This is a genomic window from Microbulbifer sp. ABF4_107 (assembly GCF_056312215.1).
Genome location: NZ_CM149983.1, coordinates 1,504,574 through 1,562,244 on the forward strand (window position 1 = coordinate 1,504,574; position 57,671 = coordinate 1,562,244).

The window sequence follows — 57,671 nt, forward strand, 5'->3', positions numbered from 1 at the left end:
ACTGATGACCGGGAAATTCGACTTCGATCAGGCACAGCAGGCACCGGGCTGGCTGAAGGAGATGCGTGGCGAGCACACCCCGGAAACCGAAGAATATGGTATCAGTAGTTTCGCCTATCGCGCGCGCCGCCCTTTCCACCCACAGCGGCTGTTCGAGTTCTTTAACGATCCCCAGTTGAGCGGCAAGTTGCTGCGTTCCAAAGGTTATTTCTGGCTGGCCAGCCGTCCCCATTACGCTGGCACCTGGAGCCAGGCTGGCGGGATCGCCCAGCACGGCGCGGCCGGCTATTTCTGGGCGTCTGTACCGCGGGACGAATGGCCGGAAAACACCGAGCAGCAACAGTATATTCTCGATAACTGGGAGGAGCCGTTCGGTGACCGCCGTCAGGAGTTGGTGTTTATCGGCCAGAATCTTCCAGAGGCATGGATCAGAGAACGGCTGGATCAGTGCCTGCTAAACGACCTTGAGATGGAAGCTGGCGAGATAGTCTGGCGAACCATGCCCGACCCTTTTCCGGCGTGGGACTAGCGAAAACTCTTGCATTTGCAGATCGAATTTAAACCTCGCTACAGCGCAGGTAAAAAAAGCGGGCCAAATTGGCCCGCTTTTTAGGTTCAATTTACGTCGCTTTTACATGCGCTTTCAGCACACGTTAGCCTTCTGAATTGAGACCACGGCGCTCAAGCAACGCTTCAGTGGTGGGTTCCTGGCCGCGGAATTTGACATAGGATTCCATCGGCGGGCGGGAGTTTCCGGTTTCAAGGATATTCTTGCGGTACCAGTCTCCATTCTTACGCGTCAAACCACCGCGCTCTCGAATATACGCGAAGGCATCGGCGGCCAGAATTTCACTCCACATGTATGCGTAATAGCCGGCAGAATAGCCGCCACCGATAGAATGGGCGAAATAGGTGGACTTGTAGCGTGGCGGTACTGCGGCCAGGTCAACACCATGCTTTTTCAGTGCCGCTGCCTCGAACTTTTCTACGTCTTGAAGTTCCGCGTCCGCTGGCAGTGCGTGCCATTCCATATCCAGCAAGGCTGCAGACATATACTCCAGAGTGTCGAAGCCCATATTGAAGTTTTTGGCTTTCTGCACCTTCTCCAGTAGCTCTGCCGGAATTGGTTCGCCGGTTTTGTAGTGGTAAGCGTAATTTTCAAGTACTTCCGGCAGTCCAGCCCAGTCCTCCTCAAAGGTTGACGGGAACTCGACGAAATCGCGGGATACGCTGGTGCCAGCCAGGCTGGGGTAACGGACATTGGAGAACATGCCGTGGAGACCATGACCCAATTCGTGGAACATGGTAGTCACGTGGTCATAGCTCACCAGCGTGGGCTCGCCCTCCGGGCCTTTTGGAATGTTCATGACATTCACCACCACCGGCTTCTGCTCAAGCAGGCCGGACTGGCCAACAAAAGAACTCATCCAGGCGCCGCCACGTTTGCCATCACGGGCAAAGTAGTCCGCATAGAAAATAGCCAGGCTTTTGCCGTCGTGATCAAACAGTTCATATGCCTTCACGTCGGGATGGTAGACCGGAAGGTCCGGGCGCTCTTCGAAACGGATACCGTAGAGACGGTTCATGGTATAGAAAAGGCCGTCGTTCAGAACGCGATTAAACTCAAAGTACTCACGTACTTCCTGTTCATTCAGGTCGTATTTGTCCTGACGGACTTTTTCAGCGTAGTAAGCCCAATCCCAGGGTTGAGCTTCAAACTCGCCGCCTTCACGCTCGATCATCGCTTGAATATCGGCTTGTTCCGCTTTGGTATTGCGGACGACTGCCGGGACCATGGAGCTCAGCATATTCAGCACACTTTCGGGCTTTTCAGCCATGGTGTTTACCAGCTGATATTCCGCCCAGTTGTCATAGCCGAGCAGTTTGGCCTTCTGTGCACGGATCTGAACCAGGCGCTGGACGATCGGGCGATTATCCAACTCCCCGGAAGTTCCGCGATTGGCCGACGCTTCCCAGATGCGCTGACGCAGCTCACGGTTTTTCAGCGATGTGAGGACCGGTTGACGGGTCGTGTTGGTGATGTTGATCAGGTACTTACCTTCGTGCCCGGCATCTGCCGCGGCCTGGGAGGCAGCCTTGATCGCGCTTTCGGAAAGCCCCTCAAGCTCCGCCTTGTCGTCGACGACCACTGCGATTTCTTTGGTGATCTTCAGCAGGTTCTGGCTGAATTTAGTGGTAAGGCTGGAATGCTCTTCATTAAGCGCGCGTAGTGTTTCTTTTTCATCTGCAGACAGTTTTGCACCGGCCTTCACAAAGTTGTCGTAGTACACTTCGAGCAGACGTTCGGACTCTGGATCCATCTCCAGTGCAACACGCTGCTCGTACAGGGATGAAACACGGGCGAACAGGTCATCGTTCAGATAGATGCTGTCCCAGTGGGCGGCAAGTTTCGGCGCAAGCTTGCTTTGCAGGGCGCGGCGCGCTTCATTACTGTCAGTGCCGGAGAGGTTGAAAAAGACGCGTGATGTGCGGGTCAGCAATGCGCCAGATTTCTCCATGGCAACGATCGTATTGGCGAAACTCGCTTTGTCCGCGTTCGTTGCGATGGCCTCGATTTCCTGCAGGTGCTCACGCATGCCCTGCTCAAATGCCGGCTCGAAGTGCTCATCCTTGATTTTACTGAAATCGGGGGCCTGATACTGAAGTGTACTTGCCTTCAGCAGCGGGTTGTTCTCATTGGAAGTGGCGGAGGATTCCGCAGTAACCTGGGCGTTCTCCCCAGCTGTGACCTGTTTCTCTTTGTCGACGACAGATTCAGGTGACTCTGAGCAGGCTGTCATCGCCACGATTGCAACCGCGAGCAGGGATTTACGCATGTTGTTCTCCGATATAGAAGTTGTTACGGGCATCAGCGAGATTTCACTGACGCACTTTGAATAATGGTGTGCGCACTCATCAGTAGTTGAGCGATTGCCATCTGCTGTGGCGATCAAAAATCAGGGATCGCACCTTGCCCAATCCCTCGACATTTATCTGATTTACCTGGTCAGGCCACCGCTCCTGCAGTGCGTCAAATGCAAACCAGAGCTCCGAGACGTTGTCTGGGCGCGGTACTTCCTGATATACCCATATAAATTTTCCATCCACTTCCTCACCAATGGTCGTCAGGGGCAGTGAAGTCCCTTCCGTCACGCCCATGCGGAAGTGCGCAGTAATATACCGCGCGAACTGCGCCTGCGCTTCTTTGTTCTCTGAAAGGTATACCTGTTTTCCGAGCAGTTCGCTTAGCGCATGTTCCGCATCGTGCACGTAAAACCGGTGCATGATTTCAACATTCTGAGTCTGGTCGCTGAAAACCACTCTGGTAATGGCGGTTTTCATCTGATGAGCCTGCGCTGTGCAGGCTATCAACATGGTAAAGAGAAAGATCAGTTTCCGCATGGTGCCCTACTCCCCGTTTACTTTTTGTGGAAGCCCGGTTTGGGCTCCTCTTTCTTTGTTTTCGAGTCGTGCATGATGTCCCGATAGACCGGGTCAGTGCGCTTTTCTTCCTTGTAAATTTGCAGGCGCGACTTGTTGATCCTACGGGGGAAGTGATTGTTATCGTTGTTGACATCAGCGGTTTCCCAGCGCGGATCAACCACTACTTGCTCAAGAACTTTATCCGTCACTACCAGTTTCGATACGGCATCTGGAGAGCGGCGCCAGATTTCTGCGGGAATATAGCGTTCTTCCACACTACCATCTTCGAACGTGAGCTGAAGCAAGATCGGCATGACCAGGCCACCCAGGTTGGAGAAGTCCATTACGTAGTAATTTTTGTCTTCGTCCAGTGCCCGCTTCAATACGTCCCGTTCCCAGGGCTCCAGATCGGCGAGCAACTGCGCGTATTCGTTGCGTTCTTTGTTGGTGACGGTGAAACGATCATTCTCGTCGTAGAAATCCCGGATGTCTTTATTTCTTTCCAGCCAGGTTTTATTGCCGGCATCGCGCTCGCGCTTTTCAAACAATGGCTGCGGTTTGTCCGCCTCTTCCTGACGGCGGCGTTCAAAATCGATATCCGGGTTCAGGGTGTCGAGACGCAGTTGTTGCACGTTGTCGATACTGATATCGACATGATCTGTGGTGTAAAACCAGCCGCGCCAGAACCAGTCCAGATCCACGCCGCTGGCTTCTTCCATGGTGCGGAAGAAATCGGCCGGTGTCGGACGTTTGTACTGCCAGCGGGTCGCATACTCCTTGAAGGCGTAATCGAACAGTTCTCTTCCGAGAATGACTTCACGCAGGATATTCAGGGCAGCGGCAGGTTTGGTGTAGGCGTTCGGTCCCAGACGCAGTACGGAGTCTGACTGGGTCATGATCGGTACCTGAATATCGGACTTCATGTAGTCGACGATATCCCGGGGTTCTACGCCCCATGGCATTTCCGGGTCCCACTCGCGGCCGGCGACGCCGTCGAGGAAGCTGTTCAGGCCCTCGTCCATCCAGGTCCACTGACGTTCATCGGAGTTGACGATCATCGGGAAGTAGATGTGGCCGATCTCGTGGATGACGACACCGATCAGGAAACGTTTCTCGGCTTGAGTCCAGGTGCGGCTGCCGTCTTCGTGCAGGGTAGTGCGCGGGCCGTTAAAGGTGATCATGGGGTATTCCATGCCGCCCACAGGACCATTTACGCTCTGTGCAACCGGATACGGGTAGTCGAAGGAAAAGCGCGAGTAGACCTCCATGGTGTGGATTACGGACTCGGTGGAGTACTTTTTCCAGAGTTCACCGCCCTCTTTCGGGTAGAAAGACATCGCCATCACCTCGGGCATGATGTCGCCACCCTGCTGATAGCCGCGGGCATCCCACATGAATTTACGTGATGAAGCCCAGGCAAAATCGCGCACATTGTCTGCCTTGAACTGCCAGGTTTTGGTTTTACGAGTGCCTTCTTTCTCGTTTTCCAGTGCTTCCTCTTCGGTGACAATAAATACCGGACGCTTGGCATTGCGCGCCTTCTCCAACCGATCGCGCTGTGTTTTTGTCAGCACTTCTTCGGGGTTTTGCAGGCTTCCGGTGGACGATACGATATGATCCGCCGGCACGGTCAGATTGACTTCGTAATTGCCGAATTCGAGGGTGAATTCCCCGCGTCCGAGAAACTCCTTGTTGGTCCAGGCTTCGTAATCGGTGTAGGCGTGTAAGCGTGGGAACCACTGTGCCAGCAGGAAGATATCGTTGCCCCCGTCTCGGGCATCGTCCGGGAAGTGCTCGTAGCCGGAGCGGGCGGACACCGCATCTTCTTCCACGATATTGAAGGCGAAATCCATGCTGAAGGTGAGCTGTTCACCGGGCTTCAGCGGTTGTGCCAGGTCGACGCGCATATTGGTGCCGACAATGGTGGTGCGCAGAGAGTTGCCATTGGCATCTTTCACGTTGCGGATGGTGTAGCCGACTTCGTTATCGGCAAGCCACTGTTGCCGGCGCAGTTCCCCAAAAGTAATTCCCGCGGGCGCTTCGGGCGACTCTGAGCGGGTACCGGGCCCTCGATTACCCAGCCCGCCGAACGCGAGCGTGGTTTCCGCCATTGAATCCAGGCGGAACCGGTTCTGGTCCAGCTGAAACCAAAGAAATTTGAGCGTATCTGGCGAGTTGTTGGAATAGGTGATGGTCTGGCTGGCGTTGAGAGCGCGCTTGTCTTCGTCTAGGCGGGCATCAATGCGGTAATCCACCTGCTGTTGCCAGTATGCCTGTCCGGGTTCCCCACCGGCATTGCGGTAGACATTTGCGGTTGGCAGCAACTCGTCTAGCTGACGAAACTTATCGCCGGTTACGTTCAGGGGATCAGCGGCCTGAGTCAGGGCTGCGGGAGAGAGTACAAGGAGCGCCACTGAGAGGCGGGCGACAAGTTTCAGCTTCATTGATTGGTTTCCAGCCGTATCACATCGACGTTACATCATATCAATATGTCACCGGAGGGCAACCGTGTAATATGTTGATTTATCGTGAAAACATGGCGCTTTACCCTGACTTTTACATGGATAGCATTGCGATGTTCGGCTTTTGGCTGGCGGGTCGAAATTTTCAGCGGTACTTGTTCGCAGGGAAATTAACCGTCGCTCGCACTCGAGCTTGCTTTGGCTGCCAACCAGCTTGCTTCAGTGGCGTCCCAGTCGAGTGGCTCGGCGTTAATCAACTCCACGCGGCTTTCGAGCGCGTCATCCAGCTCAATCACCGTTAATACATCGCCGGCCTTGTTAAACCCGAAGACCCCCTGCTCGGCAATAAAAACACCTTTTAGGCGCTCACACTCTGTACCACTGATCAGCGAGAACAATTTGTCATAATCGAACAGAAGTGTGGCATCGAAGCGCCAACCACAGCTGTGGTACCCCTCGCCGCTGTTTTCGGCCCTCTGATAGCCACAGGCCGGTAGCGGCTCGTCTTCTGCCAGCACAGGGGTGTGATGATGGGCGTGCTTCTCCGGGAGTTGAAACATGCTCGGTGCCTGCAGCCATTCGGGCTGTATCCTGCCCTGCTCCACGGTTTGCAATGGTTTGTCGGACTCGCCGGGCAGGAAGGCGAGATAGCGCCGAAGGTTTTCAAGGTCTTCCGACCCGTAGAGGTCGGATTTATTGGCGACCACCAAGTCGGCGACCTCAATTTGCTGGCGAAATGTATCACTGCGCAAATAGCGTTCATTCATGACGCAGCGTGCATCGACCAGTGTGAGTGTTGCGCGCAGGTCCAATACACCATTGCGAACGCCGTCAGACAGTGTTTCCAGTACTTCCCGCGGATGACCCAGTCCGGTGGGTTCGATCAGAAGCCGGTGGGGGCGCGCTTTGGTGAGTAGTTGGTTTAATGCGACCTGCATGGGTAAGCCTGCGGCGCAACACATGCAACCACCGGGCACCTCGCGAATAAATACTTCGCTATCCCTCTCCGGGCCAAACAGCGCGCCATCGACGCCGACCTCGCCAAATTCGTTGACCAGTACCGCCCAGCGTTCGTTGGTGGGCTTGCTTGCCAGTAGGTACTGAATGGCTGTGGTTTTCCCGACACCCAGGAAGCCGGTGATTACATTGGTTGGGACCTGTTGGATCATTTCACGAGCCTGAAGTGGTGGCTATCTGGGCACAATCGTCGCACAGGCAATCGAGCTCCAGCTGAGTGGATTGCAATCGAAACCCGGCCCCTTTTACCGCATCAGTCAGGGCGGAAATGACTTCAGGGCTAATGGCGATCTCAATGACCTTGTTGCAGCTTCCGCAAATCAGAAACTGGGGTGTTCCATGGTGGTGTTTACAATTGATATGGGCGCAGGCGAGGTATTTGTTTTCGGAATTGAGTTTGTGTGCGAGGTTTTCTTTCGCCAGAAAATTCAGCATACGGTAGACGGACATTGCCGGAATTGGCTCAGCGTAATCCCGAAGATATTGATCGACGATATCGTACGCAGAAAGCGGTTTTCTGGCTCGCAGCAGTACTGCGAGCACATTCTTGCGCTTCTCGGTGAGTCGTGCACCTGTAGCCCGACAGGCGTCCTCGGCGGCTCCGAGTGTGCGTTTGATTTGGGACACGTTCATCGATTACTTCAGTTTCAGGGTTCGGTTTTTCGCGGTCAGAGCGACGGCCCCCTGGCGGGTGGCAGTGAGCCACTGTACTTCAATTTTGTGGATATTGGGGAACTGGTCAAACAAAGTAACGTAAATGCTCTCGAGCGCGTTCAGATTTTTACAGCGAAAAAGATACGTGGCGCGGAAGCTCGAGTGTTCGGAGTGCACCGCGTGATGCGCGTGCGCCTCGTGCGCGCCATGTCCGTCGTGCTCATGATGAGCCTCACCATGCTCGCCGCTCCCGTGATCCCGCTCGCCATGTGGGGGCGTGACATCGGTGTCTTGTAGCTGGCACTCTGTCCCACTAAAACGCAATAGCTGTGCTGGGATCGCCAGCTGCTTAGTGGCTACCGCCAGGGCTTGGAATTCATCCGGGTTTTCAGGTTTGTGTTCAAAACCCACCAGATTGGCTCCCGGGGATTCAAATTCAATCTGCAGAGTTTCATCACTGGTGGCGATCGTCAGCAGCGCCTCGCCGTGCACGTGTGCAGTGTGCTGCGCGTGAGCGGTAAACGCCATAAGAAGCATGGGAAAAAGGAACAGCTTTCGCTTTGTGGTCACTTTTGTCGGCCTCGGGTTGGATTGTCTGCGCCAGGGCGCTTCTGTGCCGAGCATCCGGGACCGGATCCATGACATAGAACGCTTGCGAAACATTGATGTTACACCATATCATTCGAGTGCCAGTATAATCAACAGCAGTGACGCTAAGCCCCTATGTCTTTAATCTCCGAACAAGAACTCCTGAATATGCCAGCAGCTGACTACATGAACGCTCAGCAGTTGGAATTTTTCAAGCATCGATTGCGGCAGCTTCAAGAGGAAACGCGCGCAGAAATCGAAGCCGTACGCGAGACAATTGCCACGGCGGACCTACAAGCGGCGGATGAATTGGACCGTGCAGTCGCCGAGGAAGAAAACCGACAGAGTCTCCGGTTCACCGAGCGCAAATACTTCCTGTTGCGTAAGGTACAGCGCTCGCTGGATAAAATTGAAGACGGCAGTTACGGCTACTGTGAAGTGAGTGGCGATCCGATTGGGTTGAAGAGACTACTTTTGCGCCCCACTGCGGAGCTCTCGTTTGAGGAGAAATCCCGTCAGGAGCAGCAGGAACGCAACTTTCGCAAACAGCGATAAGATTGCGGCCACTGCGCTTCACGTCGGCGAGGCCACTATTGCCGTTTGCCTGCAATCAGCGGACTGGTTGCGAATACTTGGTGCGCTGCAGGATATCTGCGAGCTCGGTTACGCTCTCGACCACATAATCCGGGGCAGGAGCCAGCGGGTATAGGGCTTTGCCGGGCCGTGTGATAAACGCAGTTTGCAACCCCGCCGCTTTCGCGCCGGCCACATCCCAACCATGGGCCGCAACCATCAAGGCGTCTTCCGGTGCTACCTTCAGCTGTGCCAGTGCCCACCGGTAGGCGCGGAGATCGGGCTTGTAGATCTGAATGTCTTCGATGCTGTAGCGCTCCGTGAAAAAGTCCGCCAGCTCTGCATTTTCAAACTGCGTTTTAACGCCCGAATTTGACGAGTTTGTCAGGCTGACAATTTTGAACCCCTGCTTCGTCAATTCGGTCAGGCCTGGAACCACATCGGTATGCGGGGGCAGACTCAATAGAGGAGGAACGATAGCTTCCCTGGCCTGCGCTTCGGAAAGTGCGATACCGTTGTTTTCCGCCACCATCAGGAGTGATGCCACCCCTATTTTGCCGAAATCCTGATAATCGCCGGTCACGGTTGTCACCAGAGAGTTATGGAGCATGGTGGAAAACCACAACGGCAGCAGCTCTTCCCTATTCCCCAATGCCTTGCCCACCGATGCGCGCATGGATTCCAGATCCAGTAGCGTTTCATTGACATCAAAGATGATGACTTTTGGGAGTTTCCGCACAGAAGCTTTTTCCTCGGCACCGCGCTCTTCCTGAGCGCCTACCGCGTGCGAAAGGACAATCAGGCATGCGATGAAGATTTGGCCAATCAATCGAACTATTTTCATGGTTACCACGTGGTTTCTTGGATGGAGATTGGCGCTTCAGTCAGTACCCTCATGCAGCGCCATTGGTTATAGAGTTAGGGCCCAGTCCGGCAGAATGCCGAGCGCAAAGGCCTCCAGTACCTTGTCGAGTCCAGTCAGCACCATCATCCCCAAAATGAGTAATAGGGCTCCCAGTATTTTTTTTCCCCGGTCCGCACTGGTCATAATGTTTCCGCGCCAGCGCTCCAGCAGTCGCCCGGAAACGATTGCTGCGGCTAAAAGCGCGGAGGCGGTTCCAACGCCAAATGCAAACATGACCACAAAAGCCATGGGTATCTGCTGACCTACCGATGCCAGTGCAATTGCTGCTCCCAGCGTCGGCCCTACACACGGTAGCCACACCAGGCCCAGAAGAGCGCCAACCAGAAACTGGCCGGTAGCGCCGGCGTTTTCGCCTCTAGTACTATTGCCGAAGTGTCCAGTTAATCGAGACCGTTTGCTGCTTCGCGCAGGTCGGACACCACTGGGCGAACACATCTACCAGTACCACATCGCCGGCGTTTTTCAGCTCATTGAAGCGCTGCTCGGTAAATGGTTCTTTTGCGTGGGCGAATACACTGGATGCGATGCCGAGAAATAAGACGAGTGCGGTAAAGAATGATTTCATCAGGTGTCCTTGTACGACAAATTTCAGGATTGAGAGCGCTAATACAGCGCTGAATGTAGCGTTATTTGAGCGATCGCTCAAGTAGGGGTTCCAGGGTTTACTGCACGCTTTGTCCGAGATATCACTCGACTGAGCGCGGTCAGTGGTTGAGAGATTGAAAGCGAGGTGTCGGCATATCGTTCACGCACAGTGGCGGACGAACCCGTTGGCCGTGGGACAATGAACTGCGAGCAGGCGATGAGTGGGGATGAATGGAGTGCAGTGTTCGGCGTCAGTCAATCGGCGCGCGTTTTGATCGCGCCGATGCGAGACTGCGGCATACCCGCTCCATACCTTCGAGAATACGAAAGGTATGCCGCTGGATCAGGTCGGGATGTACGTGGACGAGATTTTCATTTTTGACCGCTCGTAATCCTGGATAGGCCAGCCAATCATTCAGCCAGGGCGGGCGGGATTCGCCCATCCCGCTGGCGATGATGACTTCGGGGTCTCTCTCCAGTACCGATTCAATACTGATTTTTGGGGCCAGTACCGCTGCGTCGGCAAAGGCATTGCGCCCGCCGCAGGCATTGATCACGTCACTGATCAGGTGATCGCCATTGAGGGTCTGCAGGGGGTCATTCCATACCTGGTACAGTACCGTGACTGCGGGCAGTGTCTCGTTGGCCTCCCGGAGTGACCGCAGCCGTTCCTGCCACTTGTCCGCGGCGCGGTCGGCGTGTTCCCGTGTGCCTGCAAGTGCGCCAAACAGCCGAACATTTCGTGGAATATCGTCCAGTGTGCGTGACTCGGTAACGAATACCCGGAGGCCAAGCGCTCTGAGTTTTTGAATGGTCTCTTGCCCGTTTCCAGAACCCCAGGCGATAACCAGATCGGGCTCGAGTGCGATAAGCGTTTCGTAACTGACCGAATTGTAATTCCCAACCTCGGGTAGCCGCTGCGCGGCTTCTGGAAAATCGCTGTGACTGATCGCACCAATCAATCGGCCGCCCGCGCCAGCGCTGTAAATATTTTCAACGATGTGGGGCGCCAGTGCGACTACCCGTGTGGCAGGAGTCGACAGCGTTATCCAGTGTCCCTGAGAGTCCTGGATACGTATCGGTTGCGTGGCACTGGTCGCATTGACACACAGTAAAAACGTCAAGATGGCGACGGCAAGCGTGTTGAGAGCCCCCCATCTCCTCTCCCTGAACACATATTCCGTAGAAAAATCACTCATTGGCTAACACCAGTGGCTTGCCGGTTAACGGGTGCGCTACGACGGTTACCGCGTAGCCATAGAGCTCCGATAAGGTATCGGCGGAAAGCACCGTTTGTGCATCCCCGTAGGCCATACGACGGCCCTGTTTGAGCGCGAGGATGCGGTCGCTGTATCCACTGGCCAGGGCCAGATCGTGTACCGTCATTATTACCGCCACCCCTCGACGGGAAAAAGCCTTCACGGCTTTCATCATTTCGTACTGGTGGGCGATATCAAGGCTTGTCGCTGGCTCATCCAGAAGTAGCAACCGGTCGCCGACCTCTTCTGCGCACCAGATCTGCGCCATCACCCGGGCCAGCTGCAGGCGCTGTTGTTCGCCACCGGAAAGTGTCGGATAAAGCCGCCCGGCCAGGTGAGTGACATCGAGGGTGGACATCGCCTCCATACAGATTTCCCGGTCGCGAGCGATACCGGTCGCGTGCGGGTTGCGGCTCAGGGCGACCAGTTCCAGGCCAGTGAATGCAAAGGAAAGTGGGTTGTGTTGGGGTAACACCGCGAGCTGGCTGGCCCGCGCCCCGGGAGAAAGACTCTGAATTTGCGCGCCTTTGAACAGGACTTGTCCGCGCGCCAGCGGCGCTTCCCCACAGATCGCACGCAACAGGGTGGATTTACCGGCACCATTGGGACCGATCACGCATAAGAGCTCGCCAGGCCGGATTTCCAGGTCGATGTCACTCACCAAGGTGCGCTGGTCGGCGCAAACCGTGACGCTGTGTGTCTGCAGCAACAGGGCCATCAGAGCGACTCCCTGTTCCGCTTCAGCAGCGACACGAAGAATGGCACTCCAATCAATGCGGTAATTAGGCCCACGGGAATTTCTACCGGCGGGATAATGGATCGCGCGAGGGTATCGGAAATCAGCAACAGGCTCGCGCCACCCAGTGCGCAAAGCGGAAGCAGCTGCCGGTGATCCGGTCCAACCCACAGCCGAACCATATGCGGGACCACCAGACCGACAAACGCGATGCTGCCCGCGACGGCAACGGAGGTGCCGACACCGGCGGCGGCGAGCACGATCAGCCAGGTCTTGGTCTTCTCCACATCGACCCCAAGATGGCGGGCCTGTGATTCGCCCAACAGCAGCACATTGAGCGATGCGCCGAACCGCATCATGGTGGCAACCAGTACGGTCAATACAGAGAAAATCAGCGCGGCACGGGCATAACTGGCCGCTTCCAAGCCGCCCATTCGCCACAGGCTGATTCGGCGCAGCATCTCGCTATCGGCAAAGTATTCCATCAGCCCGGTCAGGCTGGCAGAGAGTGCGGTTACTGCAATACCCATTAACAGCATGGTGGCTACCGATGTGCCGCTAACCCCTCTCGCTACTTGATACACCAGCCCCACCGCCACCAGACCACCACAAAAAGCGGCGATAGAGACAACCGGTAGACTGCCAAATATTGACGCGACCTGTGCGCCAAACAGGATTGCGAGGCTCGCGCCAAAGGACGCCCCTGCGGTGACTCCGATCAGTGACGGGTCGGCCAGCGGGTTGCGAAACAACCCTTGTAGCATCGCGCCGCAAATTGCCAGCACCGCGCCGACCGCGGTGGCAAGCAGAGCCCGAGGCAGGCGGATAGCCTGTACGATATCCGCCGCGAGCCCCGCTTCGCCAAGCCCCGTCAGCGCACTGGCTACTTGTGTCAGTGAAAGCGATACCGCACCTATGACGATCGCGGAGATAAAGCTGGCCACCAGTAGCATTGGCAGTAGCCACCAGGCGAGGTTCAGGGCGTGGCGGCGTTGCAGTGTCATTGCTGGCCCTCAAACTGCTGAAGCCAGGCGCCATTCATGTATTCGCCAACGGTGTCTGCAAGTCGATCCAGTTGTTGTTCCCGGTGCCCCTGCAAATCCAGTGCACTGGCCTGCTCGAGTCCGGCCCACTCCAGTAGCGCCCGTTGTGCCGCAGCAGAATCAAACAGTCCGTGAATATAGGTGGCGAGTATCTGCCCGTCCGCATCGACGGCGCCATCCGATCGCTTTTGGCCACTGGCGCAAGTCAATTGAGCCGCGGGCCGGTCCAGTGCCGGCCCCCGGGAAATGCCGCAGTGGATCTCGTAGCCCTGCACCGGTACCTCACACGCTAAGGTATTCAAAGTGAGAATTCCGCGCACGTTTTCCAGCGCTTTCCGGGAATTTAACCGGGTATCAAAGTCCAGATAAGCAAAGCCCGCTTCAGCACCCGGCTCGCCTTCAACCCCATCTGGATCCTGCACCGAGGTTCCGAGCATCTGCAGCCCGGCACAAATACCGATGATTTTTCCTCCGTAGCGCAGGTGGCGATCCAGTTGTTGTGCCCAGTTATTCACTTTCAGGTGCGCGAGATCCGCGCGCACGTTTTTACTGCCGGGAAGAATGATCAGGTCGCAGGCGGGAACCGGCTTCCGGACACTGACAAATTCAAGGTCCACGTCCGGATGCAATCGCAACGCATCGAAATCTGTGTGGTTGCTGATATGCGGCAGTACTGGTACCACAACTTTCAGTTTACCGGCGGCGTTGACCTGCTGTGTGCTAATGGCATCTTCCGCGTCGAGATAGAGGTCGTGCAAATAGGGCAATACGCCAAGTACTGGCTTGCCCGTGTAGTCTTCGAGCCACTCGAGCCCGGATTCCAGCAACCTGATATCTCCGCGAAACCGGTTGATAACAAAGCCAATTACCCGGTTACGTTCAGACTCGGAGAGTAATTGAAGGGTGCCAACGAGATGAGCAAAAACACCGCCTCGGTCGATATCGGCGATCAATATCACCGGGCAGTCTACCGCTTCGGCGAAACCCATATTGGCGATATCGTTTTCACGCAGATTGATTTCAGCGGGACTGCCCGCGCCTTCCACCAGTACCAGGTCGTACTGAGTGCGCAGCCGGTTGAATGAGTCAAGTACGGCAGCCTGTGCGGTGGATTTATATTGGTGGTAATCCAGCGCCTGCATATTGCCGATCGCCCTGCCCTGAATGATGACCTGGGCACCTGTATCGGACGCGGGCTTAAGCAGTACCGGATTCATATCGGTATGCGGTTCCAGGTTACAGGCCTGCGCCTGCAACGCCTGAGCGCGGCCTATCTCGCCATCGTCGATGGTTACCGCACTGTTGAGCGCCATATTTTGCGGTTTGAAGGGAGCAACCCGCACGCCACGCCGGGCAAAGTAGCGTCCTAGTGCCGCAACGAGTGTACTTTTACCTGCATCGGATGTGGTGCCCTGCACCATTACTACTGGCATGGTGTTTCGCCCGCTAGAAGTCCACGCCTTTGCGGGCTTTGATCCCTGCATTGAACGCGTGTTTCACATCTTTCACTTCGGAAACCGTATCCATCACGCCCTGCAGTGCGCTGCCGCCACCGCGACCGGTGACAATCACACTCTGCTCCGGCGGTCGCTGTGTGATTGCATTTAGTACTTTCTGTTGGTCCAGGTATTTATAGGCGAGCATATAGGTCAGTTCGTCGAGCACCACCAGGTCATAGCTGGCGTCCGTGAGCATGGTTACCGCTTCCACCCAGGTTTTTTCCGCTTCTACCATATCGCCGGTGCGATCCTGGGTGTTCCAGGTAAAACCGGTGCCCATCTGATACAGCCTGACCTGTGGGCACTGATTCTTGATATAAAGCTCTTCACCGGAAAGTTGCGCGCCCTTGATAAACTGCACAACGCCCACTTTGTGGCCGTAACCGAGTGCGCGTATGACCATGCCGAATGCCGAGCTGGACTTTCCCTTGCCATTGCCGGTCAGCAGAACCGCGACACCGCGCTCGGTGTCTGCCGCGGCGATATGGGCATCCACCTTGGCTTTCTGTTTCTGCATGGCCGCTTTGTGCCGTGCATTTTTCTTTTGCTGGTCGTCCGACATGGCCACCTCTTTCGGTCTAATAGGGCAAACGCGGGTTTAGAAGCTGAATTCTACACCGGCATAAGCCGCGGCACCGGCGGTGTTGAAGCCGGCAATCTCCACATAGTCTTTATCGGTGAGGTTTTCGCCCCGCAAATAGACCGTGGCGGCATCGTTCAACGCATAGCGCACACTGGCATCCAGTACCTGATAATCATCCATGCCGGAACCGTCGATATCCACACCGTCGGCACTGGAGCGTAGGTTTACCGCAACGCTGAGTGCACGGATTGGCTGGTAGCGGACCCCTAGATTGCCCAGTTGCTTTGGACGGCGCGGGCGCGGAGCGTCGTCGACGGTTTCTGTGTCGGTGTAGGTATAGTTGGCGGAAAGCTGCAGAGTTTCGGAGACCTGTACATTGGCAACAAGCTCCACACCGCGGGACTGACTTTCACTGCCGTACTGACGATAGGTGTAGTCGCTCAGGTCAAATTCGATTTCGTTGTCAATGATCTGGTCGAAAAGAACCAGTTCCAGATGCAGCGCATTCTCCCCAAAGTATTCGATACCCAGATCTATACCACGGCTTTCTTCTGGAGTAAGTGCTGTCAGCAACGGATTGTTTTGCGAGCGGTTGTAGTCAATCTCAAACAGGCTCGGTGCACGGAAGCCGGTACCGTAGCTGGCTTTCAGTTTGATCGCCCCGTTTGCAACCTGATCGATCAGGTAAGCGGTACTGGCTCGGAAACTGTTGTGGCTGCCGAAATCCGTATTATCGTCGTGGCGCAGGCCGAGGGTAAAAAATAGTTGCTCCGCGTAACTGCCCTGGTATTCAGAATAAGCCGCCCACTGATCGCGGCTCATATCGCGCACCGAGTCTTCGCGGCGTTCCAGACCATAGATCACCGCCTGGTTGCCACTCAGGTCGACGTTGCCATTCAGATTTAGCTTTTGGATTTCGCCCTCGGTATCGTAGGAAGCAATACCGGCTGCATAGCTGGTGCGAGTCAGTTCAGCGCGGGAATAGGAAAGTTCCTGCTGGCCGTTTTCACCGTTGCGAGCAAGGCTGACGCGGGCATTTTGCTGGCCGAACGTGTCGGAGCACACATCCTGCGTTACCGGCCAGCCACAGCGGTCGTATTCACTGGTGGCATCCACATCCCGTACTACCGCGTCCAGGCGCCATTGCTCGGAAATATTCCAGCCAGCGCGGCCGTGCAGCGTCTCATTGTTGTAGCCATCGTCGTCCTGCAGCTCGGTGTCGTTGACGCTGGTATTGAATCCGGCGGTGTGCGCCTTGGCGGCAGATAAGAAGTAGTCGAAGGTCTCGGTGCTGCCACCGGCGCTGGCGTTGTAGCGTCTTGAATCGAAGCGACCGCCTTCAGCACTCATATTGATCTGGTGCCCGTTCGATACACGGCGAGTTGAAATATCGACGACACCGCCGGCATCTGCGCCGTAGAGCATCCCCTGCGGGCCGCGCAGCAGCTCCACACGAGCCAGATCACTGGTCAGAATATGCTGAATATGGGCCCCACCCTGGGTACTGGTAGGATCGGAAATATCCACACCATCGATTCGCACCAGGGTTCGGAAACCGTCTTCGCCGCGCACGCGCAAAGTGGTCACCTTACCCATACCGCCAGAATTGGATACTGCCACAGACGGTGCGCTGCGCAGTACGTCCGCAAGCGACACGAAGCCGCGCGCCTTGATATCGTTCTCATCCAGTATGGCGACGGAAGTGGCAACCCGTCGCAGTGGCTCGCCCTGGCGGCTACTGACGACGATGATGGTCTCGAGGTCGGGAATCGCGCTCTCAGACACAGATCGGGAATCGATGGTATTGGCGAAAGCCGGTACGCTGGCAGCCGATGTGATGGCCCAGCTCAAAAGAATCTTATTCAAGGTTCAACCCCTAAGGACAAATGCACATGGGATCGAGGGAGGCGAAGCAATGCGGTGCGCGCAAGGCGCGGGAGGTCGTATTGCAGGATGGTAGCCCTCCGCTCCATCGTGATTCGATCTGAGGCCGGTATCGGGCTTACCGCTCGCCTATTCAGGCACAGAGCAGATCACCGTTGCGGGGGCAGCGCCGGATTTCCGGACTTCCCGTTTAACCTTCTCAGCCAATAACCGAGCCCATATGGGCAAGGCAGCAGAAGGCACCTCGTATCGCGGGGGCGAAATTAGGGGAATGGGTCTGGAAAGTCAAACTTTGTGGGAAGTGCCCGCGGTTTGCGATTTGAGAAAGGCGGGAATAGCCGACTCCAGCCAGTATCTGGGTTTCCACAGGCTTCCGCTGACAAATCCCACATGCCCTCCCCGTTTGCTGATCGCCAGTGTGACCGAAGCACTGACGTCGGAATCGGAAGGAACCGCTTCCGGCGATACAAACGGGTCGTCGAGTGCATGGATCAGGCAAGTGGGCCGTGCGATTTTGTTCAGATGCGGGCGACTCGAGGCCCGCGTGTAATAGTCATCAACACCCCTGAAACCGTGTAGTGGCGCGGTAAAGTGGTCGTCGAAATGGCGGAAATTACTGAACGCGCGCGGATGATTGAGCGGGGGCATCTGCCGCGCCAATTTCGGGTCCTGTGTCTTGCGCCCGAGGCTCTTTTTAAGGCTATCGAGCAGATGCTTCTGATAGACCTTTGAGAAGCCGGTATTCATCTGTTTGCTGGAAAGGTGCAGGTCCAGCGGTGCGGAAACAGAGACCGCCGCAGCTAACGGGCTTTGATCCCCATCTTCACCCAGCCATTTCAGCAGTACATTGCCCCCCAGTGAATACCCGACCGCCATGAGTGGCGTATTCGGGTAATGCGCCTTTAACCGGCCTGCCAGCCAGCGCGGGTCTTCACTGTCTCCACTGTGATAGGCCCTGGGTAATAGATTTGGAATACCGCCACAACCGCGAAAATGCATGACCGCGACCTGAAAACCGGCAGACATGAGCGCGGGCATCAAGCCTTGTACGTAAGGCGATTCCACTGAACCTTCCAGGCCGTGCAGAACTAAAACGATGGGGCGACCAGCATCATCTTCGAGGCGCACCGGGGTGTGCAGTGCAATACGATCCCCATCGGGTGTTTCCAGCCACTGAGCCTGGGTGCGTACCCAGGGTTTTGAGCGATGAAATACCGGGAAAATGGTTTGCAGGTGACAGTTCGCGAGTCCGATTCCGGGGGTGAAAACCTCCTGTAAATACTGGTTTTGGGTAGTTTCGGAAGAGTGAGAGGTGAATGAGTTCAAATTGCGCGCAGCCGTAACAATCGAATATAAGGCTGCAAGGGTATCCCCTGCCGGGCGATGATTCCAGCCTGGCAGGAGTACTTTGCGGGCTTGCGTTAGCTGGCTTCCGGTGCGGTCACCTTTTCATAGAATCGGTATTCGCCGTTAGACTGAATGGCATAGACCACGTAGGGCTCGAAGTTCTTACCCCGGTACATACCGGGGCTGCCCTGCGGCATTCCCGGAACTGCCAGCCCGATACTTCCCTTGGGGGGATTTGCAAGGAATTGGCGAATCAACCGCGCCGGAACGTGGCCTTCAAATACATATTGGTTGTTCCACACGCCGGTGTGACACCCCTGCATACTGGGTGGGATATTCCACTGCTGTTTGACGCTGGCGGTATCCAGTCCATTCTCGCTGGTCACCGCAAAGGCGTTACCTTCCAGGTGCTTGATCCAGTCATTGCAACAGAGGCAAAACGGAGACTTGTACACGGTCATGTGCTGCGCGGCTTGCCCGCTGGAATTGCCAGCGGAGCCGTTGCTGCTGCTTGTGGTACACCCCGCAAGCAGTGAAATTATTGCAGCGCAAAAAATTGGATACTTTAGAAAATTAAAAAAATCAAACTGCTTCGGCATAGTAAATCGCATAATGTTGTTGGTGATCGGTCCAGTACTGACGCGGCTCAAAACCGGTTGAGCGCAATAAATTTTCCAGCGCGCTCAGTGTGTATTTGTGGCTGTTTTCCGTGTGAATAGTTTCGCCTTCGTCAAAGTGGAAGCGACGGCCGCAAACCTCAACAGCCTGTTGCTCGAGGCTGACCAGGTGCATCTCTACCCGGTGGCGCAGACGGTGATAAAACGCCCGGTGCGCAAACGCATCGAGATTAAAGGACCCATCGAGCTCACGGTTAATTCTGTCTAGCAGGTTTTTATTAAACGCTTCCGTGACATGATTACTGTCGTGGTATGCCCGCTCGAGCACCACCGAATCTTTTACAAGATCCGCCCCAAGCAACAGGCCATCTCCAGGCTGTATTTGTTCTGCAAACAGGCACAATAGTGATCGGGCCTGCTCCGGGGTGAAGTTGCCTATCGTTGACCCCGGAAAAAATACGACTTTCCGACCGGTAATATCAGGAAGCTCACGCCAGACCGCCGCGCCGGTAAAATCCCCGACCGCCGGCACAACTTGCATGCCCGGCATGCGCTGCTGAATGCGCTGACGCGCAGCGAGCAAAATCTCCGGCGAGATATCCAACGGGAAGTATCCGGTCGGCGTGTGCATTGCCTGTAATAGCGGCTCCGCTTTTTCACAGTTACCCGCTCCTGGCTCAATCAGGCTGACATTCGGGCCAATCGCTTGGGCCATGGGCTCAATCTGCTGGGCAAAAATCGCCGCTTCCGTTCGCGTCAGGTAATAATCTTCGAGTGTGCAGATTTCTTCAAACAGCCGCGATCCCGCTTCGTCATACAGGTATTTGCAGGGAAGTGTTTTTTGCCGCGCAGCCAGCCCGGCCAATACGTCCTGCTCAAATGCCTGAACTACGGCAATTCCCTGTGCCGCCATATTCATATTTCATCTCCTGCCAGGCGGATTCCGGAGAATTGCCACGCCTGGTGCGGGTAAAAGAAGTTTCGGTAGCTAATCCGGATGTGGCTGCGTGGCGTGACACAGGATCCGCCACGCAACACCATCTGATTACACATGAATTTGCCGTTGTACTCCCCGACAGCATCCGAACTGGCACGGAACCCCGGATACGGCTGATAGGCGCTGGACGTCCACTGCCAGGCGTTTCCCAGAAATTGTGTTCCGCCCGAGGGATCGTCGCGAATAAAATCGGTTTGCTCCGCAACAGGATGAAAGTGCCCCGACTCCAGCAGGTTAGCGGTGCGCCCTGCGTCATTGCGGCAGTGCAACCAGGCAGCGATCTCCCATTCAAACTCCGTCGGCAGTCGGTAACCCGACCAGCTGGCGAAGGCATCGGCCTCGTAAAAACTCAAGTGACAAACCGGGGCATCCGGATCGATTTCGCGCATACCACCGAGCGTAAACTGCTGCCAATGGCCGTCTCGCATGTGCCAGTACATGGGGGCATGGCGACCGGACCGGTTGAGTTCAGCCCACCCATCCGACAGCCATAACCGCGGCTCCTGATATCCACCGTCCTGCAGAAATTCCAGATATTCCCGGTTGGTGACGAGACGCGAGGCAATTCGAAATGCGGGTTGAAAACGCTGATGCGCCGGACCCTCATTGTCAAAGGCAAAACGCTGCCCGTCGCTGCCGAGGGTGTACGTGTCTTCCGGGATGCTCAGCCAGCGAAGATCTGACGTGCCCTCTTCCTCTTCCGCGACTGAAATGTCTTCTTGGTAGCTCGGGCGCAACGGGTTTATAGAGAGTGCATGCTTGATATCGGTGAGCAGCAGTTCCTGGTGCTGCTGTTCGTGATTCAAGCCGAGAACCAACAGATTGGCGAGATCCGCCGTGACCTCTTCCTCCGTCAGCCAGCGCTCAATTTCACTATCGACGTAGTGGCGATAGCGCCGGACCTGATGCAAGGATGGCCTGGACAGCAGCCCGCGCTGTGGCCGAGAAAATGGTGTGCCAAGGGAGTTGTAGTAGGAGTTGAAGAGATGGTGAAAATTGGGATCAAACGGATCGTAGGCCGGCGCATGAGGCTGCAGGAGAAAGGTTTCAAAAAACCAACTGGTATGCGCCATATGCCACTTGCCGGGACTGGCATCGGGCATCGACTGGAGTTGCAGGTCCTCTGCGGATAGTGGCTCGGTGAGCGTCTCAGTCTGAGCACGTACTCGCTGAAACTGGGTCAAAAGTGCGACGCGCTCATCCAGGCTGAGGTCGCGCCCCTCGTCTTCCCCCCAATAAAGCGTTGAATGGCTATCGACATCCGCTATTGAAACAGCGGAATCCAACTCCGAGGTCAGGTTCATTCCATGTCCCGAGAACTGCATTAGATGCTTTTGATCATACATCCATTGCGGTGGATTCCCATGCCGGAAGTCGCTTTGGCGCAGTAATTGGCGCCACTTATTCCCCGGGATCAAAACACTATGCCGAAAACGCAGAAAGGGCCGGCAAAGCCGACCCTTTCCAATGGCGCGTGGCGCCAGTTTGTGAGACTAAACCCAGTGCTTAGAAGCGCACGGTGAAGTCTGCACCATACATGCGCGGCATAAAGCGCCAGGCCGGGCTCGCGCCAATGGCTGCACCGGTGCCGCCGTAGCCTCCAGCGATTTCTTCGTCGGTTACGTTCTGCACCCACAGGGCTGCAGAGTAACGGTCGGAAGCGCTGTTCCAGCCTGCACGCAGGTTCATCAGCTGGTAGTCCGGGATTACGCGGGCCGGATCGCTGATGGAGCCAACACGCTCGTCGGTCCAGTTGTAGTCACCACGCAGAACCACGTCGCCGCCGGCTGCCAGTTCCCAGGTGTATTCCGCCATCAGGTTGAACTTGTTCTCCGGGGTGCCAACGCGGGGCTGGCCTACACGGGAATCGTCTTCTTCCGTTTCACCGATTGCCTCAATGATCTGGTAGCGGGTGTATTCGGTATCCAGGAAGGAGTAGTTACCGGCGATAAACAGGCTGTCGGTCGCCGCCCACTGAACTTCAAACTCTGCACCGCGGCCTTCGGCATCGGCATTACGCAGGTAGTAGTTCGGAATTGGCGCACCTACGAGATCCAGCTGCTGCAGGTTTTTGTAGTCGTACGCGAACACAGATGCGTTGAAGCGCACTGCATTGTCGAACAGGCTGCTCTTCAGGCCGATTTCCAGGTTGGTCACATCTTCCTGATCGAAAGACGGGTCGATGCCTGGTGCGGCGCTAAAGCTGTTGAACCCCCCCGCTTTAAAGCCATCTGCCAGAGAGATGAATGTCATCACATCGTCGTTCCAGCGGTAGTCCAGAACCACGCGTCCGGACAGATCGCTCCAGGAATCGCTCAGTTCCTGATTCAGGTTTTGTACGCCGTTGTTATTGAACGCCATGCCAAAAGGAATCTCGGCAATCTGACCGGAAGGTAGAGTGATGGTAGCACCCAGTGGTGTGCCGTCTGGTGCCATCAGCTGAACTTCACCACCGATAAATGCGATCGGCAGAGTATTTTGATAGTCGCTGACGATGGAGAAATCTTTCTCGTCGGCGGTATAGCGCGCACCAACGGTCAGATCCATCTTGTCAGTCAGGCTCCAGGTGGCGTCACCGTAAATGGCCGCGGAACGGTAATCGCCCGCGTTGAATACGGACTCATTCCACGCGGTGTCGGCGGCTACCCACGGAGCGATACCTGCCATCAACTGGCCAATCATTTGGTCTCGATTCAGCATGCTCGCAGTGACAGTAGACGGGGCGCCCAATGCCTGCAGCAGTGCGTCGGCCTGGCCTGACTGCACCATCAAATCGTAAATGAAAGTGGATACAGCGGCACCTTCAAGGCCAGCAGCGATCATGTCCTGACGCTGAGCGTACGCCATATTCTCGATGTCAGTGGTAGTCAGGTCCAGGCCGAGAGCCTCAACCTGAGCTTTAGTACCCTCGTACACTGCGAAGGATTCCAGGGAGCCAGCGGTAAAGTACGCATCAGTAGTGTGCTCCAGCTCTTCACGAGAATAAGACGCACCCAGTGTCCACTTCAGGGTATCGGTAGCACCGTTTAGGCGGAATTCCTGCGAGAACTGGGTCTGATCGTCGAAGTTGGCGGAGCCGAACATGTAATCCGGATTTGCGGTGCCGTCTTCGTCCTGCTGCAGATGGGCGTCGAAGCCGCGGTAAGCAGTAATAGACGTGAAAGTGAAGTCGTCGAAATCGTGTACCACAGACAGGGAAGTTCCCCAGGAGTCGCGATCTTCGATGGTCGGGGTATCCAGTGCGTAGTCACCGAATACATCGGTGCCACCGGCCTCAGCCTGAAGCGATGGGACGATGGAGGTGCGCAGTGCACTGCCCTGATCCATTACGCCGTATTCGGCACGCCACAGCACTTCGGTGCTCGCAGTGGGTTCCCACAGCAGCGATGCACGGTACGTTTGGGTGTCGATGTTACCGGCTTCGAAATCGTTCGCCAGGTTCTCAGCAAAAGAGTCGCGACGGTTGGTTGATGCGGTAAAGCGGCCGTAGAGGTTGTCTGCAAGCTCGCTGTTCAGCAGCAGGTCGGTAGAAACGCGACCGTAATTACCGGCGGTGAGATTCAGCTCAGCGGTATCTTCCGCTTGCGGCTTCTTGGAGATGATATGGATGGCACCACCGGTGGCGTTGCGGCCAAACAGTGTGCCCTGTGGGCCTTTGAGGACCTCGACGCGCTCGATATCCGCCAGCGGAATCTCCGCGCCAGCACCACGGCCGGTATATACGCCGTCTACATAAACGGCTACAGCGGGGTCAGAGCCTACGGTGAAGTCACCGGTCTCGATACCGCGCACGCTGTAGGTGGGCTGCAGAGGTGTGTCGTTGTTCATTTCCACACCCGGGGTAAATTTACCCAGGTCGGTCAGGTTTTTGACACCCATGGCCTTCATGCTGTCACCGGTGAAAGCGGAGATGGCAATCGGCACGTCTTGCAGGTTTTCCGCGCGCTTCTGCGCGGTTACAACCACTTCTTCGATTTCAGCAGCGTAGGCGGCACTGCTCATGGCTGTGGTCACAGCAATGGCGGCGGAAAGAGTGGTCAGGGAAAAAGAACGGTTTTTTCCGGACTGATCGGCGTTATACATCATCGCGTCCTCGCGTTTGTAGTTATATGAAAAGCGTGATGGAAATTGGTCGTTATTGATAGTTATGTTGGGCCATCTTACGTGGAGCGCAGTCCCAATAAAAGCTTGTTGTGACCTTTTTCTTGTGACTGGTCAGTTTTACAGTATAAAAATGTGAGACTGTGCGCCATTCTGGCGCGTAATGCTACGAAACACCCGAAAATATGACCGATCGGTGTCCGCTGGTAACCATTTCCGGCCCGCCGTATGCTGGTAGACTCCGTGAAACCAGCGGCTGGATCGCTTAGTTAGAAAGCGCTACCTGTCCCAAAATAACAACGCCAACTTAAACCTCGAGAGCCCTTGCGATGTTGACTTCAAATCCCTGGCCACGACGCCTGCTGCGCACGGCCATTGCTATCCTCGTCCTCTTGTTACTTGTCGCGGCCGCCACCTGGCTGTGGCTTCGCCAGAGCCTCCCGGTTCTGGACGGCACATTGGATACCGGGGCACTCGAGCGGCCAGTAACCATTGAGCGAGACGCTCAGGGTATTCCCTTTATCCACGCCGAAACGCGCACCGACTCCGCTTTTGCCCTCGGCTTCCTGCACGCTCAGGAGCGTTTTTTCCAGATGGACCTGCTGCGTCGAAATTCCGCCGGTGAGCTTTCCGAGCTCGTTGGCGAGGCTGCACTGGAACACGACCGGGAAATTCGGCTGCATCAGTTCCGCAAACGCGCAGAACGCAATGTGGCGGCAATGCCTTCAGAGCAACAGCAGATCCTTAAGCAATACACCGCCGGGGTGAATTATGGTCTGGCAGAACTTGGCGCTGCGCCCTGGGAATATGCCCTGCTGCAAACTGCGCCGCGCGAATGGGCGCCGGCGGATAGTCTGCTGACCATATTCAGCATGTATCTGACGCTTCAGAGCAATACCGGAAATTTTGAGCTGCGTGACAACGCCCTGGCGCAATTGCTACCGGAGGACCTCTATCACTTCTTCGTGCCGAAGGGTGGCATCTGGGACGCGCCGTTGATCGGCGATGTGCGCGGCCCCCTGGCTCTGCCACACACGCATATTGCCTCACTGGTAGAAGATGGTGAGCCCATGGCCTACGAGCCCATGGAAAGCGAAGACATGATTTTCGGCAGTAACAACTGGGTCGTGGGTGGCGCGTTGACGGAACACGGTGCTGCCATTGTCGCAGACGACATGCACCTGGCAATCACGGTACCAAATATCTGGTACCGTGCCGGCTGGAACATTCCCGGTACCGATTTCGAAATGCGTGGCGCCACCCTGCCCGGCGGCCCGATTATCGTTGCGGGCAGCAACGGCAAAGTCGCCTGGGGCTTTACCAACACCACGGCCGACTGGGGTGACCTGATCCCACTGGAAATGTCACCGGATGGAAAACAATATCGCGCCCCGGACGGCTGGCGCGCGTTTGAAGTGGTTGAGGAAACGCTTGCGATAAAAGGCCAGGCTGCAGACACACTCAAGGTGCGCAAGACTATTTGGGGCCCGGTGGTGGGAGAAGATTACACCGGCAACCCCCTCGCCTACCGCTGGGTGGCACACGATGTACGCGGCGCAAACATGAACCTGCTGAAAATGGAGCATGCAGGCACCGCTCGCGCCGCCCTCGATCTTGCTCCCGAGCTTGGTATTCCCCACCAGAATTTTGTCCTCGGCGACAGCCAGGGCAACATCGGCTGGACCGTCGCGGGCCCAATTCCGCGCCGTGTTGGTCTTGAAGGCAACCGCTCTGTCAGCTGGGCGGACGGCACTGCCTACTGGGATGGCTACCTGTCACTGGAGGAGCAGCCGCACGTCTATAACCCTCCGTCTCACCGTATCTGGACCGCCAACTCGCGCACCATGGACGGCGAATATCTTCGTGTTATGGGCGACGGTGGCTACGCCCTCGGCGCCCGCCAACAACAGATTCGCGACGACTTATTCGCCAGAGAAACCTTCACCGAACAGGACCTGCTCGACATCCAGCTCGACGACCGCGCTGTATTCCTTGAGCGCTGGCAGCAACATCTGGCGACATTGCTGAAAGGCAATACGGATTACGCGGACGTTCTGGACCAGGTAGATAACTGGGGCGCCCGCGCCAGCGCCGACTCCGTGGGCTACCGCATCGTCCGCAACTTCCGCCTGCGCTTTATCGACCTGGCGACCGCACCGGTGCTCACCTACATGAAACGGTATGACGAAGGCTTTAAGTTTGGTCGCGTAAACCGCCAGGTGGAATACCCGGCCTGGGAAATGCTTTCCGGCGAACCCGCACACCTGCTGAACCCGGAGTTTGAGAGCTGGCGCGACCTGAAAATCGCCGCGCTGGATCTGGTTCTGGAAGAAATGGCTGAAAGCGGCCTGCCCTTATCCGAACAGACCTGGGGCGTGCAAAATTCCGCAAAAATCCAGCACCCGCTGGCCCGTGCGGTCTCCGCTGTAAACTGGTTCACCGCCATGCCCGCCGACCCACTCCCCGGCGACTCCCATATGCCCCGTTTCCAGTCCGCGACCAATGGTGCTTCTGAGCGTCTGGTTGTGGCCCCGGGCCATGAAGAGCTGGGTATTTTCCATATGGCCACAGGCCAGAGCGCGCATCCGCTCTCCCCGTTCTTTGGCAATGGTCATAGGGATTGGGTGGAAGGTAAGGCTTCCAGTTTCACCGAGAAAGAAACGGTATACACACTGACATTGAAATAACTTGGGGATAGAGCACGAAATTTACCGAGCAGGTTCCGATTCCGGGTGTGGCCTTGCAAGACCTTCCGCGAGAGGGACCTCGCGGAAGAGCCCCCAGGGATGGGTTTACGGCGTGTCTTGCAAGGCCACACCCGGAAGCGGGACCGCCACGAAACCAGCAACGAAGCCAGATTGTTCAGGCAGTTTCGTCGAGAATCGCGAAAGATAGAAAGGACGTGAAAAGTCCAAGGCCGAGGATAAACGGCAGCAGTGGGAAGCAAATCATCAACAAAGATGAGCCGATCCAGAGATTCTTCACCCAATTACGTTTGATCTTGTAAGCGCGGGAATAGCGACGCAGGTGGCTGTCGTCTTCGTCAGGCAGCGCGATTTCACTTTCTCGAGGCAGAAAACTGCGCACCAGAAGAGTGCAATAAAAGCAAAGCAACATCCACAGCATAAAACCACCATAGGCAAACATCCCTTTCAGTATAGATAGGGGTTTGCCAATGGTTAGTGGACTGGATGCCTACGCAGACAGAGAGCTTACTGGTACCAGCCGAGGCTCTCGCGCAGCTTCACCACACCGCCGATAATCGTGAGTGCCGGCGCCTCGACTTTGTGGGTTTCCGCAAGTTCCGGCAATGTGCCAATGGTGCCAACAATCACCCGCTGATCTCGTGTGGTGCCCTTCTCTACCAGCGCCGCCGGCGTTTCCGCATCCATCCCGTTGGCAATCAGCTTCTCGGAAATGGTGGGAAGACCCGTCAGGCCCATATAGAACACCAGTGTCTGATTTTTGGTGATCAGCTCTTCCCACGGCAAAACCAGATCGCCCTGCTTCAGGTGACCGGTAATAAAACGCACCGATTGTGCGTGATCCCGGTGGGTCAGCGGAATACCGGAATACGCAGAACAGCCAATAGCGGCGGTAATGCCTGGCACGACCTGGAAAGGCACGCCCGCTTCCGCCAGCTTGTCGATTTCCTCGCCGCCGCGACCAAATACAAACGGGTCGCCGCCCTTCAGGCGCAGAACCTTCTTGCCCTCTTTCGCCAGATCCACCAGCAGCTGGTTGATATCGTCCTGGGGCACGGAATGAAATTGCTTCATTTTGCCCACGTAAATACGCTCCGCATCCCGGCGCACCAGTTCCAGTACTTCGGTAGACACCAGGCGATCGTAAAGCACCACATCTGCTTGCTGCATCAGGCGTAGCGCGCGGAAGGTCAGAAGATCGGGATCACCGGGGCCGCCACCTACCAGGTAAACCTCGCCGCTCGGTGCGGGCTTTTGTTCCCAGCGCTGCAATTCTTCCAGCACCGTTTGTTCCGCTTCGGCCTTGTGGCCGCGCTCGATCTGACCAACCACCGGGCCATTGAAGACCCAGTGCCAGAAATCTTTGCGCTGGGCTTCCGGCAATGCGGCTTTGACGTTATCGCGCAGGCGACCAGCCAGCTCGGCAATCAGCCCGAGCCCGGGGGAAAGCAGTGTTTCGATTTGAGCGCGCAGCATGCGCGTAAGAACCGGTGCGGAGCCACCGCTGGAGATGCCGATGGCCAGGGGTCCGCGTTCGACAATGGAGGGAAAGGTAAAGGTGCAGTGCTCTGGCGAGTCGACCACATTTACCGGCAGGCGACGCGCGCGGGCGTCGGCAGACACCTGTGCATTCACATCGCCATCGGCAGTGGCGGCAACCACCATTTCGGCGTTATCGAGCAGTTCCTTGCGATAAGTGCCAACGATGTATTCGCCACCGCTGGCCATGACCAGCTGGCGCAGTTCATCGGTAATATCCGGAGCCACCACCAGCAGGCGGGCCTCCGCCTTGTTGAGTAGCCGCGCTTTGCGCGTGGCGATGGAACCGCCCCCAACAATCAGACAGGGACGGTTTTTCAAATCAAAAGCGAGAGGCAGGTAACGCAAGGTCTTATTCCATACTACTTAGCCGATCTTGGTGGCGCCTTTCATATAGGGGCGCAGTACTTCCGGCACCTCGATACTACCATCGGCCTGTTGGTAGTTTTCCAGTACCGCGATCAGCGTACGGCCCACTGCCAGCCCGGATCCGTTCAGGGTGTGCAGCAGTTCTGGCTTGCCCGTTTCCGGGTTGCGCCAGCGGGCTTTCATACGCCGGGCCTGGAAGTCTCCCATCAGGGAGCAGGAGGAAATCTCGCGGTATTTGTCCTGAGACGGAATCCACACTTCCAGGTCATAGGTTTTGGTCGCACCAAATCCCATATCGCCACCACACAGCACTACTTTGCGGTATGGCAGGTTCAGTTTCTGCAGAACATTTTCTGCATGACTGGTGAGCTGTTCGAGCGCATCCATGGACTGATCAGGGCGGGCGAAACAAACCAGTTCCACTTTTTCGAACTGGTGCTGCCTGATCATGCCGCGGGTGTCGCGCCCGTGGGAGCCGGCTTCGGAGCGAAAGCAGTTGGTGTGGCTGACATATTTGTGCGGCAACTGATCGGCATCGACGATCTCGTCGCGGTACAAATTGGTCAACGGTACTTCTGCGGTAGGAATGAGGTAGAAACTACGCTCGTCCTCCAGTTTGAACAGATCTTCCGCAAACTTGGGCAGCTGGGAAGTTCCGTACAGGGAATCGCTATTTACTATTACCGGCACATTGGCTTCCGTATAGCCGTGCTCTTCTACATGAAGATCTAGCATGAACTGTGCCAATGCGCGGTGCAGTTTTGCTACCTGGCCAGTCATGACCGCGAAGCGGGAGCCGGTAATCTTGCTCGCCACCTCAAAGTCGAGGCCACCCAGGTTGCTGCCCAGATCCACGTGGTCGCGTACTTCGAAGTCGAAGCTGCGGGGTTCACCCCACTTCGCGACTTCCACATTATCGTCTTCGTCCTTACCTTCCGGTACAGAGGCATCCGGCAGGTTGGGAATGGCCAGCAGGATATCGTCCAGCTGCAGCTGAAGGTCACCGAGGGCCTGCTTGGCCTCGGAGAGCTGTCCGCCCAGGGATTCTACTTCTTTCAGCAGCGGCGCAATGTCCTCTCCGGCGGCCTTGGCGCGGCCGATGTTTTTGGATTTGGTATTGCGCTCGTTCTGCAGGGACTCGGTGCGCCCCTGTAATTCCTTGCGCTGTTCTTCCAGCTGTTCCAGCTTAGCCGTGTCCAGCTGTACACCGCGTTTGGCCAGCGCCGCTGCTACTTCGTCGAGTTGAGTGCGAATCAGTTTTGGGTCGAGCATGATGAATTCATTACCGCGTTACAGATATTTCAGTCCCAGTGTGACGGCGGCTGCGGTTGCCCCCAGACACACCAGAAGGCTGACCGCTACATAGGCCAGCGCCGTTAAAGGCTGGCCATTGTGCCACAACAGCACAGTTTCCAGCGAGAAGGTCGAGAAGGTAGTGAGCGCGCCGAACAGCCCGGTCATGATCAGCAGGCGCCACTCGTGGCCGAGCGCACCCCGCTCGACGATCATCACATAGGCAAACCCGATCAGCAGTGAACCGATCACATTCACAATTAATGTGCCCAGGGGAAAGCGGTGTTCGAACACCGGGTAGCTCCAAAGGCCAATGAGGTGACGCATGACCGCGCCGACCGCGCCGCCCAGGGCAATTGCAATCCACTGCATGGGGTCAGGTCCTTTTGTTCTTATCGGTGTCTGTTCAAAAATCGTTTCGGGACTTGTATAGCGTCCATCGAGGCGCGTGGCGATTTTAGCGCTTTTCCGGCTCCGGGTATCGCTGCCGCACGCTGTTCCGGTTGAGTTCCCGCAGCTTTTGCAGCTTTTCGTCGATTTTCAGCTCCAACCCCCGAGGGACAGGATCGTAATATCGCCGGCCTGCAATGGCCTCGGGAAAGTAGTTTTCGCCCGCGGCGAAGCCATCCGGTTCGTCGTGCGCGTATCGATAGTCGGCACCGTGGGCCATTTCCTTCGCCAGCCTGGTGGGCGCATTGCGCAAATGCACCGGCACCTCGTAGCTCGGTTCACGACGGATATCGGCCAGCGCGCGCTTGTAGGCGCTGTAAACGGCATTGCTTTTTGCGGCAACCGCGAGATAGGTGATGGCCTGGGCTATGGCCAGCTCCCCTTCCGGACTGCCGAGGCGCTCCTGCACATCCCAGGCACTCAGGGCAATTTCAAGCGCTCGAGGGTCGGCATTGCCAATATCCTCACTTGCCATGCGCACCGCGCGGCGAGCGATATACAGTGGGTCGCAACCGCCATCCACCATGCGCGCAAACCAGTACAGCGCTGCATCCGGGTCAGATCCCCGCACCGACTTGTGTAGCGCCGATATCTGGTCGTAGAAAAAATCACCCCCCTTGTCGAAGCGGCGCACGTCCGCCGTCAACACTTCCGCCAGAACATCTTCGTCGATTACCTGTTCGCCGCACTCTTCCCGGGACAGATCACAGGCGATTTCCAACAGGTTGAGCGCGCTGCGGGCGTCGCCATCGGCGCTCAGGGTGATTTTGTGCAGGATTTCATCGGAAATCGCGATTCGGCGCCCGCGGAGTTCTTCGTCTTCGGCAAGCGCACGCCGCAACATCCCGGCCAGTTCGTCCTGACTCAGGCTACGCAGCAGGTAGACACGGCAGCGAGAAAGCAACGCATTGTTCAGTTCAAACGCCGGGTTTTCAGTTGTCGCACCGACAAAGGTGACTGTGCCCTCTTCCACATACGGCAAAAAGGCATCCTGCTGAGACTTGTTGAAGCGGTGTACTTCATCGACGAACAGAATCGTGCCGCGGCCACTCTGAGCGGCGTGCTGCTCGGCTTCTGCAACGGCCTGGCGGATTTCTTTCACCCCGGCCAGCACCGCCGACAGCGTGGCGAAGCGCGCATCGCACTCCTGGGCGAGCAGCCGCGCGAAAGTAGTCTTGCCGACACCGGGCGGCCCCCAGAGCACCATCGAATGCAACTGGCCGCGCTCTACCGCTTCACGCAGCGGCTTACCCGGACCCAATAAATGCGTCTGGCCCACATAGTGGGCCAGAGTGTCGGGCCGCATACGTGCGGCCAGGGGCTGATGCCGGCGCGGTGACCGGAATAAATCATTCATCGCGAATAACGTCGGTACCCTTCGGGGGTTTGAAGTTAAAGATGCGGGAAGACAGCTGCGGATTGGCTTTGAGCCCGTTGAACCGGATATCGGTTGTCTGGCCCATGCCGTCGCGGACGGTCATGGCCGAGGGCAGGCCCTTGCCATCAAAGCGGATTACCATGGATTTAAACGGCGCCGAGGCGCGTTTCGGGGTCAGGTAGTAGGCACCCTTCTTGTTTTCGACATTGAACGAGCCCCGAATTTCTTCAACCTTGCCGCCCAGCAACAGTGCCGGGGTTTCCTTCATGCGGTTGTCTACCGGGCGGATGGTCACCTGCTCGAGATCCGGGTCGTACAACCAGAGCTTCTTGTTGTTGGTGACCAGGAGTTGCGGGAAGGGTTCGCCGGTCTGCCAGCGCAGGCGACCCGGCCGTTGTACGGAAAAGTTGCCGCTGCTCTTTTGCAGGGTTTTGCCTTTCTGATCCTTCAGGGTCTGGCTGAAATTGCCGGAAATGGCCCCCAGGGGTTGCAACAGGCGGCTCAGTTCTTCGCTGGCGTCTGCACTTGCCGTAGCCGCACCAAAGGTGCAGCCCAGCGCGATCAGGAAAATGCTCAGTGTGCGTTTCATTCGATGCCTTCCAGTTTGCTGATCTGTCCCTAAAGCCTAGTCGGAGCCAAGTGAACCCGGCCTGAACCTGTGAAAATCTATTGTGCGATCTGCTGCGTTCGACGGTGGTGCGCAATCAGGGCGGTGGCGGCGCCAGCACCTCGCGATTGCCGTTGGCTTGTTGCGGCGACACAACCCCGGCAGCCTCCATGGTCTCGATCATGCGGGCGGCGCGATTGTAGCCGATACGCAATTGACGCTGAACCGAAGAGATGGACGCCTTCCTGGATTTAGTCACAAATGCTACCGCCTCATCGTAGAGCGCATCTGCTTCCGGATCTTCCTCGCCGCCCTCTGTGGCCATACCCGGCACAGGAATACTGTTGTTGGAATCGTCAACAATCCCATCGATATACTCCGGCTCGCCGCGGCGACTCCAGTCTGCCACAACCTGGTGCACTTCATGGTCATCCACGAAGGCGCCATGCACCCTTATGGGCACCGCTGTACCCGGCGGCAGGTATAGCATGTCGCCGTGTCCGAGGAGCTGCTCCGCACCACCCTGATCCAAAATGGTGCGCGAATCCACTTTAGAAGATACCTGGAACGCCATGCGCGTGGGTACGTTGGCCTTGATCAGACCGGTAATTACGTCCACCGACGGGCGCTGCGTCGCCAGCAGCAGGTGGATACCGGCCGCCCGCGCTTTCTGGGCAATACGCGCGATCAGCTGCTCAACCTTCTTGCCGACAATCATCATCATGTCGGCAAATTCATCAATCACAACCACAATCGCCGGAAGTGGCTTGAGGTGCGGCCGGGTCTGCTCCGCCTCCGGCACACTGGACATGGGGTCCGGCTGCCAGATTGGGTCTTCCAGGGGGTCGCCCTTGGCAATCGCCTCTTTTACCTTGCGATTGAAACCCGCAAGGTTGCGCACGCCCATGGCCGCCATCAGCTTGTAGCGCCGCTCCATTTCGCCGACACACCAGCGCAGGCCATTGGCGGCGTCGTTCATGTCGGTGATTACCGGCGTGAGCAGGTGCGGAATGCCTTCGTAGACCGAGAGTTCGAGCATTTTCGGATCAACGAGGATCAGGCGGACCTCATCCGGCGTCGATTTATACAGAAGGCTCAGCAGCATCACATTGATGCCCACAGACTTACCGGAGCCTGTGGTACCGGCGACCAACAGGTGCGGCATCTTGGCCAGGTCCGCGACCACCGGCTGCCCGGCGATGTCGTGACCGAGCGCCAGGGTCAGCGCGGAGCTGGACTTCTCATAAACCTCGGCGCCAAGCACTTCGGTGAGTCGCACCATCTGGCGGTTCTCGTTCGGTATTTCGATACCCACCACCGACTTCCCGGGTATGACCTCCACCACGCGCACACTGATCACCGCCAGCGAGCGCGCCAGGTCTTTGGCAAGGTTGGTGATACGGCTGACTTTTACCCCCGGTGCGGGCTGAATCTCAAAACGGGTGACCACCGGCCCCGGCAGTACGGAAACAACCTCCGCAACCACGCCGAAATCTTTCAGTTTTAACTCCAGTAGTCGGGAAAGCGCCTCCAGTGCCTCTCGGCTGAAGCCGGCTTTCTTGTTCTCGTCAGCCGGGTCGAGTAGCGACAATGGGGGCAAAGTGCCGGTAACGGGTCCCTTGAAGAGCTCGCCCTGCTTTTCTTTCGCCGCACGCGGACTCTGCTTGGGCGGTGGAGCGGTCGGGGCAATCTGTGGTGGCTGGCGTTTGGCGGTGCGCTGCTTCTCTTCTTCCACGGCGGCCTTGCGGACCACAATCGCTTCCCGTGCCACACGCTGCTCTTCCCGCGCTTTCCTGGCCCGTGCGAAACGACTTCCCATCCAATTGAATACAACCAACACACTGCGGCCAATATCTTCGAATAGCTGCAGCCACGACATGCCGGTGAACACCGTCACTCCAATCGCAAATGTCGCCAGCAATAGAATCGTGGCTCCCACATAGCCGAGCCCTCGCTCCAAAAATGAAGACGCGGCGGCGCCAATAATGCCTCCGTTGGAGAATGGCATGGGTCGCACGGATTCGTTAAAGCAGAGGGTCGCCAGGCCTGCACCCGCAACCAGCAGTAGCAGTAGCCCCGCCACGCGCAGGGCGAATAACGGGCCATGAAAACGCGCATTTTTGTCTCGCAGGATGCGGTAGGCGCGCCACCCAATCAGCACGGGGAACAGGTATGCCATCCAACCCAGTAGCGACAGGCACACATCCGCCAGCCAGGCACCGGTCGGCCCAATGGCATTGTCAATACTGCTACCTGTGCCGGTATGGGACCAACCCGGATCCTGCGGGCTATAGCTCAACAGGCTGATGCCAACCAGCAGTGCTCCCGCCAACAGGGCAATCAGCGCACCCTCGCGAACGATTCGCGCAATCAGGGATTCCGGAATTGCCGCCCCGGATTCAGTTTCACTCTCAGCCTTCAATGGCCACCTCGATTATTACTGTCTTCATGAAGAGCACGTTCTTAGCGGGCCTTCAGGGTATCTGGGGTTCTGTGTACTACAGGCTTGCGGTAAAAGCTACCGCAGTGCGACTTCAGAAATCACTTTAGGTTTTTATTTTAGCAATATAATCAAACAGTTACGCGAAATAGTTCATGCATAGTTAATGTTCCTCGGTGATGCACAGCTCGCTGGACAGGTGCTGGCGATACGGTCACCCTATAAAGTCGGACAATGATATAAATTAGGTCAAACTATTTGGTGGGTATGGCCCCATCCCCTATCATTGCCCGCGAAATTGGGGAGGTACCGCTAAACCCTCCCCTTCCTTTACCGACTGTCCGACACCGAACCAGTGGGTTTCAGTCGACTGCCAATAAGGGGCATGCCGCGCATCGCCGCGGCGCTACGAATTCCAAATCTGAAAACTGAAGTACAGTGAGTTCTGAAATGAGTAATCATCATCGCCTGATCATTCTCGGTTCCGGCCCGGCTGGTTATACCGCCGCCATCTACGCTGCCCGCGCCAACCTGAACCCGGTGGTTATTACCGGTATGCAGCAGGGTGGCCAGCTGACCACCACCACAGAAGTAGAGAACTGGCCAGGCGGCGTGCACGACCTGCAGGGCCCTGACCTGATGGTGCAGATGCAGCAGCACGCCGAGCGCTTCGACACCAACATCATTTTCGATCACATCCACGAAGTGGACCTGAAACAGCGTCCGTTTACCCTGAAAGGTAACGAGACCTACACCTGTGACGCTCTGATTATCTCCACCGGCGCCTCCGCCCAGTACCTAGGCCTGCCCTCAGAAGAAGCATTCCAGGGACGCGGCGTGAGTGCCTGTGCTACCTGTGATGGATTTTTCTACCGCGATCAAAAAGTGATCGTGGTTGGCGGTGGCAACACGGCGGTAGAGGAAGCCCTGTACCTGTCCAATATCGCTGCCGAAGTTACCCTGGTGCATCGCCGCGATGAACTGCGCTCTGAGAAGATCCTGCAGGATCGCCTGATGGAAAAGGCAGAAAACGGCAATATCAATCTTTGCTGGCACCACACCCTGGACGAGGTCCTCGGTGATGACAATGGCGTGACCGGTGTTCGCCTGAAGAACGTGCAGGATGGCTCGACCAAGGAGCTGGACGTTTCCGGTGTTTTCATCGCCATCGGCCACAAGCCGAATACCGATATTTTTGCAGGCCAGCTTGAAATGAATGGCGGTTACATTGTGGTAGAGAGCGGCCTGAACGGTAACGCCACTCAGACGTCTGTGCCCGGCGTGTTTGCGGCAGGGGATGTATCCGACCACATTTACCGTCAGGCGGTTACCTCAGCGGGTACCGGTTGTATGGCGGCACTGGATGCTGAGCGCTACCTCGACGCCCAGTAATTCGCGCCGGGGCGTTTCCAGGAAGCGCTGATACGATGGTATAAAAGGCGGCTCTTGAGCCGCTTTTTTCGTTTCAGGCCGTATTCGATGGGTGAGCGAACTGCATGGATGACATCCTTACACTACTGGACCCCGAGCGGGTTGAGTTTCCCTGCACCAGCACAGCGCTGGCAGACCCAAATGGATTGCTGGCCGTCGGCGGCGATCTGACCCCGGAATGGCTATTGGCGGCATATACCAGGGGTATCTTCCCGTGGTATTCCGATGACCAGCCAATTCTCTGGTGGTCTCCCTCCCCTCGCTGCGTAGTCCGCCCACAGACACTGAAGTTTAGCCGCAGCCTGCGAAAGACTATCCGTCAGCAGCGTTTCGAGATTACCTTCGACCAGGCATTTGAGGATGTATTGTGTGGATGTGCAGCACCGCGGTCTGACGATTCGGGCACCTGGATCACAGATGACATGCACTGGGCTTATACGGAGATGCACGCGCGCGGCCATGCGCATTCGGTAGAGGCCTGGCAAGACGGTCAGCTGGTTGGCGGCCTGTACGGGCTCAATATAGGTCGCGTGTTTTTCGGGGAGTCCATGTTTCATCGGGCAGCGGATGCATCCAAGGTGGCCTTTGCCCATCTGGTTCGCCAGCTCAGCCTGTGGGGCTGCGAACTGATCGATTGCCAGGTCAGCAATCCGCATCTCGCCAGCCTCGGCGCGGAAGAAGTGCCTCGAGACGAGTTTGAGCAATTACTGGCAGAGGGTGTCACCCAGGCTTCCTTTCCCCACCCCTGGCCCACAAAAGCGGGCCCCGAACTATTTGCGGCCGACTAGCAAGTCAAAGAGCAGCGCAGAATGTTTGAGTTTTCGTTGACCACAAATTACCCTCGGGTCTAGAGATACCTATCAATTGGCGGAGAGAGAAAAGGCGTGGCGAAGGCAGACCATATTCGAGTCGAGCAGGCGACAGACCGGTGAGCCAATACTCCCAACTGGATTCTGTGCGCCTGCTGGCAACCATGCCACACCCCTGCGGCTACCTGGAGGACCAGGAAGCCACGACGGTGTTTGTCGACCCGCAAACGCCGGTCGATCAGCGCTTGTACAGTCGATTATCCGAGCTTGGGTTTCGCCGTAGTGGCAACTACCTGTACCGCCCTCAGTGCACGAGCTGCCAGGCCTGCGTACCTGCCCGGGTTCCGGTGGAGCTCTTTGTTCCCAATCGGAATCAACGGCGCTGCTGGCGCCGCAATCGGGACCTCGACGTGTTCCATCGGCAGGATATCGATACGGATGAGCACTATGCGCTCTACGCGCACTATATCGAGCAGCGCCATCGCGACGGTGAAATGTACCCGCCCAGTCGCGAACAATTCCGCAGCTTCCTGAATAACGCATGGGGCAGCACACGATACCTGGAGTTTCGCGCCCGTGACCGCCTGGTGGGCGTTGCGGTCACGGATGTGCTCAACGGCGGTGTATCCGCTATTTATACCTATTTCGACCCCGATGAGGTCAAGCGCAGCCTGGGAACCTACGCCATCCTTTACCAGATTGAGTGGACCCGCCGCCTGGGCTTGCCGAGTCTGTATCTGGGATACTGGATACGCCAGTGCGAAAAGATGGCCTATAAAAATCAGTTTCAGCCACTTGAATACCTGGTGGACAATCGCTGGACTCTCAAGTCGGACCAGACCGCCGGGTAACCCCTCCTCACAAATCTTCGGCAATTCCCGGATTCACTTGGCCTGCAGCCGCTTTTCGTGCAAAATGCACGCCCGTCGCACCGCCGGCTTTGGCGGAATAGCTAGTACACATCAATCAAAGGTTGCTGCCGCATGGCAAAAGACGATTACATTGAAATGGAAGGCGAGGTGATCGACACCCTGCCCAACACCACATTCCGCGTAAAACTGGAAAACGGACACGTGGTGATCGCGCATATCTCAGGCAAGATGCGCAAAAATTACATCCGTATTCTGACGGGTGACAAGGTCAAGGTAGAGCTGACCCCATACGACCTGAGCAAGGGCCGCATCACCTACCGCGCCCGCTGATTGCCGGACTGCAATTTCTCACGGAATTGCAGCTGCAATAAAAAAGCCACCTCATGAGGTGGCTTTTTGCGTTTCTGGATGGTTGACCGACGGTCAGTGGAGTGCCGGGACTGCGGTCCTGATCTTCAGCTGATCATCCTCGACAGTAACTTCAACCTTGCCACCCTCTTCCGAAAGCTCCCCAAAGAGCACGGCTTCCGCCAGTGGCTTGCGCAGCTTCTCGCGAATCAGGCGGGCCATTGGTCGCGCGCCCATCTTCTCGTCATAGCCGTTCACTGCCAGCCACTCGCGAGCTTCGTCGTCCACTTCCAGTGTCACGCGGGACTCGTCGAGCTGCGCCTGAAGCTCAACCACGAATTTATCCACCACCGTTTTCACCACGCCAATATCAAGCGCACCGAACTGGATGATGCTGTCGAGGCGATTGCGGAATTCTGGAGTGAACATTTTCTTGATCTCCTCCATGCCATCACTGCTGTGATCCTGGTTGGCGAAGCCAATTGAGCGGCGACTCATGACTTCCGCGCCGGCATTTGTGGTCATGATCAGAATAACGTTGCGGAAATCCGCTTTGCGCCCGTTGTTATCGGTTAGCGTGCCGTGATCCATCACTTGCAGCAGCAGGTTGAATACTTCCGGGTGCGCTTTCTCGATCTCATCCAGCAGCACAACACTGTGGGGGTGCTTGGTGACCGCGTCAGTAAGCAGGCCGCCCTGGTCAAAACCTACGTAGCCCGGAGGTGCACCGATCAGGCGTGACACCGTGTGGCGCTCCATGTACTCGGACATATCGAAACGAATCAGCTCGATCCCCATCACCTGCGCCAGTTGGCGGCAGAGCTCGGTTTTACCTACCCCAGTGGGGCCAGCAAACAGGAAGGAGCCAATGGGCTTCTCTTCCGCGCCAAGTCCGGCACGCGCCAGTTTGATCGAAGTGCTGAGGGCTTCGATGGCCAGATCCTGCCCGAAAACAACCATTTTCAGGTTTTCATCCAGCTTCGCCAGGGCGGCTTTGTCCGAGGCGGAAACACTTTTCGCAGGAATGCGAGCCATCTTCGCCACAACGTTTTCAATTTCAGTGACAGAAATGGTATCGATACGCTGATCTGCCGGTAGCAGTGCTTGATACGCACCCGCTTCATCGATCACATCAATGGCCTTATCAGGCAGGAAACGCTCGGTAATATGGCGATTTGCCAGTTGCGCAGCGGCTTCAAGGGCGGAATCGGTAAAGCGCACCTTGTGGTGGTCTTCAAAGCAGGACTTGAGGCCCTGCAGGATCTGCACCGTTTCCTCCACGGAAGGCTCGTGCACATCAATCTTCTGGAAGCGGCGGGAAAGCGCGCGATCTTTTTCAAAAATACCGCGGTATTCGTTGAAGGTGGTGGATCCAATACAGCGCAGCTGGCCGCTGGATAGCAGAGGCTTCAGTAGGTTTGAAGCATCCATCACCCCTCCGGACGCCGCACCGGCTCCGATGATGGTGTGGATTTCGTCAATAAACAGCACCGCGTGTTCGCGCTTCTTTAGCTCTGCAAGCAACGCCTTGAAGCGCTTTTCAAAATCCCCGCGATACTTGGTGCCCGCGAGAAGCGAGCCGAGATCGAGGGAATAAATTGTGCTTTCTTTCAGTGGCTCGGGCACTTCACCATCGACAATTCTGCGCGCAAGGCCTTCGGCAATTGCCGTTTTGCCGACACCAGACTCGCCAACAAGTAGCGGGTTGTTTTTTCGGCGGCGCGCCAGTACCTGGGTGACGCGCTCAACCTCTGGTGCCCGCCCTACCAGCGGATCAATTCGGCCCAGAATCGCTTCCTGGTTGAGGTTGGTGGCATAACTCTCCAGTGGATCGGAACCGCCGGATTCCGCTGCGCCTCCCAAATCTTCATCCACTTGCTCCGGAGACGGATCTGGATTGTTGTGCGCATTGTTGCCGCCGGAACTGACGCGGGAGATTCCATGGGTGATGTAGTTCACCACATCGATGCGCGCGACACTTTGCTGCTTCAGGTAGTAAACCGCCTGGCTTTCCTGCTCGCAAAAAATGGCAACCAGTACATTGGCGCCGGTTACTTCTTTCTTGCCTGACGACTGTACGTGGAAAACCGCCCGCTGCAGTACACGTTGAAACCCGAGCGTAGGCTGGGTTTCGCGCTCGGAATCATTCTCAGGAATGAGAGGCGTCGTGGAGTCAACAAACTCCAGGAGCTCGCGACGCAAGGCGCTGAGGTCGGCACCGCAGGCATGCAGGACATCCGCCGCAGATTCGTTGTCCAGCAGCGCCAGCAACAGGTGCTCCACGGTCATAAACTCGTGGCGTTTCGCCCGTGCACCCTTAAACGCTAGATTGAGCGTTACCTCTAAATCCTTGCTGAGCATCTAAACCTCAAAACCTTACTGGCCAATGTCGTCCGGATTGTCACTGAGCACACCCGGCATTCCTGAAGTATTGCCGGTTCCCCCGGCCGGTACTGTTGCGCCGGCATATCGGCCGACGACCTGAAAATCTCCTTTAACCCTCCTCGCCGCGCTCATCATCCTCGTCAGCTTCGATCTCGCACAGCAATGGATGTTCATTGTCGCGCGCGAACTGGTTTACCTGTGCGGCCTTGGTCTCCGCTATATCTCGAGTATAGACACCGCAGATCGCTTTTCCCTTAGTGTGCACCTGCAACATGAGTTGAGTGGCGCGCTCGCGATTTACGTAGAAGAACAGCTCGAGTGCCTCGACCACGAATTCCATTGGTGTGTAGTCGTCGTTGAGCATGACAACCTTGTACATCGGGGGGCGCTTGAGCTGCGGTCGGGCCTCCGCGAGCGCGGTGCCGCCCTCCCCTCCGTGAAAATCAAAGTCGTCGTTATCAGGACCTTGATTCGAGTGTAGTTTAATGATTTGTGAATTTCCCATAGCGCTAATCAATCAATCTTCAGGAATCAGTTCACAGTGCCGGCGTCAGCCTTCCTCTCGCCCTCAGCAAGCGATACGCAAGTCCGTACACCAGTCACCAGAATAGAAATGGCGAGCCGGCATTGTAACCGCAAACGGTAGCTGGCACAGCGCATCGGGGGGTATTCACTTGACAAGCGCTGGGCTGTTGGCTACAAGAGGTAGTAACCGCGCCAGTGGTTAACGAAGGTACACAATTATCGTGCGAATGATTTTGTACGAATAAAAAGCAAGCGCATGAAGCGCGATAACAATAACGACAACATGTATATAGGCGGCCTGCAGTCGCCCCGGCAATATTAGAGGGATTTCGCCATGCCTACCGGTACCGTTAAGTGGTTCAATAACGCCAAGGGATATGGATTTATTCTTGCTGACGAAGGTGGAGAAGATCTGTTCGCGCACTACTCGGCCATTCAGATGGACGGGTATCGCACCCTGAAAGCTGGCCAACAAGTGCAATTCGACATCATCCAGGGCGACAAGGGTTACCACGCAGCCAACATCAGCGCTGCCGATGCCCCTCGCCCGGCTTCTAGTCCAGCCCCCGCCCCACAGGTCGAGGCTGTCAGGGAGCAGGAAACCGAAGAAGTTCTCGACTGACTCATCTTCTGGAAGTGCGGCAGCCCGATTAGCTTCCGCACCTTCCTCAAATTCTGGCGTTACCGCCAGTCATTTGCGGCTATTCCGTAGCCCCTGCCTTCTGACGCCCCCATGATGGAACAAACGTTCCACTCCCACGGCGCACGCCGGGAAACCATCCTTGCCTGCAGTAAAATGACATAAAAAGGCCCCACACCTTGCGGTGCGGGGCCTTTTTTGTTTCTTGCCTGCTAAACAATCAAGCCATGTGCTTAATGACTTCGTCGCCGAACTCAGAGCAGGACTTCAGCGCAGCGCCGTCCATCAGGCGCTCGAAGTCATAGGTAACGGTCTTGGCTTCAATAGCGCCTTCCATACCTTTAACAACCAGCTCGGCGGCTTCGTTCCAGCCCAGGTGACGCAGCATCATTTCTGCGGACAGGATCAGGGAACCCGGGTTTACTTTGTCCTGACCAGCGTACTTCGGTGCAGTACCGTGAGTCGCTTCGAACAGGGCAACGTCGTCAGACAGGTTGGCACCCGGCGCGATACCGATACCGCCTACCTGCGCAGCCAGTGCGTCGGACAGGTAGTCGCCGTTCAGGTTCAGGGTGGCGATTACGTCGTACTCGGCCGGACGCAGCAGAATCTGCTGCAGCATGGCGTCGGCGATCACGTCCTTAACCACGATTTCCTTGCCGGTGTTCGGGTTTTTGAAGCTGCACCAGGGGCCGCCGTCGATCGGCTGAGCGCCGAACTCTTCGCGGGCCAGCTCGTAGCCCCAGTCCGCGAAAGCACCTTCGGTGAACTTCATGATGTTGCCTTTGTGTACCAGGGTCAGGGAGTCGCGGTCCTGATCGATGGTGTACTGCAGGGCTTTGCGCACCAGGCGCTTGGTGCCTTCTTCGGAAACCGGCTTAACACCGATACCCACTTCTTGCGGGAAGCGGATTTTCTTAACGCCCATCTCTTCCTGCAGGAACTTAACCACTTTCTTGGCTTCGTCGGTGCCGGCTTTCCACTCGATACCGGCGTAGATGTCTTCGGAGTTCTCGCGGAAGATCACCATGTCTACCTTGTTCGGCTCTTTAACCGGAGAAGGTACACCGCTGAACCAGCGTACCGGACGCTGACATACGTACAGGTCCAGCTCCTGGCGCAGGGCAACGTTCAGGGAGCGGAAACCGCCGCCCACCGGGGTGGTCAGCGGGCCTTTAATGCTGACAACGTATTCTTTGATGGCTTCCAGGGTTTCTGCTGGGAACCAGTCGCCGCTGTAGGTTTCAGCTGCTTTCTCACCGCAGAAGATTTCCATCCATGCGATGGCTTTTTCGTCGCTGTATGCCTTGCTTACGGCAGCGTCGATCACTTTGCGCATTACCGGGGTAATATCCACGCCGATGCCGTCACCTTCGATAAACGGAATGATCGGGGTGTTCGGTACGTTCAGAGAACCATCTGCGTTGACTGTGACTTTTTCGCCGTTGGCCGGCACTTGGATATGACCCATTAAGTTGACTCCCGTAACTCTTTGACTAAACGTCCGGCTTTTTCGGGGAAATCTCGGCATAATGTGCCGAAATTCCGCTGCCGGTCATGGTTGCCGCCCATTGTTTGCGTCGTTGCACACGCCGAGCCGGCTAAAAATCGGCGGGATTATACCAATATCCGGCCGTTTTTGTAGTTTCATTACATCCAAGGCGGGATGCGCGTAATCTGCGAATACGGCCACAGGGCTTATATTGAGTGCTATGAGCAAGCTGATCCTGCTGAACAAGCCCTACGGGGTTCTCTGCCAGTTTACGGACCCGGATGGACGTCCCACCCTGGCCGATTTCGTCCCCGAGCCGGATGTCTACGCCGCTGGTCGCCTCGATTTCGACTCCGAAGGCCTGCTGCTACTCACCGCTGACGGCCAACTTCAGCACCGCATCGCACACCCCAGAAACAAGTTGCCGAAAGTCTACTGGGCGCAGGTGGAAGGTGAAATCACTGACGACGCGCTGTTGCAGTTGCGGCTGGGCGTCACTCTGAAGGACGGAGAAACCGCGCCGGCAAAAGCCCGGATCATCCCGGAACCAGTGATTTGGCCGCGTAACCCGCCGATCCGCGAACGCAAGTCGATCCCCACCTCCTGGATCGAGCTGACAATCACCGAGGGGCGCAATCGTCAGGTTCGCCGAATGACCGCGGCGGTGGGGTTTCCCACGCTGCGCCTGATCCGGCGGGCGATTGGCGACTGGCAGGTCGGCGACCTCCCCCCGGGGCAGTACCGAATTGAACAAGTAAAAATGCCGGTGGTCCCGGCAAGAGCGGGCAAGCCTCGCAGCACTAAGTCCTCCACCGGGAGAAACCCTCGGAAGCCGCGTAAAAACGCCGCCCCCGCCTCCAGCCGGAACCGAAACAATCGAAATCCTGGGCGATCGCACTGATTTTGCAACGGGGGCTACGCTGATATAGACCGGTGGCGCGGGAGTATTCCGGACACGACCAGGTCAAGCGGCAACAAGCAGCGGTGGGATAGACACGGCTAAATTGGTCACTGACTTCAATCGCAGGTAAAATGCGCCCCCATTTTCCCGCCCCAGTGCGGTTCTGAGGGTATCGCAGGGTTGAAAACCCGCGCTTGCCCCTTACTGATACAACCCGGTAGTTCATGTCAGATTCGGAATCACCAGTGTCTTTAACGCCTTCATCATTAGTGCCTGCGGGTAAACGCGTCATCGTCGGTATGTCCGGGGGTGTCGACTCTTCCGTGGCCGCCCTTCTGCTAATGCAGCAGGGTTATCAGGTGGAAGGGCTGTTTATGAAAAACTGGGACGAGGACGACGGCACCGAATACTGCACGGCCAAGCAGGATTTGGCGGACGCAGAGTCCGTTTGCGCGCGCCTGGGCATCAAGTTGCACACGGCCAATTTCGCCGCTGAGTACTGGGACAATGTGTTCGAGTATTTTCTCGCCGAATACAAGGCCGGGCGCACCCCAAACCCCGATATCCTGTGCAACCGCGAAATCAAGTTCAAAGTTTTTCTCGAGTACGCGGAAATGCTCGGAGCTGACGCCATCGCTACCGGTCACTACACCCGTCGCATCGATCAGGGCGGCCATACGTATCTCGGCAAGGGCCTGGATCCCAATAAGGACCAGAGCTATTTCCTGCACGCTGTAGGCGAAGCGGAATTTGCCAAATCGCTATTCCCTCTGGGAGAGCTGGAAAAACCGGAAGTCCGTCGAATCGCGGAAGAGAACGGCTTTATCACACACAGCAAAAAGGACAGCACCGGTATCTGCTTTATCGGTGAGCGCCGGTTCAAGGATTTCCTGGAGCAATACCTGCCGGCCCAGCCCGGTGAGATGCAGACGCCGGATGGCGAGGTGATGGGTCAACACGCCGGACTGATGTACCACACCATCGGCCAGCGCCAGGGCCTGGGTATCGGCGGCGTTAAAGGTGCAGGTGATCAGCCCTGGTATGTGGTCGGCAAGGATCTTTCGCGCAATGTACTGCTGGTCGCCCAGGGCAAGCACCACCCTCTTCTGTATGCCACTGGCCTGGAAGCAACTCAGGCGCACTGGATCAACGGTGCTCCGCCAGCCCAGGCATTCCGGGCCGCGGCAAAAACCCGCTATCGCCAGAGTGACCAGGATTGTGATGTTCTAGTCGGTGAAAATGGCAAGATCACAATGACGTTCGACGAGCCGCAGCGCGCAATCACGCCAGGCCAGTCAGTGGTGATCTATCAGGGTGACATCTGCCTCGGAGGCGCCGTCATCGACCGCGCCACAGGCGTAGGCGATGTCGAGAGCGACGGACCGGAACACGCACCGAAAGCCAAAAAATCCGCAGGGAGCAACTTTTGAGTAATTGGCGAGATCAAGCACTGGCGCTGGCAGGAGTATTCCAATCAGCCATTCTCGTTGAGCGGCTGGCAAAGACGGCTACCGCGCCAGCCGACCAGATGGAAACCGCGATTTACAGCCTGTTTCAGCAGAATCCTGAAACCACCGAGGACGTATTCGGCGGCGTCGAGAAATTGCTTCCCGGCCTGCGCGCGGCGCGCCAGCTGATTGCTACGCGCAATCATCCAGAATACACCGATTGCCTGCGCTACGTGCTATCGATCCTGTACCTGCAACGACAGCTGGCGAAGAAACCAGACCTGCTTTCCATTATTGGCAGCCGCCTGGAAAAGGCGCAGCTGCAAATGGATCATTTTGGCATTGGTCACGAAAATGTGTCGGCCAATCTTGCGAGTATTTACAGCGACACTCTGAGCACCTTCCGCTTCCGGATCCAGGTACTCGGTGACTTTAACTACCTCCAGCAGCAGCGCATCGCCAATCAGATTCGAACCATGCTGTTTGCCGGCGTGCGGTCCGCCATGCTGTGGCGCCAGCTTGGCGGCCGCCGTTTGCACCTTTTATTCCAGCGCAAAAAACTGATCGCTGAAATGGATGCCCTGGTATCCAAGTACGAATCCCTGGAACACTGATTTTTTACATTTACGCCGGACGTTAAATCTGGCAAGAGCTCACTACCGGAGAGACACAATGACTGTCGAGCTATCCGCACTGACCGCGGTTTCCCCCATTGATGGACGCTACGAAAGCAAAACCGCCCCCCTGCGCGATATTTTCAGCGAGTACGGCCTGATCCGCGCACGCGTGGAAGTGGAAGTACGCTGGCTGCAACAGCTGGCCCGCCATGAAAAAATTGCCGAAGTGCAGCCGTTCACCGGTAACAGCAATCAGATTCTCGACGATATCGTTGCCCAGTTTTCCGTGGATGATGCCGAGCGCATCAAGGAAATCGAGCGCACTACCAACCACGACGTAAAGGCGGTTGAGTACTTCCTGAAGGAAAAAGTGAAAGGCGATGAGCAGCTGAATGCGGTGAATGAGTTCATCCACTTCGCCTGTACTTCTGAAGACATCAACAACCTGTCACACGCGCTAATGCTGCGCGCCGGTCGCGACCAGGTTTTGCTGCCAGCCATGAACCAGATCGTCAGTGAGATCGCCACCCTGGCGAAAACCTTCGCCGACGTCCCCATGCTGTCCCGCACTCACGGTCAGACCGCCAGCCCCACCACCGTCGGTAAAGAACTGGCCAACGTGGTTGCGCGCCTGCGCCGTCAGGTAAAGCAGATTCACGAAGTGGAGCTGCTGGGTAAAATCAACGGTGCGGTAGGTAACTACAACGCACACCTGTCGGCCTACCCGGATGTGGACTGGCAGCAGAACGCGGAAGAGTTCGTTACTTCCCTCGGCCTGTCCTGGAACCCCTACACCACCCAGATCGAACCCCACGATTATATTGCCGAGCTGTTCGACGCCATTGCCCGCTTCAACACCATCCTGATCGACTTCGATCGCGATATCTGGGGCTACATCTCCCTGGGTTACTTCAAGCAGAAAGTGGTTGCCGGTGAAGTGGGTTCCTCCACCATGCCGCACAAGGTGAACCCGATCGACTTCGAGAACTCCGAAGGCAACCTGGGTATCGCCAACGCTGTATTCCAGCACCTGGCAGCCAAACTGCCGGTTTCCCGCTGGCAGCGCGACCTGACCGACTCCACCGTGCTGCGCAATATGGGCGTGGGCGCGGGCTACTCCGTGATTGCCTACGCGGCCACCATGAAGGGCCTGGGCAAACTGGAAATCAACCGCGCGCGCCTGGAAGAAGATCTGAACAACGCCTGGGAAGTTCTGGCGGAGCCGATTCAGACCGTTATGCGTCGCTACAACATCGAAGAGCCCTACGAAAAACTGAAGGCGCTGACCCGCGGTCAGGGCATCACCAAAGAAACTCTGGCGGCGTTTATCGATGGGCTGGATATGCCGGAAGAAGCCAAGCAGTCTCTGCGCGAGATGACCCCGGCTTCCTACATCGGTAATGCCGTGGCCCAGGCCAACAATATCTAATCCAGTTTCCAGAAAACGACCGGGAGCGCAGCATGTCAGCGTCGGGCCAGAATAAAGCAGTACAACCTCTGACCCACCTGGGCGATATGCCGGTGGAGACTTTTTTGCGGGATTACTGGCAAAAGAAGCCTCTGCTCATTCGCAATGCGTTTCCCGGGTTCGAAACACCCATCACCGGCGAAGAACTCGCCGGTATGGCGCTGGAAGAACAGATTGAATCCCGCCTGATCGAAGAGCGCGGTGCAGATGGCCCCTGGCAACTGCGCAGTGGTCCCTTCACCGAAGAAGACTTTTTCGGACTGCCGAAATCCCACTGGACGCTGCTGGTACAGGCGGTGGACCAGTGGATTCCGGAAGTAGCGGAACTCAAAGAGTACTTTCGCTTTATCCCGGACTGGCGTCTTGATGACGTAATGATCAGTTACGCCGCCGATCAGGGCAGCGTCGGTCCCCATTACGACTTCTACGACGTGTTCCTGCTGCAAGCAGAAGGCGTGCGGCGCTGGCAATTGGGCCCCAAGGCGGATGCCAGTAGCCCGCGTATAGAAGGTACACCGCTGAACATTCTGCGGGACTTTGAGGCCGAGGCCAGCTGGGAGCTGGAGCCCGGCGATATGCTCTATTTGCCACCGCAGTTCAGCCACTGGGGCGTCGCCGAGGGAGGCTGCACCACAATTTCTATTGGCTTCCGTGCCCCTTCTGCGCGCACCTTGCTGGAAGATCTGGGCGGCGAACTGGCCGCGCATCTGCCCGACCATATTCGCTACAGTGACCAGGATCTCGCGCGGCCCGCAAACCCTGCAGAAATTGATCCTGCTACGGTAGCCCGGGTCCAGGGGCAACTGAGTGAGTGGCTAAAGCAGCCGGAAACCGTCGCCCGCTGGTTTGGCGCCATCATGACGGAATCCAAGTACCCGGAAACCGTCGCCCTGGATGCCGGCAGCGCGGAAGACTGGCGCGAACAGCTGGAAGAAGGTGGCATCCTGATTTTGAACCCGGGGTCCCGCAGCGCCTTCTCTCGCGACCCGGAGCTACTGTTTGTCGACGGCGAGCCCTTCCCTGCCCCGCTGCTGTTTGCAGAGGCCTTTTGCGACAGCCGCACGATCACCCACGGGGAGATCGTCGGTTACCCGGAGCTGGCGGCTGAAAATGGTTTGATCGACCAGCTGGTTTCCCAGGGCAGTCTCATTTACCCTGAACAACTCGAATACGATGATCAGGATGATGAGTAGGAGTTCGCTTCATGAGTCTGTTTGTACGCCTGGCTGATTGGCAGACGGACCGGGATGCCATTCGCAGCATCCGCCAGAAGGTCTTTGTGGAAGAACAGCATGTGCCGCCAGAGTTGGAGTGGGACGAACTGGAAGAATCCGCCCAGCATTTTCTGGTGTATTACGAAAATAAGCCCATCGGTACCGGTCGCCTCACCGGCGGTGGCAAGATCGGCCGCATGGCGATTCTGAAGGAAGCCCGCGGTCTCGGTGCGGGTCTGGAGCTACTGCGCCGCATCTGTAAATTTGCCGGGCTTTCCGGGCAGAAGAACGTTTATCTGAATGCCCAGGTGCAGGCGATTCCTTTCTACGAGCGCGCGGGCTTCGTCGCCGCGGGAGAGGAATTTATGGAAGCGGGAATTCCCCACGTGCGCATGGAGCGCACCCTCAACGAGAAAGAGCCCAGCGAAAATCTCGATGACTGGAACCGCTGATCGACGCAAACGACTGCAGGCAGGCGCCACACCCGATGCGCCTGCCGTAGATACACTCGAAAACAGTGGTGCTTGCGCAGAAGCGCTGGTTCAACTGCTTTCAGAAAGTCGCCGCAAGGTGCGGATCTTTTCCCAGTATCTCGCCCGCCCACTGTTCCACCGCTCCGAGTGTGTTGAAGCACTTTCGCAATTTGCCCGCCGCAGCCGTTACGCCCGGGTCGAAATCCTGATCACCGACAGCGATCCCCTGCTGCGCCAGCCCCACCTGTTACTACCGTTAATTCAACGCCTCGACAGCCGTATCAGCCTGCGAAAAATACAAAACACCAGTGAACCCACCGATTGGGAATTTGTGATTGCAGACGATCGCCAGAGCATGCTGATATCCGATTCTGCAAAATGGATTGGTCAGTACCGCGGTGACGACCCGGTCAGAAACAGGAAGCTCCAGGAAGTGTTTGAGCAGAACTGGCTGAATGCGCGTCCGGATCCGGCGCTGCGCCGTTTCGTGCTGTGAGAATTTCCGCCAGTCCTAAACCTTAAACAATACGCTCGGGAACCGTGCTTGGCTCCAGCCGAATCGCAATATATTTCGATGTGGGCGTAAAGCTCCCGAGACCAAAGCTCTCCAGCGGCACCAGGGGATTTGCTTCCGGATAATAGGCTGCGGCCTGTCCCTTTGGGATATCAAAGGCAATCAGCTTGAAGCCCGTAATACGGCGCTGCTTGTCATCACTCCAGATGGAGACCACATCCACCGATTGCCTGTCTTCAAAGCCCAATCGGTGAATATCCTCGATATGCGCGAACAACACACGGCGATCACCTTTGATCCCGCGATAGCGGTCATCGAGACCGTAAATCGTGGTGTTGTACTGGTCGTGTGAGCGCAATGTTTGCAGTACCAGGTCGGCCTTGTGTTCGGGCTTACCAATTTTTTCCAGTACCGCCTGTGGTAACGGCGCCGGCAGCGATTCGGCGGTGAAGTTGGCCTTGCCGGTCTCGGTGCGCCACTGGCGCAACCCCGCCGGGTTTTGCAGGTAAAAGCCTCCGGGCTGCTGGATCTTTTCGTTAAAGCCTTCAAATCCCGGAATCACATCGGCAATCAGGTCGCGAATACGGCCGTAGTCATCAATCAGTGTTTGCCAGGGAACGGGATTCGATCCAAGCGTAGCCTGGGCAATTCCGGCAATGATCGCCGGTTCCGAGCGCATTTCCGCGGAAAGCGGGCGCAATTGACCGTATGACGCGTGCACCATGCTGAAGGAATCCTCCACGGTGACCGCCTGTGGTCCGCCGGCCTGGATGTCGATATCGGTACGCCCCAGGCATGGCAGAATCAACGCTTCGCGACCGGTGACAAGATGGCTGCGATTGAGTTTGGTACTGATCTGTACCGTCAGATCGCAGTTTCGCAACGCTTCGTGAGTTTCCTCGGTATCCGGAGTGGCCTGAGCGAAGTTACCGCCCAAACCGATAAATACTTTGACGTCGCCGCGTCCCATTGCCTCGATGGTTTTCACCACATTCAGGCCGTGCTCCCGGGGTACCTGAATTTTGAATCGTTTCGCCAATGCATCCAGCAGCCATTGGGGAGGACTTTCATCAATGCCCATGGTGCGATCGCCCTGCACGTTGCTGTGCCCGCGCACCGGGCACAAACCTGCTCCGGGCTTGCCAATCTGGCCGCGCAACATTTGCAGATTGGCGATTTCCTGAATGGTGGCGACGGAATGGCGGTGCTGGGTGATCCCCATCGCCCAGCAAATTATGGTCGCCTCACTGCGGCAGAAAATATGCGCGGCCCGCTCCAGCTCGGCCAGTTCCAAACCGGAAAAGGTGAGGATTTCGTCCCAGCTTGTATCCTCGACAGCCTGCCGGTATTCCTCAAAACCCTGACAGTGTTCATCGATAAATTCGCGATCCAGCGGGCCCGCATCGGACTCTCCTCGCGCATCGGCTTCGTCCTGCCATTGCAGCACAAACTTGGCGATACCGCGCATCACCGCAATATCGCCACCCAGCGCGGGTCGAAAATAGGCGGTGTGCATGGCGAACGATTTGTTGGTAAGCATCTGCAGCGGATCTTGCGGCGCCTGGAATTTTTCCAGCCCGCGCTCGCGCAGTGGGTTGAACACCACTACCTGTGCACCCCGCGCTACAGCTTCGCTGAGCGGCTCCAACATGCGCGGGTGATTGGTGCCTGGGTTCTGGCCGATCACGAAAATGGCTTCTGCGTGGTCGAAGTCTTCGTAAGTGACGGTGCCTTTGCCGGTGCCGATACTGGCTTTCAGTGCAACGCCACTGGCTTCGTGGCACATATTCGAGCAGTCCGGCAGGTTGTTGGTGCCGAATACGCGCGCAAATAATTGATAGAGAAACGCGGCTTCATTGCTCGCGCGACCGGAGGTATAAAACGCGGCGTGATCCGGGAAATCTAACCCTTGCAGGTGGTCGGCGATTTTCTGAAATGCCTGATCCCAGGTAATCGGGCGGTAGTGATCGCGATCGCGATCGCGGTCATACACCATCGGCTGCGTGAGCCGCCCCTGATATTCCAGCCAGTAGTCATCCTGAGCGAGAAGATCCCGCACGCTGTGCTCGGCAAAAAATGATTCATCGACGCCGCGACCAGAGGCCTCCCAATTCACTGCCTTGGCGCCGTTCTCGCAAAAGCGAATGCGCCCCTCTTTCGGCGCCTCGCCCCAGGCACACCCGGGACAATCGAACCCGCCGTTCTGGTTGGTTTGCAACATTGCGCGCAGATTCTTGAATGGCTGGCGGCTTTCCAGCCAGGCATGAGCCACACTGCGCAACGCACCCCACCCTGCAGCAGGGCGCTGGTAGGGTCGGAATCGAAAACGGTCTACCGGGGTCTTCACAGTACGCATACCTCTCAGTGATGATGGGTTGCCGGAATACTTTAGCGCCGCACACCGAGCGCGCTGTAGACTCGAGGCGTACCTGCCGCAGGAACATGGATCAGGTTGAGCCTATAGCGCCGCGCCCAGCGCACGGCGATGTCGGAAGGAGATGACAAACTCACCAGGGTTGCCACCCCACAGGACACTGCTTTTTGAACCAGTTCGAACCCGCAGCGGCTACTGATGGCAATAAATCCCCGGTCCAGTGGCCATCCATACCGGACACACCCGCCGATCAATTTATCCAGCGCATTGTGGCGACCAATATCTTCCCTGCAGATCCGGGTATGCCCCTGCACGTCCACATAGATCGCCGCATGCATGGCACCGCTAATGTTGCGCGAGGGCTGACTGTCGCTGAAGCGTGTTCGAAGGTCGTGCAGGTGTCCGGGAGAAGGTAGATTGCTGTAGTCGGCGCCGTCTATGACGTTGTGGGCCGGGTTGAGCACCTTTCTCAGCGCTTCGACGCCACATAATCCACACGCACTAGAACCCGCATCGGTGCGGCGCATTTTATTTCGATCAACTTTGTACTGGTGAAAGGCGCGCTGACTGATCACAACGTTCAGATAGATGGCGTCCTGCTCAGTGTTAATTTCCAGATCGAGAAGCTGCTTTTCACTGCAAACAATCCCTGATGCCAGAGAATACCCCAGGACGAAATCTTCCAGTGCCTCCGGCGTTGCCATCATCACAGCGTGATTCAGTCCGTTGTAGCTAATCGCAACCGCAACTTCACTCGCGAGCTTTTGATATCCGGGCTGGGCATCACCAACGTGGCTCTCGTGGGCGTGGAATTCGTAGCCAACAGAGGGCGGACTTTTGCTCATTACTTAACTGAAACTCAATTTGACGTCCCGTCAGCTTACACAAAGAAAAAGCCCCGCGTGTGCGGGGCTTTGGATTTTCCGAAGATTATGTCGTGAAGCCACGACATGGCAGCGCTTAGCCCTGGCTGGCCTTGAATTCGCGGCGACGGCGGTGCAGGACGGGCTCTGTATAGCCATTCGGCTGCGCACAGCCCTCGAATACCAGCTCACAGGCGGCCTGAAAAGCGATGCTGCGATCAAATTCCGGCGCCATTGGGCGATAAGCGGGATCTGCGGCATTCTGGCGATCCACTACAGCGGCCATACGCTGCATGGTTTCCCGCACCTGCTCATCGGTACAGATACCCTGCTTCAGCCAGTTAGCAATGTGCTGGGAGGAAATCCGCAAGGTGGCGCGGTCTTCCATCAGGCCCACATCGTTGATATCGGGCACCTTGGAACAGCCAACGCCCTGGTCAATCCAGCGCACCACATAGCCGAGGATGCCTTGCGCGTTGTTATCCAGTTCGCGCTGGATATCCGCATCGCTCCAATCGGTGTTCTCTGCCACTGGCACAGTCAGGATATCGTCCAGGCTGGCGGGTTTGCGGCTCGCCAGCTGGTCCTGCACTTCCGCTACATTTACCTGGTGGTAATGCAGGGCGTGCAGGGTGGCGGCTGTCGGAGACGGAACCCAGGCGGTATTGGCGCCGGCTTTCGGGTGGCCAATTTTGGCCTCCATCATCGCCGCCATCTGGTCGGGGATGGGCCACATGCCCTTGCCGATTTGCGCACGGCCTTTGAGTCCGGTGGCGAGGCCGGTATCCACGTTCCAGTCTTCGTAAGCGGCAATCCACTTGGACTGCTTCATTTCACCTTTGCGGATCATCGGACCCGCCAGCATGGAGGTGTGGATTTCGTCACCGGTACGGTCCAGGAAGCCGGTATTGATAAACACCACGCGCTCCTGAGCGGCGGCGATACAGGCCTTGAGGTTGACCGTGGTACGGCGCTCCTCATCCATAATGCCCATTTTTACCGTATTGCGTGCGAGACCGAGGGCGTCTTCCACCCGGTTGAACAGCGTATTGGCAAAGGCCACTTCTTCCGGGCCGTGCATTTTCGGCTTTACGATATACACGCTGCCTGCGCGGGAGTTGCGCAGCGAGCCTTCACCTTTCAGGTCGTGAATGGCGATCAGGCTAGTGATCATCGCATCGAGGATACCTTCCGGCACTTCGTTGCCGTCTTTGTCCAGCACCGCATCGTTGGTCATCAGGTGACCCACGTTGCGCACAAACATCAGGCTGCGGCCGGGCAAAGTTAATTCGCCGCCCTCGGCGCCCTTGTATTCGCGGTCGGCGTTAAGCGTGCGCACCACTTCGCGGCCGCCCTTGTTCAGGGTCTCTTGGAGATCGCCCTTCATCAGGCCCAGCCAGTTGCGGTACACGATGACTTTATCTTCTGCATCGACGGCGGCCACGGAGTCTTCGCAATCCATAATGGTGGTCAGCGCCGCTTCCACCAGGATGTCTTTCACTCCGGCTCTGTCGGTTTGGCCGATGGGGCTGTTGCGGTCAATCTGGATTTCAAAATGCAGGCCGTTATGGCCCAGCAGAATGGCTTCCGGCGCGTCCTGGGCACCGCGGTATCCCAGGTACTGGCGGCTGTTTTGCAGTGCGGTAACTTTGCCATTGCCCAGCTCAGCCTCCAGTAAAGAGCCGTTGATACGGTATTCGGTAACATCCTTGTGGCTGACGCCGTTTAACGGCGCCGCCTGGTCGAGGAAATCGCGGCCGAACTCAATCACCTTGGCACCGCGCACCGGGTTGTAGTCCCCAGCCTTCTCCGCGCCGTTCTCTTCGCTGATAACGTCAGTACCGTAGAGTGCGTCGTACAGGCTGCCCCAGCGGGCGTTGGCCGCATTCAGGGCGTATCGGGCGTTCATCACCGGCACCACCAACTGAGGGCCTGCCATGGTGGCGATTTCCGCATCGACGTTTTCGGTTTTTGCAGTGAAATCCGCTGACGCGTCCACCAGGTAACCTATCTCTTTCAGGAAGGCCCTGTACTTGTCGAGGTCACGAAACCCGTTGGGGTTATCGCTGTACCACTGGTCCATCTGCGCCTGAATCTGATCGCGCTTGGCGAGCAGCTCGCGGTTGACCGGGGCAAGGTCGTTGACGACTTTTTCGAACTCCGCCCAGAACACTTCCTCGTTGATACCGGTTCCCGGAATCACTTCATTCGCGATCAATGCGTGTAGTTCTGTAGCGATCTGCAGACCGCCGATACGGACTCTTTCCGTCATGGTTGACCTCTTGGTACTGGTGAGTGCTGCGGCATTCTAAACATGGCAACCCCCATATCACTAATTTATAGGTGCAATCTTCACTATTCGTGAAATGAATTAATTGTGGGGCTCCAGCTTAAAGTTGACGGCCCACATCGAGAATCAGGCGCCGCATCCAGCGGTGCGGCGCGCTTTGTTGCAACAGCGGGCTCCACGCCATCTTCAATTCCAGGGGGGGAATCTTGACTGGCGGCTCGCGCAAAACCACCCGTGGATTGCTGGAGGCCAACTGAGCCAGGCGGGTGGGAACGGTGACAATCAGGTCGCTCTGCTCTGCCAGCAACATCGCAACCTGATAGTGACGGGTAAACACCGAGATATCACGTTTGCGACCCAGACGGCCAATGGCCTCATCCACCCAGCCCAGGCGCTGTACGTCTTCCGGGTTCACCCCGACGCCAACGCCCATGCCGGTTTTACTCACCCAGATATGCTGCGCCCCCAGGTAACTCTCCAGATTGTAGTCTTGCAGTATCGGGTTATCCGCGCGCAGGACGCAGGAGAAGGTATCGCTCCATATGGTCGCCTGATGGAAGCTCTGGGGCATGGAATCAAAGCGGTTGATAACCATGTCGACCTTGCCCTGCTCCACATCCACAAAGCTCACATCGCTGGGAGTCATGATGTCTAGACTGATACCTGGAGCGCCCACCCGCAGCTGCTTGAGCAGCGGTGGAATCAGTGTGGATTCTGCATAGTCACTCGCCATGATACGGAAGGTGCGGCGCGCATCCGTCGGCGTAAAGTCCCGGTTCGGCTGGATTACTTGATCAATTGCCGCAAGCGCCTCGCGCACCATGGGTTGCAGCTCCATCGCGCGCTCCGTGGGCATCATTCCCTCCCGGGTGCGCACCAGCAGCGGGTCACCAAACAGTTCGCGCAGGCGTTTCAACCCGTTACTCATGGCCGGCTGGGACAGCCCCAGGTGGCTGGCCGCACGGGTCACATTGCGCTCCCTGAGCAATACGTCCAGGTACACCAGGAGGTTGAGATCGGCTCTTTCCAGATTCATCGGCACACTCGCTACCGGACTTCTTTGACCGGTGGTTTTTATGGTTTCCAGGCTATCTGGTCATGTTCACGCTATACATCCACTCGACATATTCATGCGTTGTATAGTGAGAATAATGACAATAAATTAGCCAAATTATGCCAGCACTCCTAGGATACGCACAACCTATTCGCAGTCACCGTTCAAGGGAAAATTGCCATGTCCACTTACGCAAATGAGATCGAAACAGCCGCCAAGCTGTGTGACACCAACGGCAGCGCCTGGGATGCCATCAACCCGGAATCCATCGCGCGCATGCGCCTGCAGAACAAGTTCAAAACCGGCCTGGATATCGCGCGCTACACGGCGGATATCATGCGCAAGGACATGGACGCTTACGACCAGGACACCTCCAAGTACACCCAGTCTCTGGGTTGCTGGCACGGTTTTATCGGTCAGCAGAAGATGATCTCCATCAAGAAGCACTTCGAGGGCAATACCGACCGCCGCTACCTGTACCTGTCCGGCTGGATGGTTGCAGCACTTCGCAGTGAGTTTGGCCCCCTGCCCGACCAGTCCATGCACGAGAAGACTTCCGTAGCTGCGCTGATTGAAGAGCTGTACACCTTCCTGCGCCAGGCGGATGCCCGCGAGCTGGGCGGCTTGTTCCGCGAGCTGGATGCGGCCCGTGAAGCCGGTGATCAGGTAAAGGCAAAAGCCCTTCAGAACCAGATCGACAACCATGTGACCCACGTTGTACCGATCATCGCGGACATCGACGCCGGTTTTGGTAACGCGGAAGCGACCTACCTGCTGGCCAAGAAAATGATTGAAGCCGGTGCCTGCTGTATTCAGATCGAAAACCAGGTGTCCGACGAGAAGCAGTGCGGTCACCAGGACGGCAAGGTAACCGTGCCT

50 protein-coding genes and 1 riboswitch (2 of these 51 running past the window's edge) are annotated in these 57,671 nt (G+C 56.8%); of the genes, 16 read left to right on the top strand and 34 right to left on the bottom strand.

All coding sequences use genetic code 11. The features are described 5' to 3' along the window. On the top strand, positions 1-529 hold the final stretch of the coding sequence (zigA, locus tag ACYX4K_RS06155) for a zinc metallochaperone GTPase ZigA (RefSeq protein WP_475093000.1). 665 nt of this gene lie to the left of the window's left edge; only the last 529 of its 1,194 coding nucleotides appear in the window; its start codon lies off the left edge, out of view; the stop codon is at positions 527-529. A gap of 124 nt (positions 530-653) precedes the next feature. Here the strand turns inward: zigA and ACYX4K_RS06160 are convergent, their stop codons facing one another. The 6 genes from ACYX4K_RS06160 to ACYX4K_RS06185 form a co-directional block, all read right to left on the bottom strand. Then, positions 654-2,837, bottom strand: a complete 2,184-nt coding sequence (locus tag ACYX4K_RS06160) for a M3 family metallopeptidase (RefSeq protein WP_475092999.1) — start codon at positions 2,835-2,837, stop codon at positions 654-656. Positions 2,838-2,916: 79 nt separating this feature from the next. Beyond that, entirely contained in the window at positions 2,917-3,402 is a 486-nt protein-coding gene (locus ACYX4K_RS06165) for a DUF6702 family protein (protein ID WP_475092998.1), read from the bottom strand. A gap of 17 nt (positions 3,403-3,419) precedes the next feature. Beyond that, the gene (locus tag ACYX4K_RS06170; RefSeq protein ID WP_475092997.1) at positions 3,420-5,867 is read right to left on the bottom strand and encodes a M1 family metallopeptidase; all 2,448 of its coding nucleotides are present in this window, start codon (positions 5,865-5,867) and stop codon (positions 3,420-3,422) included. 188 nt (positions 5,868-6,055) lie between these two features. After that, a complete protein-coding gene (locus tag ACYX4K_RS06175) occupies positions 6,056-7,054 on the bottom strand; it encodes a CobW family GTP-binding protein (RefSeq protein WP_475092996.1) in 999 nt (332 codons plus the stop codon). A 1-nt stretch (position 7,055) separates the two neighbouring features. Next, positions 7,056-7,535 carry a Fur family transcriptional regulator gene (locus ACYX4K_RS06180; protein ID WP_475092995.1) on the bottom strand — a complete coding sequence of 160 codons (480 nt, stop codon included), beginning with the start codon at positions 7,533-7,535 and terminating at the stop codon, positions 7,056-7,058. Positions 7,536-7,538: 3 nt separating this feature from the next. Then, complete coding sequence (locus ACYX4K_RS06185) at positions 7,539-8,180, bottom strand: ZrgA family zinc uptake protein (protein ID WP_476178791.1); 642 nt, start codon at positions 8,178-8,180, stop codon at positions 7,539-7,541. Positions 8,181-8,312: 132 nt separating this feature from the next. On the opposite strand from ACYX4K_RS06185, the gene ACYX4K_RS06190 reads away from it, so the two are divergent. Beyond that, complete coding sequence (locus ACYX4K_RS06190; RefSeq protein WP_475092993.1) at positions 8,313-8,699, top strand: TraR/DksA family transcriptional regulator; 387 nt, start codon at positions 8,313-8,315, stop codon at positions 8,697-8,699. Between the two features lie 55 nt (positions 8,700-8,754). On the opposite strand, the gene ACYX4K_RS06195 is transcribed toward ACYX4K_RS06190, so the two are convergent. The 14 genes from ACYX4K_RS06195 to ACYX4K_RS06260 all read right to left on the bottom strand — a co-directional run bounded on the left by ACYX4K_RS06195 (position 8,755) and on the right by ACYX4K_RS06260 (position 24,275). Further along, positions 8,755-9,561: a haloacid dehalogenase type II gene (locus tag ACYX4K_RS06195; protein WP_475093947.1), complete on the bottom strand. Its 807-nt coding sequence runs from the start codon at positions 9,559-9,561 to the stop codon at positions 8,755-8,757. A 66-nt stretch (positions 9,562-9,627) separates the two neighbouring features. Next, positions 9,628-10,077, bottom strand: coding sequence for a cytochrome c biogenesis CcdA family protein (locus ACYX4K_RS06200; RefSeq protein ID WP_475092992.1), 450 nt, complete (start codon positions 10,075-10,077; stop codon positions 9,628-9,630). Beyond that, positions 10,004-10,207, bottom strand: coding sequence for a hypothetical protein (locus ACYX4K_RS06205; protein ID WP_475092991.1), 204 nt, complete (start codon positions 10,205-10,207; stop codon positions 10,004-10,006). The genes ACYX4K_RS06200 and ACYX4K_RS06205 overlap by 74 nt, the downstream gene beginning before the upstream one ends. Positions 10,208-10,478: 271 nt before the next feature. Beyond that, entirely contained in the window at positions 10,479-11,426 is a 948-nt protein-coding gene (locus ACYX4K_RS06210; RefSeq protein WP_475092990.1) for a cobalamin-binding protein, read from the bottom strand. Continuing rightward, on the bottom strand, positions 11,419-12,204 hold the full coding sequence (locus ACYX4K_RS06215; protein WP_475092989.1) for a heme ABC transporter ATP-binding protein: 786 nt from the start codon (positions 12,202-12,204) through the stop codon (positions 11,419-11,421). Before ACYX4K_RS06215 ends, ACYX4K_RS06210 begins: the two co-directional genes overlap by 8 nt. Further along, positions 12,204-13,226 carry a FecCD family ABC transporter permease gene (locus tag ACYX4K_RS06220; protein WP_475092988.1) on the bottom strand — a complete coding sequence of 341 codons (1,023 nt, stop codon included), beginning with the start codon at positions 13,224-13,226 and terminating at the stop codon, positions 12,204-12,206. The genes ACYX4K_RS06215 and ACYX4K_RS06220 overlap by 1 nt, the downstream gene beginning before the upstream one ends. Continuing rightward, positions 13,223-14,698 carry a cobyric acid synthase gene (locus ACYX4K_RS06225; RefSeq protein WP_475092987.1) on the bottom strand — a complete coding sequence of 492 codons (1,476 nt, stop codon included), beginning with the start codon at positions 14,696-14,698 and terminating at the stop codon, positions 13,223-13,225. Before ACYX4K_RS06225 ends, ACYX4K_RS06220 begins: the two co-directional genes overlap by 4 nt. Before the next feature lie 13 nt (positions 14,699-14,711). Further along, positions 14,712-15,326 (bottom strand): cob(I)yrinic acid a,c-diamide adenosyltransferase, encoded by a 615-nt coding sequence (cobO, locus tag ACYX4K_RS06230; protein ID WP_475092986.1) that lies wholly within the window; start codon positions 15,324-15,326, stop codon positions 14,712-14,714. A gap of 36 nt (positions 15,327-15,362) precedes the next feature. Next, positions 15,363-17,213: a TonB-dependent receptor plug domain-containing protein gene (locus ACYX4K_RS06235; RefSeq protein ID WP_475092985.1), complete on the bottom strand. Its 1,851-nt coding sequence runs from the start codon at positions 17,211-17,213 to the stop codon at positions 15,363-15,365. Between the two features lie 105 nt (positions 17,214-17,318). Next, a riboswitch (cobalamin riboswitch) is annotated at positions 17,319-17,454 on the bottom strand. A gap of 62 nt (positions 17,455-17,516) precedes the next feature. After that, positions 17,517-18,557 (bottom strand): hydrolase, encoded by a 1,041-nt coding sequence (locus tag ACYX4K_RS06240; RefSeq protein ID WP_475092984.1) that lies wholly within the window; start codon positions 18,555-18,557, stop codon positions 17,517-17,519. 95 nt (positions 18,558-18,652) lie between these two features. Beyond that, the gene (locus ACYX4K_RS06245; RefSeq protein WP_475092983.1) at positions 18,653-19,039 is read right to left on the bottom strand and encodes a DUF411 domain-containing protein; all 387 of its coding nucleotides are present in this window, start codon (positions 19,037-19,039) and stop codon (positions 18,653-18,655) included. Positions 19,040-19,160: 121 nt separating this feature from the next. After that, complete coding sequence (egtD, locus tag ACYX4K_RS06250; protein WP_475092982.1) at positions 19,161-20,114, bottom strand: L-histidine N(alpha)-methyltransferase; 954 nt, start codon at positions 20,112-20,114, stop codon at positions 19,161-19,163. Further along, positions 20,111-21,496 carry an ergothioneine biosynthesis protein EgtB gene (gene egtB, locus ACYX4K_RS06255; protein WP_475092981.1) on the bottom strand — a complete coding sequence of 462 codons (1,386 nt, stop codon included), beginning with the start codon at positions 21,494-21,496 and terminating at the stop codon, positions 20,111-20,113. The genes egtD and egtB overlap by 4 nt, the downstream gene beginning before the upstream one ends. Positions 21,497-21,698: 202 nt before the next feature. Then, positions 21,699-24,275 (bottom strand): TonB-dependent receptor, encoded by a 2,577-nt coding sequence (locus ACYX4K_RS06260; protein ID WP_475118857.1) that lies wholly within the window; start codon positions 24,273-24,275, stop codon positions 21,699-21,701. 347 nt (positions 24,276-24,622) lie between these two features. On the opposite strand from ACYX4K_RS06260, the gene ACYX4K_RS06265 reads away from it, so the two are divergent. Next, positions 24,623-26,980: a penicillin acylase family protein gene (locus tag ACYX4K_RS06265; protein WP_475092979.1), complete on the top strand. Its 2,358-nt coding sequence runs from the start codon at positions 24,623-24,625 to the stop codon at positions 26,978-26,980. A 175-nt stretch (positions 26,981-27,155) separates the two neighbouring features. Here the strand turns inward: ACYX4K_RS06265 and ACYX4K_RS06270 are convergent, their stop codons facing one another. The 7 genes from ACYX4K_RS06270 to ACYX4K_RS06300 all read right to left on the bottom strand — a co-directional run bounded on the left by ACYX4K_RS06270 (position 27,156) and on the right by ACYX4K_RS06300 (position 35,056). Continuing rightward, positions 27,156-27,419: a hypothetical protein gene (locus ACYX4K_RS06270; protein WP_475092978.1), complete on the bottom strand. Its 264-nt coding sequence runs from the start codon at positions 27,417-27,419 to the stop codon at positions 27,156-27,158. Between the two features lie 86 nt (positions 27,420-27,505). Continuing rightward, positions 27,506-28,885 (bottom strand): siroheme synthase CysG, encoded by a 1,380-nt coding sequence (gene cysG / locus ACYX4K_RS06275; protein WP_475092977.1) that lies wholly within the window; start codon positions 28,883-28,885, stop codon positions 27,506-27,508. 18 nt (positions 28,886-28,903) lie between these two features. Continuing rightward, positions 28,904-30,178 carry a serine--tRNA ligase gene (gene serS, locus ACYX4K_RS06280; protein ID WP_475092976.1) on the bottom strand — a complete coding sequence of 425 codons (1,275 nt, stop codon included), beginning with the start codon at positions 30,176-30,178 and terminating at the stop codon, positions 28,904-28,906. Positions 30,179-30,196: 18 nt separating this feature from the next. Continuing rightward, positions 30,197-30,571 (bottom strand): fluoride efflux transporter CrcB, encoded by a 375-nt coding sequence (gene crcB / locus ACYX4K_RS06285; RefSeq protein WP_475092975.1) that lies wholly within the window; start codon positions 30,569-30,571, stop codon positions 30,197-30,199. Between the two features lie 85 nt (positions 30,572-30,656). Beyond that, positions 30,657-32,006: a replication-associated recombination protein A gene (locus tag ACYX4K_RS06290; RefSeq protein WP_475092974.1), complete on the bottom strand. Its 1,350-nt coding sequence runs from the start codon at positions 32,004-32,006 to the stop codon at positions 30,657-30,659. Then, the gene (gene lolA, locus ACYX4K_RS06295) at positions 31,999-32,616 is read right to left on the bottom strand and encodes an outer membrane lipoprotein periplasmic chaperone LolA (RefSeq protein ID WP_475092973.1); all 618 of its coding nucleotides are present in this window, start codon (positions 32,614-32,616) and stop codon (positions 31,999-32,001) included. Before lolA ends, ACYX4K_RS06290 begins: the two co-directional genes overlap by 8 nt. A gap of 115 nt (positions 32,617-32,731) precedes the next feature. Then, positions 32,732-35,056 (bottom strand): DNA translocase FtsK, encoded by a 2,325-nt coding sequence (locus ACYX4K_RS06300; RefSeq protein WP_475092972.1) that lies wholly within the window; start codon positions 35,054-35,056, stop codon positions 32,732-32,734. A gap of 468 nt (positions 35,057-35,524) precedes the next feature. Here ACYX4K_RS06300 and trxB point away from each other — a divergent pair, with 468 nt between their 5' ends. The 4 genes from trxB (at position 35,525) to infA (ending at position 38,516) form a co-directional block, all read left to right on the top strand. Further along, positions 35,525-36,466: a thioredoxin-disulfide reductase gene (trxB, locus tag ACYX4K_RS06305; protein WP_475092971.1), complete on the top strand. Its 942-nt coding sequence runs from the start codon at positions 35,525-35,527 to the stop codon at positions 36,464-36,466. Between the two features lie 104 nt (positions 36,467-36,570). Continuing rightward, positions 36,571-37,293 carry a leucyl/phenylalanyl-tRNA--protein transferase gene (gene aat, locus ACYX4K_RS06310; protein ID WP_475092970.1) on the top strand — a complete coding sequence of 241 codons (723 nt, stop codon included), beginning with the start codon at positions 36,571-36,573 and terminating at the stop codon, positions 37,291-37,293. Between the two features lie 140 nt (positions 37,294-37,433). After that, positions 37,434-38,165: an arginyltransferase gene (locus tag ACYX4K_RS06315; protein WP_475092969.1), complete on the top strand. Its 732-nt coding sequence runs from the start codon at positions 37,434-37,436 to the stop codon at positions 38,163-38,165. A gap of 132 nt (positions 38,166-38,297) precedes the next feature. Then, positions 38,298-38,516, top strand: coding sequence for a translation initiation factor IF-1 (infA, locus tag ACYX4K_RS06320; RefSeq protein WP_010130378.1), 219 nt, complete (start codon positions 38,298-38,300; stop codon positions 38,514-38,516). A 93-nt stretch (positions 38,517-38,609) separates the two neighbouring features. On the opposite strand, the gene clpA is transcribed toward infA, so the two are convergent. Next, positions 38,610-40,895, bottom strand: coding sequence for an ATP-dependent Clp protease ATP-binding subunit ClpA (gene clpA, locus ACYX4K_RS06325; RefSeq protein WP_475092968.1), 2,286 nt, complete (start codon positions 40,893-40,895; stop codon positions 38,610-38,612). Positions 40,896-41,028: 133 nt separating this feature from the next. After that, a complete protein-coding gene (clpS, locus tag ACYX4K_RS06330; RefSeq protein ID WP_475092967.1) occupies positions 41,029-41,424 on the bottom strand; it encodes an ATP-dependent Clp protease adapter ClpS in 396 nt (131 codons plus the stop codon). A 354-nt stretch (positions 41,425-41,778) separates the two neighbouring features. Here clpS and cspD point away from each other — a divergent pair, with 354 nt between their 5' ends. Beyond that, entirely contained in the window at positions 41,779-42,066 is a 288-nt protein-coding gene (cspD, locus tag ACYX4K_RS06335; RefSeq protein WP_475092966.1) for a cold shock domain-containing protein CspD, read from the top strand. A 238-nt stretch (positions 42,067-42,304) separates the two neighbouring features. On the opposite strand, the gene icd is transcribed toward cspD, so the two are convergent. Continuing rightward, a complete protein-coding gene (icd, locus tag ACYX4K_RS06340; protein ID WP_475092965.1) occupies positions 42,305-43,555 on the bottom strand; it encodes an NADP-dependent isocitrate dehydrogenase in 1,251 nt (416 codons plus the stop codon). A 241-nt stretch (positions 43,556-43,796) separates the two neighbouring features. Between icd and ACYX4K_RS06345 the strand changes: the two genes are divergently transcribed. The 7 genes from ACYX4K_RS06345 to ACYX4K_RS06375 all read left to right on the top strand — a co-directional run bounded on the left by ACYX4K_RS06345 (position 43,797) and on the right by ACYX4K_RS06375 (position 50,193). Further along, positions 43,797-44,477: a pseudouridine synthase gene (locus ACYX4K_RS06345; RefSeq protein WP_475092964.1), complete on the top strand. Its 681-nt coding sequence runs from the start codon at positions 43,797-43,799 to the stop codon at positions 44,475-44,477. A gap of 245 nt (positions 44,478-44,722) precedes the next feature. After that, a complete protein-coding gene (gene mnmA, locus ACYX4K_RS06350) occupies positions 44,723-45,907 on the top strand; it encodes a tRNA 2-thiouridine(34) synthase MnmA (RefSeq protein WP_475092963.1) in 1,185 nt (394 codons plus the stop codon). Next, entirely contained in the window at positions 45,904-46,539 is a 636-nt protein-coding gene (gene hflD / locus ACYX4K_RS06355) for a high frequency lysogenization protein HflD (RefSeq protein WP_475092962.1), read from the top strand. Before mnmA ends, hflD begins: the two co-directional genes overlap by 4 nt. A 58-nt stretch (positions 46,540-46,597) precedes the next feature. Next, the gene (purB, locus tag ACYX4K_RS06360; protein ID WP_475092961.1) at positions 46,598-47,971 is read left to right on the top strand and encodes an adenylosuccinate lyase; all 1,374 of its coding nucleotides are present in this window, start codon (positions 46,598-46,600) and stop codon (positions 47,969-47,971) included. 32 nt (positions 47,972-48,003) lie between these two features. Continuing rightward, the gene (locus ACYX4K_RS06365; RefSeq protein ID WP_475092960.1) at positions 48,004-49,203 is read left to right on the top strand and encodes a JmjC domain-containing protein; all 1,200 of its coding nucleotides are present in this window, start codon (positions 48,004-48,006) and stop codon (positions 49,201-49,203) included. 11 nt (positions 49,204-49,214) lie between these two features. Then, complete coding sequence (locus tag ACYX4K_RS06370) at positions 49,215-49,676, top strand: GNAT family N-acetyltransferase (protein ID WP_475092959.1); 462 nt, start codon at positions 49,215-49,217, stop codon at positions 49,674-49,676. Beyond that, on the top strand, positions 49,660-50,193 hold the full coding sequence (locus ACYX4K_RS06375; RefSeq protein WP_475092958.1) for a DUF7931 domain-containing protein: 534 nt from the start codon (positions 49,660-49,662) through the stop codon (positions 50,191-50,193). The genes ACYX4K_RS06370 and ACYX4K_RS06375 overlap by 17 nt, the downstream gene beginning before the upstream one ends. A gap of 22 nt (positions 50,194-50,215) precedes the next feature. On the opposite strand, the gene ACYX4K_RS06380 is transcribed toward ACYX4K_RS06375, so the two are convergent. From ACYX4K_RS06380 to ACYX4K_RS06395, 4 genes are all read right to left on the bottom strand, one after another. Further along, positions 50,216-52,567 (bottom strand): FdhF/YdeP family oxidoreductase, encoded by a 2,352-nt coding sequence (locus ACYX4K_RS06380; protein ID WP_475092957.1) that lies wholly within the window; start codon positions 52,565-52,567, stop codon positions 50,216-50,218. A gap of 32 nt (positions 52,568-52,599) precedes the next feature. Then, complete coding sequence (gene fdhD / locus ACYX4K_RS06385) at positions 52,600-53,430, bottom strand: formate dehydrogenase accessory sulfurtransferase FdhD (protein WP_475092956.1); 831 nt, start codon at positions 53,428-53,430, stop codon at positions 52,600-52,602. Positions 53,431-53,545: 115 nt separating this feature from the next. Continuing rightward, positions 53,546-55,720: a malate synthase G gene (locus ACYX4K_RS06390; RefSeq protein ID WP_475092955.1), complete on the bottom strand. Its 2,175-nt coding sequence runs from the start codon at positions 55,718-55,720 to the stop codon at positions 53,546-53,548. Positions 55,721-55,838: 118 nt separating this feature from the next. Next, a complete protein-coding gene (locus ACYX4K_RS06395) occupies positions 55,839-56,774 on the bottom strand; it encodes a LysR family transcriptional regulator (RefSeq protein ID WP_475092954.1) in 936 nt (311 codons plus the stop codon). Positions 56,775-56,972: 198 nt separating this feature from the next. On the opposite strand from ACYX4K_RS06395, the gene ACYX4K_RS06400 reads away from it, so the two are divergent. After that, positions 56,973-57,671 carry the beginning of an isocitrate lyase gene (locus tag ACYX4K_RS06400; RefSeq protein WP_475092953.1) on the top strand. It continues 900 nt past the right edge of the window, so the window shows 699 of its 1,599 coding nt (coding positions 1-699); it begins with the start codon at positions 56,973-56,975; the stop codon falls past the right edge of the window.

Coding starts and splice junctions, on each gene's coding strand:
- ACYX4K_RS06380 (WP_475092957.1), bottom strand. CDS start 52,567: ATGCGTACTGTGAAGACCCCGGTAGACCGTTTTCGATTCCGACCCTAC.
- fdhD (WP_475092956.1), bottom strand. CDS start 53,430: ATGAGCAAAAGTCCGCCCTCTGTTGGCTACGAATTCCACGCCCACGAG.
- lolA (WP_475092973.1), bottom strand. CDS start 32,616: ATGAAACGCACACTGAGCATTTTCCTGATCGCGCTGGGCTGCACCTTT.
- ACYX4K_RS06160 (WP_475092999.1), bottom strand. CDS start 2,837: ATGCGTAAATCCCTGCTCGCGGTTGCAATCGTGGCGATGACAGCCTGC.
- clpS (WP_475092967.1), bottom strand. CDS start 41,424: ATGGGAAATTCACAAATCATTAAACTACACTCGAATCAAGGTCCTGAT.
- ACYX4K_RS06395 (WP_475092954.1), bottom strand. CDS start 56,774: ATGAATCTGGAAAGAGCCGATCTCAACCTCCTGGTGTACCTGGACGTA.
- cspD (WP_475092966.1), top strand. CDS start 41,779: ATGCCTACCGGTACCGTTAAGTGGTTCAATAACGCCAAGGGATATGGA.
- ACYX4K_RS06210 (WP_475092990.1), bottom strand. CDS start 11,426: ATGAGTGATTTTTCTACGGAATATGTGTTCAGGGAGAGGAGATGGGGG.
- icd (WP_475092965.1), bottom strand. CDS start 43,555: ATGGGTCATATCCAAGTGCCGGCCAACGGCGAAAAAGTCACAGTCAAC.
- ACYX4K_RS06260 (WP_475118857.1), bottom strand. CDS start 24,275: ATGTATAACGCCGATCAGTCCGGAAAAAACCGTTCTTTTTCCCTGACC.
- ACYX4K_RS06270 (WP_475092978.1), bottom strand. CDS start 27,419: ATGCTGTGGATGTTGCTTTGCTTTTATTGCACTCTTCTGGTGCGCAGT.
- purB (WP_475092961.1), top strand. CDS start 46,598: ATGACTGTCGAGCTATCCGCACTGACCGCGGTTTCCCCCATTGATGGA.
- ACYX4K_RS06175 (WP_475092996.1), bottom strand. CDS start 7,054: ATGATCCAACAGGTCCCAACCAATGTAATCACCGGCTTCCTGGGTGTC.
- egtB (WP_475092981.1), bottom strand. CDS start 21,496: ATGAACCTGACCTCGGAGTTGGATTCCGCTGTTTCAATAGCGGATGTC.
- clpA (WP_475092968.1), bottom strand. CDS start 40,895: ATGCTCAGCAAGGATTTAGAGGTAACGCTCAATCTAGCGTTTAAGGGT.
- serS (WP_475092976.1), bottom strand. CDS start 30,178: ATGCTCGACCCAAAACTGATTCGCACTCAACTCGACGAAGTAGCAGCG.
- ACYX4K_RS06245 (WP_475092983.1), bottom strand. CDS start 19,039: ATGACCGTGTACAAGTCTCCGTTTTGCCTCTGTTGCAATGACTGGATC.
- ACYX4K_RS06180 (WP_475092995.1), bottom strand. CDS start 7,535: ATGAACGTGTCCCAAATCAAACGCACACTCGGAGCCGCCGAGGACGCC.
- ACYX4K_RS06225 (WP_475092987.1), bottom strand. CDS start 14,698: ATGCCAGTAGTAATGGTGCAGGGCACCACATCCGATGCAGGTAAAAGT.
- ACYX4K_RS06165 (WP_475092998.1), bottom strand. CDS start 3,402: ATGCGGAAACTGATCTTTCTCTTTACCATGTTGATAGCCTGCACAGCG.
- ACYX4K_RS06220 (WP_475092988.1), bottom strand. CDS start 13,226: ATGACACTGCAACGCCGCCACGCCCTGAACCTCGCCTGGTGGCTACTG.
- egtD (WP_475092982.1), bottom strand. CDS start 20,114: ATGAATATGGCGGCACAGGGAATTGCCGTAGTTCAGGCATTTGAGCAG.
- ACYX4K_RS06365 (WP_475092960.1), top strand. CDS start 48,004: ATGTCAGCGTCGGGCCAGAATAAAGCAGTACAACCTCTGACCCACCTG.
- ACYX4K_RS06370 (WP_475092959.1), top strand. CDS start 49,215: ATGAGTCTGTTTGTACGCCTGGCTGATTGGCAGACGGACCGGGATGCC.
- cobO (WP_475092986.1), bottom strand. CDS start 15,326: ATGTCGGACGACCAGCAAAAGAAAAATGCACGGCACAAAGCGGCCATG.
- trxB (WP_475092971.1), top strand. CDS start 35,525: ATGAGTAATCATCATCGCCTGATCATTCTCGGTTCCGGCCCGGCTGGT.
- ACYX4K_RS06215 (WP_475092989.1), bottom strand. CDS start 12,204: ATGGCCCTGTTGCTGCAGACACACAGCGTCACGGTTTGCGCCGACCAG.
- ACYX4K_RS06265 (WP_475092979.1), top strand. CDS start 24,623: ATGTTGACTTCAAATCCCTGGCCACGACGCCTGCTGCGCACGGCCATT.
- ACYX4K_RS06185 (WP_476178791.1), bottom strand. CDS start 8,180: ATGCTCGGCACAGAAGCGCCCTGGCGCAGACAATCCAACCCGAGGCCG.
- ACYX4K_RS06205 (WP_475092991.1), bottom strand. CDS start 10,207: ATGAAATCATTCTTTACCGCACTCGTCTTATTTCTCGGCATCGCATCC.
- ACYX4K_RS06200 (WP_475092992.1), bottom strand. CDS start 10,077: ATGTGTTCGCCCAGTGGTGTCCGACCTGCGCGAAGCAGCAAACGGTCT.
- ACYX4K_RS06195 (WP_475093947.1), bottom strand. CDS start 9,561: ATGAAAATAGTTCGATTGATTGGCCAAATCTTCATCGCATGCCTGATT.
- ACYX4K_RS06190 (WP_475092993.1), top strand. CDS start 8,313: ATGCCAGCAGCTGACTACATGAACGCTCAGCAGTTGGAATTTTTCAAG.
- crcB (WP_475092975.1), bottom strand. CDS start 30,571: ATGCAGTGGATTGCAATTGCCCTGGGCGGCGCGGTCGGCGCGGTCATG.
- ACYX4K_RS06290 (WP_475092974.1), bottom strand. CDS start 32,006: ATGAATGATTTATTCCGGTCACCGCGCCGGCATCAGCCCCTGGCCGCA.
- infA (WP_010130378.1), top strand. CDS start 38,298: ATGGCAAAAGACGATTACATTGAAATGGAAGGCGAGGTGATCGACACC.
- ACYX4K_RS06170 (WP_475092997.1), bottom strand. CDS start 5,867: ATGAAGCTGAAACTTGTCGCCCGCCTCTCAGTGGCGCTCCTTGTACTC.
- aat (WP_475092970.1), top strand. CDS start 36,571: ATGGATGACATCCTTACACTACTGGACCCCGAGCGGGTTGAGTTTCCC.
- ACYX4K_RS06390 (WP_475092955.1), bottom strand. CDS start 55,720: ATGACGGAAAGAGTCCGTATCGGCGGTCTGCAGATCGCTACAGAACTA.
- ACYX4K_RS06345 (WP_475092964.1), top strand. CDS start 43,797: ATGAGCAAGCTGATCCTGCTGAACAAGCCCTACGGGGTTCTCTGCCAG.
- ACYX4K_RS06375 (WP_475092958.1), top strand. CDS start 49,660: ATGACTGGAACCGCTGATCGACGCAAACGACTGCAGGCAGGCGCCACA.